Genomic DNA, 57,671 nt, shown 5'->3' with positions numbered 1-57,671 from the left:
CCATTTTGGCAACATCTTGACTATAAAAATCAGGAGAGCCATCAATGGCTGATGAATACCACGTTGTTAACACTTCCTGTCAAGGAGGGATTAATGAATGAAAGTATTCGTCCGAAGGTGCTGCGCACGGGTGAAGGCACTTTGATTACGTTGAGATCGGTGAACCGCAATGATAATGCGCGGCCTGATCATTTAGTCTCGTTCCGCATCTATGTTAATGACAGGATTATTATCTCCAGCCGTCATCGGAGAATTCATTCCATTGATCAAATTTTGGATGATTTACACAACGGCGTTGGTGCAAAAAGTACGGGTCACTGGTTGGTTGAAATCGCCGGGGCAATGACGGATGAAGTGAATGATTTTATCGAAGAGCTGCATGATAACCTGATTGAACTTGAGGATAATATCTTAGAGCAAAAAATACCTGGTCGTGGGGAGTTGGTATTGCTGCGCAAACAATTAATCGTCCTGCGCCGGTATATGGCGCCTCAACGTGATGTTTTCATTCGCTTAGCCAGTGAGCGGTTACCATGGATGAGTGACGAAGAACGTCACTTAATGCAGGAAATTGCCGATCGCTTGGGGCGGGGCTTGGATGATCTTGATAGTTGTATTGCCCGGACTGCGGTTCTTGCGGATGAAATTGCATCTATGATGGCGGATGCCATGAATCGCCGCTCTTACATCATGTCTCTGTTGGCAATGATATTCTTGCCAACAACTTTTTTGACAGGGTTATTTGGTGTCAATTTGGGTGGGATACCCGGCAATGCCTATCGGTTTGGGTTCGGCTTATTCAGCTTTTTCTTATCGGTATTGATAGTTATTTTCGCCTGGTGGTTAAGGCGCAGTAAGTGGTTATAGAGAGTGTGGTTATAGAGAATGTGGTTATGGATAATAGTGGCAGGAAAAAATAGTGACATCGACTTTGAGATATATCAATAACTCAATCTCACAAATAGGGCACTATGACTCCCGCAGGTGAATGCAACGTTGAGCGATAAACGTTGTGCTCCATAATTGTAGTTTTTCTCACTGAGCTTTATACAGAATAATTGACCATTATTATGCCGATGTTAGTGTTAGCATCGGCTATTTTTTCTATCCTCAGCCTGTACCCTCAACTGACCAAATCCTGTAGCGTTTGCCAGAATGGGCTTTGTCGCGCGAGTTGTCGCTGTTCCTCAAGCATATCTTCAAGTATTTCCGAAGTCGTCAATGGATTTGCCAGGACGACACGCAAAACTGTTGTTGGTTGTCGATCCCATTGCGCCGGGTTGATAGAGGTGCGGGAGACAAAGGATTTTCCCGCAGTCCACTGCATAGCCTGAATATTTTGGTTAAGTGCATTAAGCATGTCATGCAGTTTTTGTTTCACCGATGCCGGGCCTTCGCGTAACGCTTGTAACACCATTGGTGGTAGGTATCGGTAGGTCAAAAGACAAAGTTGGGGTTCACTGATTAATTCGAAATCTTCCTGCTGGCGGATGAGATCCGCAAATTGCCGTGCTTTCTCGATGCTTGTATCTATCAGGTGAGCCAATCCCCGTCTGCCGAGTAGATGGAAATTACTGTGCAGCATAAGCGACATCGCACTGCGTGAGCCTTCTAAAGTATGGCGTCCGAGATCTTTCGAGCCTTTGCGGACAATGTAATTAGCATGCTGGGCAATGGCATCGGTCAGGGTAGGCTGGCGGAACAGCACCATACCGGCTCCCATTGGCACATACATTTGTTTATGCGCATCAATTGTCACAGTATCGGCACGTTCGATACCGTCGAATAAATGTCGATAGCGTTCGGACAACAAACTCGCTCCACCCCAAGCGGCATCAACATGAAAATGACACTGTTCCTGTTCAGCAATGTCCGCCAGAACACTCAGCGGATCGATAGAACCCGTTTCTGTGGAACCGGCTACCCCGACAATAGCCATGGGCTTGATATTGCGTTGACGCAAATTCTGCAATTGCATGAGCAGGGCATCAATGCAGATCCGGCCATTTCTGTCGGTATCGACTTTTACCAGCGCATCTTGTCCCAAGCCGAGCACATCCACGGTTTTTTTCAGTGAATAGTGTCCCAATTCCGAAACCAGAATTGCGAGTCCATTATAACCATAATGAATGAGTCCTCTGGCTAAGCCTTCACGGGCAAGGCCGGCAAAATCTCCATCGGCTGGCATAAGCTGATTCCGGCATGCCCACATGGCAGTCAAATTAGCCAGCGTTCCGCCAGAACAAAAGGTTGCCAGCGCATGATTGCCGCTATGGAGCCACTGTTGATAGAAATTTTCGTCGCGGTTGTATACCAATTTGTGCATCATACCCAACACTTGACGCTCCAGCGCGGTTAAAACATGCGATGTTTCCAGTTTGACCAGATTCTGGTTGAGCGCTGTCAATATTTTGCCAAGCGCAGGTAAATGCTTAGGCAGAGCCGATGTCATGTGACCAACAAATGTCGGTGATGATACGGGCACGACATGATTAAGAATGTCTTCGCTTAAATGCCGGGCGTATGTCCCGGTATCAACCGGAAGTTCAGGAATAATCACTGAAGTAAACTGTTTTTCAAGCTCCGTCAATTCGTGTACCGGCTTGTTTAACTCGTGCTGACAATAAGTGACAGGGTCACCCGCAATATTGGTTTCCAGTTCGAGCAGTCCTTCCTCACCCGCACGGGGGATAAACGGGTCGAGCAGCGCTTGCCATTCTTGCCCATCCAGACAGGAAGTGTGAAGAGCACGCTTATCCGCCTCGTCGTGATTCAAGCCGTCAAGAAAATACAGCATAGTTTGCCTCTTTAGCGTCACGAATAATATCGTTCATTTTTTGCTCATACATACAATTTTGCAACTTTACAGTGATCAATGAATAAGTACCAAATCTGAGTAAATCGTCATTTAACCGCCCTGACTCAGGGCGGTTTGAATAAATCAGTGAGGTTTTCTCTTTCCGAATAAAAACGCAGAATTTGGGTTATTTGTGTAATCCAATGTCTGCCATAGCTGAGTCAGCCAGTGCTCAACCTGTGGTGTGGACAACATGGTCATATGATTGCCGGGAGCAAGCATCGTATTCAGTTTAGCAACGTGAGTGCTCCACTGCGTTTCGCGGGTTTTTCTTTCATCAATATCCCCGTTCTCTGCACTGATCAGGTGAACAAGTCCCTCATAACGTGTACGGGGGATATAGCGGGTGTTCAGGTTAGCCTGCATAACGCGGATGACTCCCTGTAGCAGTGATATTGGCGTTTTGGCCGGAAAGAGCCCCGCTTTTACCAAGGCACTGTGTAGAAATTGGATCTGTTCATCCGGCGCCAGATGATCAAAATCTTGTCTGGTGAGCGGAAGGGGCTGGTTTAATATCATATCGTAGATATCAATCAACTCCATTATCGTTTCAATATAATTGGTTGACTTACGGGCGCTGCCTTGCTGGTCAGGCTCATCAGTATCGATAAGAATGAGATCGGAGACTTGTTCCCCCTCAGCCTGTAATTGTAAAGCCATCTCAAAGGCGATCCAGCCACCAAAAGAATGCCCCAGCAGGTGATAAGGGCCGTGGGGTTGGGTTTCACGGATAACCTGAATATAGGCACGGGCAGCGCCTTCAACGCTGGTATAAGGATAATTATGCTCGACGGTAAAGCCGCGTGCCTGTAAAGCGTATATCGGGAGTGGCTGTGGGAATGACAGCGCCAGCTCGAGCAAACTAGAAGGGCTGGCACCCGCGCCGGGCATACAGAATAGCGGCGATACCGATTTAGATCCCAGTTGAATGATAACGCGTGGATCGAAAGCAGGAACCGCTCGCACGTGTTCGGTGATTGAATCCGCTATCTGATTGAGCAAGGGAGGGTGCATAATTGAAAAATGCGTCCCACCGATCGTGTGGAGTTCTGAATTTTGGCCGGCAATATCGTGCCAACCCCGCCAGATATCCCCGTTGTTTAACTCATCTGTTGTATAGAGATGGATAGGTAAGGATGATTTTGGCGCACTATAATCTTGACCAAGCTGCGTAATCAGCTCAGCAGTATATAAACGAATGAGGACATCCTCACGTGTGATATTAGCCGGCAACCATTGGTGTGCAATGCAGTGATCAATCACCTGCTCCAAGTTGTTGAGTTTGTGCAGCTCTTCCAATACCTGTTCGTCTTTCACTCTTTCGTAAGTATGTATTTCGTGAGTACGCAGTGAGTCAATGATGAACTCAATTTGTCTGGCTTCCTTATCTACAGGCTGGTCAGTCATCATTGACCGTTCATTCCTCTCTTCAGAGGAACCGTTATTGACATGATGATAAGAATCAATCATACCGAGGAACTCTACCATCTCTCCGTTACTCGTGAGTTGCTGAGCTATTTCATAGGCAATCAAACCACCAATTGACCATCCGGCCAGACGATAAGGCCCTTGTGGTTGGAGTCGACGGATTGCCTGAATGTGGCTGGCCGCCAGTTCCTCAATCGATACAGGTGGGTGCTCAAGTGTGTGAATACCAAGCGCTTGCAACGCATAAACGGGGAGTTCGGGTGGCAGTAAGGCCGCCAGTGGGGAATAAACCAAAGGATCACCGGAAGTTTCATGCACCAGAAATAGAGGTAGCAAAGAACCTGCCGGGCTTAATGGTACGGGATTCGCATCAAATGGAGATACAGGTAGAGCAGCAAGGTGTTCACTGGCAGCCAGAGCCAGTGAGCACAACGTTGGGTGTGCGAACAAGGCGGTCAGCGGAACTTCCATGTCTTGTTCGCGCATACGATTCAATAGTTGTACAGCGAGCAATGAGTGACCGCCGAGCTCAAAGAAATGATCATAACGGCCGATTCGTTCCAGTCCCAATAAATCCTGCCAAATCTGAGCCAGAATTGTCTCAGTTTTACCAATCGGAGCGGCATAACCACGTACTACAATAGCGGACGAATCAGGGGCAGGGAGCGCCTGACGATCAAGTTTACCGTTGGGTGTCAATGGGAAAGCCTCTAACGTGACAAAGGCGCTGGGTATCATGTACTCAGCGAGATGTTGGGTGAGTTGCTGGCGCAGTTCGGCCGGCACTAATTCAATACCTGTTTGAGGCAGCAAATAAGCGACCAATCGTTTTTGCCCCCCTGTTTTTTCATAATCTATTTTCTCATAACTTGTTTTCTTATAACTTGTTTTCTTATAAAAAGCATCTTCGCGGGCAATAACCACGGCTTCACGCACACCGTGACATTGTGCGAGCCGGGTTTCTATTTCACCGAGTTCAATTCGGAAGCCACGCAGTTTGACCTGAAAATCATTGCGGCCGAGATATTCGATATTACCATCGGATAGCCAACGGCCGAGATCGCCGGTCTTATACATGCGTGCATCCGAATCTGAAGAAAATGGATCGGTCAGGAAACGTTCGAGAGTAAGTTCAGGGTAGTTCAGGTAACCACGGGCAACCCCTGCACCCGCAATATGGATTTCACCTGTGACACCAAGGGGAACCGGTTGACCATACGGATCAAGAATATAAATCTGGGTATTGGCAATTGGACGTCCGATCGGAATAGAGCGGGTAACATTAACGGGTGATGCAATGGTATAAGTTGCAGCAAACGTTGTGGTTTCTGTTGGGCCGTATCCGTTAATGAGATGTGCGGGTTGTGACTCAGCCAATTGTACACGTTGGATTTTCTTCGGATCGAGAACATCGCCGCCGATAAGCAGGTAGCGTAACTGCCCAAATAAAGGGGTGAGCATATCGAGATACTCGTTGAATAAGCCCGCGGTTAACCATAGGGCGGTCACTTTCCCCTTGATGAGTGAATCACAAAAACGCACCGGATCAAGCAGTACGGATTGTGAAACCACATGCAAACGCCCACCGTTTAACAGGGCTGACCAAATTTCCCAGGTCGATGCGTCAAAAGCGATATTGGCGCAATGGGCAACGCAGTCATTCACACCGATATCCGCAAAAGCGTTATTGATAACCAGCCGATTGACACTGCGGTGCTCAACCATGACCCCTTTGGGTTGCCCTGTCGAGCCGGATGTGTAGATCACATACGCCAGATGGCGTGAGGTCAGCCACAATTTTCGGGCTTCCGGATTGTGATCCGGTTGTGCTTCCAGAGAAATATCTTGTATATCAAATAATAATGTAGGCACAGCGTCATGCAGTCTGTCGCTCTGTGCTGTCTGAGTCAGTAATACTACGGGGGCAGCATCTTCGAGCATATATACCAGCCGTTCAGTGGGATAGGCCGGATCAAGCGGGACATAAGCACCGCCCGCTTTGAGGATGCCGAGTAAACCCACAATCATTTCTGGGCTGCGTTCGAGACAAATGGCGACCCGATCATCCGGGCACACACCCGACGCAATCAGATGATGGGCCAGACGATTGGCACGCCGGTTAAGTTCGCCATAGCTAATGATTTGATCGTCAAATATCACTGCAATAGCGTCAGGGCGTTGTGCTGCCTGAGCCTCAAACAGCTGGTGGATCAGGGCATCTTGCGGAAAATACGTCTGAGTGGCGTTGAAGTCCACCAACAATTGTTGCTGTTCTGATTTCGGTAGTATTGGTAGCGTAGCAATGGATTGCGTTTCATCCGCCGCCATCGCTGCCAGTATATTTGTCAGATAATCAACCATACGCTCAACGGTAGTGGAGTCGAACAAATCAGCCGCATAAGCCAGCGCACCAGCCAAACCAGCCTCAGTTTCGGCTAATGATAATGTCAAATCAAAGTGGGTGCTATGGTGCATCTGTTCAAATGGTGTGAATTGTAGTTCCGGTAAAGCCAGTTCTTGAGCCGGCGTGTTATTTAAGGCCAGCATCACCTGAAAGATTGGGCTGTAACTGAGGCTACGCTCAGGCTGTAGTGCTTCCACCACCTGCTCGAAAGGCAGATCCTGATGGGCATAGGCTGCGAGCGCCTGCTCCCGGACCTGTGCAAGCAGATCAGCCACGCTGAGGCCATCATGGAATTTGATGCGCAAGGCCAGTGTGTTGACAAAGAAACCCATTATTCCTTCAAGTTCATGGTGTGGGCGATTAGCAACCGGCGTACCAATCACAATATCATCCTGACCACTGAGTCGGGCAAGCACGATGCTCCATGCGCTCAGCACAGTCATAAACAAGGTGGCATTATGGCGCTGTCCCAGTCCCTTAAGTGATGCCAATAAGGTGGCATCAAGATGGAAGGAAACCTGATCGCCAACATAAGTTTGTACCGATGGACGTGGGCGATCAGTCGGCAGTGCCAGTAAAGCGGGTGCGCCCTCCAGTTGAGCACACCAGAAATCACGCTGTTCAGTGAGGGCGGTTCCCTGCAATTGCTCATGCTGCCAGACGGCATAGTCAGCATATTGAATGGACAATGGTGGTAAAGGATCATCGTGGTTATACAGGGCAGCACGGTAGAAGATACCCAGTTCGCGCACTAATACACCAATAGACCAGCCGTCAGTGATAATGTGATGCAGGGTAAGCAGTAATACGTGTTCTTTATCTGCCAGTTGCAGCAGTTGACCGCGAATAAGCGGGCCCTGCGTAAAATCGAAGGGAGTTCGTGCCTCAAGGTCGGCGAGTTCGGTCACACGGCGGGTATGCAGGGCCGGATCGAGCTGACGCAGGTCATGGCAGGACAGGGCAAAACCGGTATCAGCGGGATCGATATGCTGGCAGGGTTGACCTTCCACCAGAACAAAACGAGTCCGTAAGCTCTCATGGCGGGCAACCAGACGATCAAATGCCATGGTCAACGCCTGACGATTGAGCAAACCGGTAAGGCGCAGTGCCGAAGGAAGATGGTAAGCCAGACTCGCCGCCGGATCGAGTTGTCCCAGAAACCACAAACGCTGTTGGGCAAAAGATAAAGGCAATGGTTGGTTCCGGTCAGCAACAGGGATAATGGCCTGAGTGGTTGCAGCCGCGTCAGTAATGGTCTGGGCCAAATCCATCAGGACAGGTTGGGCAAAGAGTTGTTGCAACGGCAACTCCCGGGCCAGCGCCTGACGTATACGTGCAACGAGCTGAACGGCCAGCAGGGAATGACCACCGAGTTCAAAGAAGTGGTCATGGCGTCCAACCCGTTCCAGCCCCAGCAACGCTTGCCAGATCTGCGCAAGAACGGTTTCTGTTTCACCGACGGGTGCTGCATAACCGCGCGTCACCACGGCAGATGAATCCGGGGCAGGAAGCGCTTTACGGTCAAGTTTTCCATTGGGCGTCAATGGGAAAGCGTCAAGCATCATAAAAGCACTGGGCAGCATATATTCAGCGAGGTGCAGGGCAAGTTGCTGACGCAGTTCAGCGGGAACCAGTTCAACACCCTCCTGTGGGCGCAGATAAGCGACCAGACGTTTCTGATTTGGCTCATCTTCGCGGGCAAGAACAACCGCATTACGCACCCCGTGACACCGCATCAGTTGGGCCTCAATTTCACCCAATTCAATACGGAAACCGCGTATCTTGATCTGAAAGTCATTGCGGCCGAGGTATTCAATATTGCCATCAGCCAGCCAGCGGCCGAGGTCACCGGTTTTGTACATGCGGGCACCGGGATTCGCGGAGAACGGATCGGAAAGGAAACGATCGGCAGTGAGTTCAGGGCGGTTCAGATAACCACGGGCAACCCCCGCGCCCGCGATATGGATTTCCCCTGTGACGCCAAGGGGCACAGGCTGACCATATTGGTCAAGAATATAGATTTGTGCGTTGGCTATCGGGCGACCGATGGGGGGCAACGTTGGCCAGTGATCACTCTCCCTGTCTAATACATAGGAGGTCGCAACATGGCTTTCCGTTGGGCCATAGTGATTGTGTAACTGGCAGTTGCCAGCCCGTTGCAGGAAACGCTGAATAGCGGGTGTAATGCGTAATTGCTCACCGGCGGTAATAATATGCGTCAGATTATCAAAATCTCCCTCACTGTGATTGGCCGCTTCCGCAAGATGCTGGAGGGCGATGTAGGGGAGGAAAATACGATCAATTCGTTTTTGCTGAATCAACCGGAGGAGCTGTTGAGGTTCCCGCCGCATGGCTTCATTAATCAGGATCAGGCAACCGCCTTCACACAGGGTCGTAAAGATTTCCTGAAAAGCGACATCAAATCCCAGTGCGGCGAATTGCAGGGTTTTGCCGGTTCCCGCGGGATGTGAAGGGGCTTGACGGTGCCATTGCAGCAAGTTTGACAAGGCCGCCAGCGGCATTTTTACCCCTTTGGGTAATCCGGTTGAGCCGGATGTGTAGATCACATAGGCCAAGTGGTGTGATGCCAGCCCCAATGCCTGTGTGTCCGGGTTATGGGTTGGCTGTTCGGACAGACAGACTTGGGGAATATCAAGTAGCACGGTAGTGTATCCGGCGGCAGGCACGGCATGGTTCAATGTCTCAGCAAGCGTTGTCTGGGTAAGTAAAGCTACCGGTGCTGAATCCCTGAGCATATACGCCAGCCGTTCGGTCGGGTAGGCGGGGTCGAGCGGGACATAAGCACCACCGGCCTTAAGGATGGCGAGTAACCCCACCACCATTTCCAGACTGCGTTCAACGCAAATCGCCACCCGCTCATCCGGGCGAACACCCAGCGCAATCAGGTAATGCGCCAAACGGTTAGCGCGGCGGTTGAGTTCGCCATAGCTTATAGTTTGATCATCAAACATCACGGCTGTCGCATCAGGCTGCTGGGCGGCCTGAGTTTCAAACAGTGAGTGAACTAAGGTGTTTTGCGGTCTGTCGGTCTGCGTGGCATTGAAATTCACCAACAATTGTTGTTTTTCCGATTCCGGCAGCATCGGCAGAGCCGCAATCGCCTTCGTCTCATCGGAAGCCATTGCAGCCAGTATATTTGTCAGATAGCCAGTCATACGTTCGGCGGTTGTGAAATCGAACAGGTCAGCAGCATAAGCCAGAACACCAACCAAACCAGACTCAGTTTCGGTCAGTGATAACGTTAAATCAAAATAGGCGCCATGATGTGCCTGCTCAATGGATGCAAGCTGTAAACCGGGTAATACCAGCTTCTGGGCTGGCGTGTTATTTAAAGTCAGCATCACTTGGAAGATTGGGCTGTAACTGAGGCTGCGCTCAGGTTGTAATGTTTCCACTACCTGCTCGAAAGGCAGATCCTGATGGGCGTAGGCCGCGAGTGCCTGTTCCCGAACCAGTGCAAGCAAGTCAGTAACGCTGAGTTCATTATTGAACCTGACACGCAAGGCCAGCGTATTGACAAAGAACCCAATCAATCCTTCAAGTTCATTATGTGGACGGTTGGCAACGGGTGTGCCAATCACAATGTCATCCTGACCACTGAGTCGGGCAAGTACGATGCTCCATGCGCTCAACACAGTCATAAACAAGGTGGCGTTATGACGCTGTCCCAGTTTTTTAAGTGATGCCAATAAGGTGGCATCGAGATGAAAGGGAACCTGGCCGCCAACATAAGTTTGTACCGATGGACGTGGACGATCAGTTGGTAGTGCCAGTAAAGCTGGCGCACCCTCAAGCTGAGTACACCAGAAATTGCGTTGTGCTGTCAGTGTGGCTTCTTGCCGCCAGCCACGTTGCCAGACGGCATAATCGGCGTATTGAATGGGCAGCGGTGGTAAGGGGTCATCATGACCGTCAAGGGCCGCGCGGTAGAAAGCCCCCAGTTCGCGCACCAATACACCAATAGACCAGCCGTCAGTGATAATGTGATGCAGGGTGAGCAATAATACATGCTCCTCATCTGTCAGTTGCAGCAGTTGACCGCGAATCAGCGGACCCTGAGCAAAATCGAAGGGGGTTCTGGCTTCAATATCGACAAGTTCAGCGACACGGCTGGCGTGCAAATCGGGATCAATCTGGCGCAGGTCATGGCAGGACAGGGCAAAGCCGATATCGGCAGGATCGATGTGTTGGCAGGGTTGCCCTTCAACCGACACAAAACGAGTACGTAAGTCTTCATGACGGGCAATCAGACGATCAAGGGCAGTAGTCAAAGCATGACGATCAAGCGAACCGGTAAGGCGCAGTGCCGCAGGGATGTGATAGGCCAGACTGGCTGCCGGATCGAGTTGTCCCAGAAACCACAAACGCTGTTGGGCAAATGACAGAGGCAGCGGCTGGCTGCGATCAGCTACGGGAATCATGGCTTGAGTGGTTGTGGCAGCCTCAGTAATTGCGTGAGCCAACGCCAGCAAAATCGGTTGGGCAAAGATCTTCTGTAATGGCAACTCTCGTGCCAACGTCTGACGAATGCGCGCAACGAGCTGGACGGCCAGCAGGGAATGGCCTCCGAGTTCGAAGAAATGGTCATGGCGGCCAATGTGCTCCAGTCCCAATAAGTCTTGCCAGATTTGCGCTAAAGTGGTTTCGGTTTCACCGACCGGCGCTGCATAACTGCGTGTTACCACGGCAGATGAATCCGGTTCAGGGAGTGCCTTACGATCAAGTTTACCATTGGGCGTTAATGGGAAAGCGTCAAGTATCATAAAAGCACTGGGCAGCATATATTCAGCGAGGTGCAGGGCAAGTTGCTGACGCAGTTCTGCGGGGATCAGTTCAACGCCATCCTGTGGACGCAGATAGGCAACCAGCCGCTGCGAATTCGGTTCACCTTCGCGGACAATCATTTCTTCGTGGACAACCATTTCTTCGCGGACAACAACGACGGCTTCACGTACTCCGTGACACCGCATCAGTTGGGCCTCGATTTCACCCAATTCAATTCGGAAGCCGCGCAGCTTGACCTGAAAATCATTGCGGCCAAGATACTCGATATTGCCATCAGGCAGCCAACGGCCGAGATCGCCGGTTTTGTACATGCGGGCATCCGGGTTTGCAGAGAAAGGATCGTTAAAGAAACGTTCAGCGGTCAGTTCAGGGCGATTCAGGTAGCCACGGGCAACCCCTGCACCAGCAATATAGATTTCACCGGTCACGCCAAAAGGAACAAGCTGACCGTGAGTATCGAGAATATAGCTTTGGGTATTGGCGATGGGGCGGCCAATCACCGAAGCTTCGGGTATGCCGGGCGTAGCGCTGTATTCATACCACGTAGCATCACCATTAATTTCAGACGAACCATAAAAATTCAGCAACCGAAGCCAAGGGTATTCTGCCACTACCTGCCGCGCCAGTTCAGGGGAAAGCCGTTCTCCGCTGCAAATCAATGTCCTGATTGATTTCAGGTAATGACCATTATCATTACGATTCTGTATCAAGAGTTTCAATAGTGAAGGTACGACCACCAAAAGGTTAACATTAAAGCGTTGCAAACCTTCACAGAAACGAACAGGATCTTTCACTTCATGGTTGTTGAAAACCACCAGCTTACCGCCAGCCAGCAATGTCCCCAGTGTTTCTGTGATCGAATCGACAAAACTGATGCTGGTTTTCAGCGCTGCGATCAATGAGGCGGTTGCGATATCGCGTACGAACCACAACAATCGGTTACCCAAAGCCCGGTGGCTACTCATCACACCTTTGGGGATGCCTGTTGAACCCGAAGTGTAAACAACATAGGCCAGATGGTGAGCTGTCAGATCCGGCACTTCCGGGTTATGTTCCGGCTGTATTTCCATAAACGGTTCTTGGGTATCGAGCATGACGATGGGTATAGAACCTGTAGACTCAGAGCCAATAAATGTGTTCAAACACACCGTTTGTTGAATTGCTTGTTGGGTCAGCACCACCACTGGTGCGGAATCCTCAAGCATATAAGCCAGCCGTTCAGTTGGATAAGCCGGATCAAGCGGCACATAGGCACCGCCAGCCTTGAGAATACCAAGCAGTCCCACCACCATCTCCAGACTGCGTTCAACACATATCGCTACCCGATCGTCCGGCCTTACACCCAGCGCAATTAAATGATGTGCTAAACGGTTGGCACGGCGATTCAGCGCTTCATAGCTGAGTAATTGTTCTCCGCATACCATTGCAATCTCAGTGGGATGACGTGCTGCTTCAATTTCAAATAATTGATGAATTAAAACCTCTTGTGGGAAGTTTGTCTGGGTAGCGTTGAAATCCACCAACAGTTGTTGTTGCTCCGAAGCCGGCAAAATCGGTACTTGCAGAATGGGTTGTTGCGGATCATGGGCTAAGGCATCAATCAGTCCACTGATGGCAGTGATGAGATATTGCGTCACGCGGGCAGGATCGATTCCGGGCACAGTCTGAGCCATCAGATGGAAACCCAATCCCAGATCATCCACTGACAGGGTGATGGGATAGTTGGTTCGTTCCTCAGCAGCCAGAATACGCATCCCAGTCCACATCGTGTCAGCGGTTGCAGTCTCACCGGCCTGACTGTGACGATAGTTCAGCAAGGCACTGAACAGCGGCATGGGTTGCGCCACGCCACTGCATCGTTGTGCCAGCGCCAACGGTGCCTGCTCATGTTCCAGTAATGTTGTCAGATTGCGGTAGGTGGCCCGTATGACTTCCCGCACACTGCGTCCTGTCAGGGAAATCCGCATCGGCAGGGTATTGATGAACATACCCAGTGTTCGTTTAACCCCTGAAATTCCCTGTAGGCGGCCCAATAATACCGAACCAAAGACCACATCGTCGTGACCGCTGGTATGTGCCAACACCTGTGCCCAGGCGACATGGAACAGTACGCTGGGGCTGACACCCAAACGACGGGCCTGCGCGCGAATATTCTTCGCCAAAGCGGGATCGAGTGGGAGGCGGGATTCGTTGATGCTGCTGCTATCACTGTGTACTTTGAGTATCCCGAATGGAGCGGTCGGCTCAACAACATCGGCAAGTTGGGTGCGGAAATAGTCTTCATGCAGCGTGGTTGGCACACTTAAAGTTTGGGCGATAAAGTTGCGGTAAGGCAGTGCCGCGGGCAGCATTTCGGTATGCCCCTGCAACACCTGCGCAATTTCAGCGAAGATCAACTCCAATGTCACATGGTCGCTGACCAGATGGTGAAAACGTAAGGACAACAGCCATTCACCCTGTACCGGCTCGTAGGCAATGTCCACAGCAAACAGTGGGGCACGGCTCAGATCAAGACGATTCCTGCGAGGATCGGTATGAGCAGATAATTGCGACGGAACGTCGTCCGCTGTAATCGGAGTAAAGACATTGATACACAACGGAGCATGGCGCCAGACCACCTGAACAGGTTGGGCCAGCTCTTGCCAATAAGCAGAAGTGCGCAGAATATCATGGCGGTCAATGATTTGTTGCAACGCGCCTAAAAAGGCATCGAGACGCTCACGGGTATCAAAGGCCAGCAGGCTTTGCAGCAGATAATCATCACCTTGTGTCTGTAATAAGTGATGGAACAAAATTCCTTCCTGCAACGGGGCCAGCGGATAGATGTCCTGTATATTACTTACCCCGCCGGGGATAGTTTCAATAATGGCATTGATTTCAGCTTGAGACAGCGAAACCAGCGGCAACATATCAGGCGTAATAGTGGTGCTGTCTTCGCGGATAAGGTTGGCTGGCACCACAAAAGCGCAAGTATTGTTCTGATATGCCAGAATGGTCTGCGCCAGTTCACTCAGGACAGGTGTGGCGAATACACTGCGCACGTCAAGCCGCCAGCCGAGGTTGTGCAGTTGTTCAATCAGGCTGACGATCAACAGCGAGTGACCACCGAGTTCGAAGAAATGGTCATGACGACCGACTTGCGCCAGTTCCAGCAAATTTTGCCAGATCTGGGCCAACGCAATTTCTAGTTCTCCGGTCGGCGCTTCATAGCCACGTGCCACCACGGCAGATAAATCAGGTGCAGGAAGTGCCTGACGATCGAGTTTGCCGTTAGGGGTTAATGGGAAAACCTCGAGAACCATAAAAGCACTGGGCAGCATATACTCAGCAAGATGCTGAGTAAGTTGCCGGCGTAATTCCGCAGGAACCAATTCAACACCATCCTGAGCCAGCAGGTAAGCAACCAATCGCTTCTGACCGACTGTTTTTTCAGCAGAGATATCTTCGCGGGCAACAACGACGGCTTCGCGTACACCATGGCACTGCATTAGCTGTGCTTCGATTTCACCCAATTCAATTCGGAAACCCCGTAATTTAACCTGAAAATCATTACGCCCCAGATATTCAATATTGCCATCAGCCAGCCAGCGTCCGAGATCGCCGGTTTTGTACATGCGTGCGTCCGGGTCAGAGGAGAACGGATCAATGAGGAAGCGTTCAGCGGTCAGTTCAGGACGATTTAAGTAACCCCGGGCGACACCTGCACCCGCGATATGAATTTCACCGGTCACGCCAAGAGGAACGGGCTGACCATAAGTGTCGAGGATATAGATTCGGGTATTAGCGATTGGACGCCCGATATGAGAGACAAAACCGATTGCCCGATTCATACGTGTCCATGTTGAATAAGTTGTTGTCTCTGAGGGGCCATACAGATTGCACACGTTCTGTACAGAAGAACGGGCAAACAAATGCTCAACAATATGCGGTTTCAGGGCTTCTCCCGCCAAATTGATGGTTTTGGTTACAGCAGGGATCGCATTGGCATCGATCAAATGTGCAATAGCTGACGGCACTGTGTTGATTAGGCTGATTGATGGTTTTGTAATGGATGGCTCTGTAATGGATGATTTTGTAATGGATGGTTTTGTAATGAATAGCTTTGTTGCCGTCAGCTCTGTGGTGATTAATGACAGTGCATCGGAAACAATATGAACCGTGCCACCAGAAATGAGGGGCGCAAGGCATTCATATACCGCCAGATCAAAATTAAGTGACGTAGCAAAAAGGGTATCAGCCAACTCTTCAGGACTGAACGTTTGTTGTGCCCAGGTCAGGAAATTCACTGTATTGCGGTGAGCAATGGCGACCCCTTTTGGTTGTCCGGTGGAGCCAGAGGTGTAGATCACATAGGCCAAGTGATGCGATGTCAGTCCCAATGTTTGAGGATTTGGATTGTCTGCCGATTGCCCCTGAATGAACGGTTCTTGGTTATCGATAAATACCGTGGATACGGGGCTGGTTAGTTTGTCCGAGAGTGTTGTTTGCGTCAGTATCACCACCGGAGCCGCATCTTCAAGCATATACGCCAGTCGTTCAGCCGGATAAGCGGGATCAAGGGGGACATAGGCACCACCAGACTTGAGAATAGCCAGTAAGCCCACCACCATTTCCAGATTACGTTCGGCACAAATCGCTACCCGATCATCCGGGCGCACACCTTGAGCAATCAAATGATGAGCCAGATGATTGGCACGCTGATTCAGTTCGGCATAACTGAGTGACTGCTCTTTGCATACTACAGCGGTGGCATTGGGCGTAAGCGCAGCTTGTGCCTCAACGAGTTGATGAATCAGGGCATCCTGTGGGAAATCTGCCTGAGTGTTGTTGAACTCTGCCAGCAGTTGTTGTCGTTCCGAAGCCGGCAGCAGCGGCAGGTGAGCAATGGTTTGTGTTGCATCCGTTGTCATTGCGATCAGCACTTGTTTCAAATAGCCGACCATGCGTTCAACAGTGGCAGAATCGAATAAATCAACGGCGTATTCCAGCTCACCGAGCAAGCCAACCTCAGTTTCGGTCAGCGATAACGTCAAATCAAAGTGGGTACTGTAACGTATCTGTTCTGCGGGCGCGAGTTGCAGGCCGGATAGCGTTAATGCTTTGGCGGGCGTGTTGTTTAAGGCCAGCATAACCTGAAAAACCGGGCTGTGGCTGAGGCTACGTTCGGGTTGCAATGCTTCCACCACTTGCTCGAAGGGCAAATCCTGATGGGCATAAGCGGCAAGTGCCCGCTCGCGGACTTGCGTAAGTAAGTCGGCAACACTGGCGGTATCATTCAATGTGATACGCAGGGCCAGCGTATTGACAAAGAAACCAATCAATCCTTCAAGTTCGTGATTCGGGCGGTTAGCGACCGGTGTACCAATAACAAGATCGTCCTGACCGCTGAGCCGGGCAAGTACGATGCTCCAGGCCGCCAGTATGGTCATAAACAAGGTCGTGTGATGGCGCTGCCCGAATGATTTAAGTGATTCCAGCAAGGGGGTATCAAACTGAACAGGGACTTGGCCCGCGGTATAAGTCTGTATGGCCGGACGTGGCCGGTCAGCCGGCAGATCCAACAAAGCGGGGGCACCTTTGAGTTGCGCACACCAGAAATCACGTTGTTGAGCAAGGACATCGCCTTGTAGCCAGTCACGTTGCCAGACGGCATAGTCGGCATACTGAATGGGCAGGGGGGGAAACGGGTCATCCTGATTGTCGAGAGCCGCACGATAGAGACCCCCCAATTCGTGCACCAGCACACCAATAGACCAGCCATCAGAAATAATATGATGCTGCGTGATCAGTAATACATGTTCTTCATCCGCCAGTTGCAGCAAATGCCCGCGGATCAGCGGGCCCTGAGTCAGGTCGAAAGATCTCTGTGCTTCAAAAGCAGTCAGTTCGGCAAGGCGATGAGTCTGTGTTTCTGAATCCAATGAGCGCAGGTCTTGATAAGATAGCGCAAAGCCGACACCGGCAGGATCAATGTGTTGGCAGGGCTGCCCCCCGATAAGCATAAAACGGGTACGGAGAATTTCGTGGCGGGCAATCAAACGGTTGAGCGCGTCAGACAGGGCATAATGATGAAGTTGCCCCGTCAGACGTAACGCAACAGGGATATGATAGGCCAGACCCGTGGCCGGATCGAGTTGGTTAAGGAACCACAGACGCTGTTGGGCGAAGGACAATGGCAAAGGAAGATCACGGGCAGCTTGCCTGATTGGTGGCCGTTTCTGATACTTCTGAGTTTGTAATTGTTCTTTAATTTTCTTTTTTAAAACGGCACGTTTCAGATTATCGAGATTCATGTTAGTCCTTATCATTGGTTACTGTCTCCACCTAACACCGCCATCAGTTCTTCTGTTGACATTAAATCCAGCGTGTTCTGGAGTGATTCAATATCGTTTTTCCCTATAGCATCCATTTGAGCTGTAAAGATAACTTCAGCCTGTTCCGCCAATTTGGGGGAAAGAAATAACGAAGAAATGGGGATATCAACCAGAAATGCGTCTTGTATGCGTGTTGCCAGTTGCACGATCATCAGTGAGTGACCACCGAGTTCAAAAAAGTTATCGTGGCGTCCCACGCGTTCCAATCCCAGCAAGTCTTGCCAAATCTGAGCCAGAATAGTCTCTTCCTCCTCGTTCGGCGCTTCATACGCGTGGGTTGCGATGGCAGATAAATCGGGGAGAGGAAACGCCTGACGGTCAAATTTGCCATTGGGTGTCAGCGGAAAAGCGTCGAGTGTTACAAAAGCACTGGGGAGCATATAGTCTGCGAGGTGCGAGGCGAGTTGTTGACGCAGTTCAGCCGGAACCAGTTCAACGCCATCCTGAGGCTTCACATAAGCAATTAAGCGTTTCTGGTTCGCTTCATCTTCACGCATCAAAATCATTTCACGCATCAAAGTCACTTCACGCATCAAAACCACCGCGTCGAGCACGCCGGGACATTGTCTGAGCTGAGTTTCAATTTCACCCGGTTCAATCCGGAAACCACGCAGTTTGACCTGAAAATCATTGCGGCCGATATATTCGATGTTACCGTCAGGAAGCCAGCGTCCGAGGTCACCCGTTTTATACATGCGGGCATCTGGCTCTGAAGAGAACGGATCGATCAGGAAACGCTCCGCAGTCAGTTCAGGGCGGTTCAGATAACCACGGGCAACCCCCATGCCGGCGATATGAATTTCACCCGTCACACCAAGGGGAACGGGCTGACCATGTTTGTCGAGAATATAAATCTGGGTATTGGAAATAGGCCGGCCGATGGGTATCGAGCGGGTAACATCAATGAGTGACGGAATCGCATAGACTGTGGCAAACGTAGTGGTTTCTGTTGGGCCATACGCATTAATCAAACAGGCGGGCTGTGATTCAGCCAATTGCACATGTTGTTGCACATGTTGTATCTTTTTGGGAGCGAGTACATCACCGCCGACAAGCAGGTAACGCAATTGTCCGAACAGGGGCTTGAGCACATCAAGGTACTCATCAAACAAGCCCGTCGTCAACCAGAGCGCAGTAACTTGTTCTTTGATCAGGGAATCACAGAAACGTACCGGATCGAGCAGCACGGACTGGGGGATAATATGCAGACGTGCGCCATTGAGCAGGGCAGACCAGATTTCCCAGGTTGATGCGTCAAAAGCAATATTGGCACTATGGGAAACACAGTCGTCAGGGCCAATATCAGCAAAACCATTGTTGATGATGAGGCGAAGCACATTGCGGTGTTCGACCATCACGCCTTTAGGCAATCCGGTGGAGCCTGATGTGTAAATCACGTAGGCCAAATGGCGTGATGTCAGCCCTTGTGCCTGAATATCCGGGTTGTGAATTGGCTGAGTTTCGGGGTTATCAAATTCATCACTGAGTACATTATCCAGCAGGATCGTCGGTAAAGGACGGGTCAGTTTGTCAACCCATGCGGTTTGGGTCAGTAAGGCGATGGGAGCCACATCCTCAAAGATATAGGCCAGCCGTTCGGCCGGAAAAGTCGGATCGAGCGGTATATAAGCCCCACCTGCCTTAAGGATGGCGAGCAAACCCACAATAAGTTGCGGGCTACGTTCGGCACAGATCGCAACGCGATCGTCTGGACGTACACCCAATGCAATCAAATGATGTGCCAGACGATTGGCGCGTTGGTTCAGTTCGTCATAGCTGAGTGTCCGGCCTTCGCAGACCACCGCCGTGGCATGGGGGCGCTGTAATACCTGAGCCTCAAAAAGCGAGTGGATAAGTGCATCTTGCGGGAAGTCTCTCTGAGTGGCGTTGAAGTCTGCCAGCAATTGTTGCCGTTCTGTCTCTGGCAGGATCGGGACATTCAGAATCGATTGTTGCGGGTCATGAATCAAAGCATCAACCAGACCCCTTATCGCGGTCAGCAGATAATGGGTGACACGGGTCGGATCGATACTGGCTACCGTTTGGGTGCTTAAATGAAAACCAACACCCAAATCATCCACCGACAGGGTAATCGGGTAGTTGGTTCGTTCCTTGGTTGCAATGACGCGCATACCTGACCAAGTCGTGTTAACCGCATTTTCTTCGTTGATTTGAGAATGACGGTAATTGAGCAGGGTACTGAACAACGGCATGGGTTGCTCTACGCCACTACAACTTTGTGCCAGTGTCAATGGTGCCTGTTCATGTTCCAGTAGTGCCATCAAATCATGATAGGTATTTTGTACGACGGTCTGTACATTGCGGCCAGCAAGGGAAACGCGTATTGGCAAGGTATTGATAAACATGCCCAGTATTTGGTTGGCCCCTGCGCCACCTTGTAAACGCCCAAGCAACACGGAGCCAAAAACGACATCATCACGCCCGCTGGTTTGTGCCAGCACCTGTGCCCAGGCAACATGGAACAGGATACTCGGGCTGACTTTCAGGCGCCGGGCCTGAGCGCGAATGGATTCCGCCAATCTCGGATCGAGAGGAAGATGCGCTTCGGTAATAGATTCGTCGTCCGTTATCTCGTTGCTCAGTGCCTGATTGTTCGGTATTGAGATCACACCAAATGGTGCCGTTGGCGCGTCAATATCGGCAAGCTGTGCGCGGAAATAAGCTTCATGTTCTGTCGCTGATTCATTCAGGATCTGGGCAATAAAATTGCGATAGGGTAACGCTGTGGGCAACGTATCTGTATGCCCCTGCAATATGAGCGCAATTTCAGCAAAAATTAACTCCAGTGTCATGTGGTCGCTGACCAGATGATGAAAACGCAAGGCCAACAACCATTCATCCGGCACTGAGTCATAAGCAATATCAGCCGCAAACAGGGGTGCCCGGTTCAGATTAATACGATGCCGGCGTGGATCGGTGTGAGCCCGTAACTGTGCAGGAACATCGTGCTCTGTGGCAGGCATAAAGACCTCAATGTCCAGCGGCGCCTGACGCCAGACCGCCTGAACGGGCTGTGCCAGTCCTTGCCAGTAAACAGCGGTGCGCAGAATGTCGTGGCGGTTGATAACCTGCTGCAAGGCGGCTAAAAAGGCATCAAGGCGTTCACGACTATCGAAAGCCAGTAAGCTTTGTAACAAATAAGTATCGCCTTGTGCCTGCATCAAATAGTGAAACAGAATACCTTCCTGCAACGGTGCCAACGGATAAATATCCTGCACATTACCAGCTCCGCCGGGAATGGTTTCGATGATGGCATCAATCTGGGATTGAGACAGCGCAACCAGTGGCAACATGTCAGGAACAATTGCAGTACAACCCTCTGGAATGCGGTTAGGTGGTACGATAAAAGTGTCAGCGTCACGCTGGATAGTCAGTGCCATATCAGCGAGGACAGGCGTGGCAAACACATTACGGACGTCGAGCTGCCAGCCAAGGTGACGTAATTCCTCGATCAGACCGACGATCATTAATGAATGACCGCCGAGTTCAAAGAAATGATCATAGCGGCCAACCTGTTCAAGCCCCAATAAATGTTGCCAGATCTGCGCCAGAGCGGTTTCTGTTTCACCCATCGGAGATTCATAATTGCGTACTATGAAAGCGGACGCATCGGGAGCGGGAAGAGCATCACGATCGGTTTTACCGTTAGGGGTCAGAGGGAAAGCGTCAAGTGTTATAAAAGCACTGGGCAGCATGTACTCAGCGAGATGTTGGGCAAGCTGCTGGCGCAGTTCAGCGGGAACCAGTTCAACCCCTGTCTGGGGCTGTACATAGGCAACCAAGCGTTTTTGTCCTCCCGTTTGTTTATCACCTGCTTGTTCATTACCTGTTTGTTCATAAAAAGTATCTTCACGAGCGAGAACCACCGCTTTTTGCACGCCACGGCACTGAGCAAGCTGAGTTTCAATTTCGCCGAGTTCAATGCGGAAGCCACGCAGTTTGATCTGAAAATCATTGCGACCGATATATTCGAGATTGCCGTCAGGCAGCCAGCGTCCGAGATCGCCTGTTTTATACATGCGCGCATCCGGATCGGAAGAGAACGGATTGGTTAAGAAGCGTTCGGCAGTGAGTTCAGGGCGGTTCAGATAACCTCGGGCAACACCCGCACCAGCGACATAAATTTCACCCGTTACGCCAAGGGGAACAGGCTGACCATGGGGATCCAGGACATAAATCTGAGTATTAGCGATCGGCTGGCCGATGGGAATTTTTCTTTCATCTTCTGCGATGAGGGGAATTTCATAGGCAGTGGCAAACGTGGTTGTCTCCGTTGGGCCATACATATGCAGTAGGTGTTTTGGTGGATGTTCAGCCCTGAGGCGGATGGCTGGACGGGTATCCGTCTGTTCACCACCGAAAAAGACATAACGCAAACCCGACAAAGCAGGAGCAATCAAATTTGCATATTGGTTAAACAGTGCCGTGGTAAGGAATAGCACACTGACACCTTCCGATGACAAATACTGACCAAAGCGGGCTGGCTGTAGCAAGGTTTTTTCTGGAATCAAAAGAATACGGGCGCCATGGACTAAACCAGACCACACTTCCCAGACCGCCGCATCAAATGAAATATTGGCACAATGGGCAATACCGTCATCCGGCCCGATATCGGCAAAACCATTATTGATAATCAGGCGAAGGACATTGCGATGCTCAACTATGACTCCTTTGGGCAATCCCGTTGAACCGGAGGTGTAAATGATATACGCCCTATGGCATGACGTCAGACCCAATGCCTGAGCGTCCGGGTTGTGAACAGCGTCTGTTGCCAGAGACGCTTCCCGGGCATCCGGTACGGTATCGAAAAGAACGGTATCTAAAAAAACGGTGGGCACAGAGTTGCCTAGCTTACTGGCCCATTCAGTCTGGGTCAGTAAAGCCACGGGGGCGGCATCCTCAAGCATATAGGCCAGCCGCTCAACGGGATAGTTGGGATCGAGTGGCACATAGGCTCCGCCGGCTTTAAGAATGGCAAGCAGGCCCACCACCAACGCCAGACTGCGCTCAGCACAGATTGCCACCGGATCATCAGGACGCACCCCCAACGCAATCAGATGATGAGCCAGTCGATTGGCGTGGCGGTTCAGTTCGTCATAGCTCAGCGTCTGACCTTCACAGGCTACCGCCGTGGCATGGGGACGCTTTAATACCTGATCCTCAACGAGCTGGTGGATCAGCATATTTTGCGGAAAGTCTGTCTGAGTGGCATTGAAATCAACCAGCAGTTGTTGCCGTTCCGATGCTGGCAACATCGGCAGAGTGGTAACGTTTTGTGTCTCATCAACGGCCATTGCCGTTAACACGTTCGTCAAATAGCCCGCCATGCGCTCAACGGTGGTAAAGTCGAACAAATCAGCAGCATATTCCAGATCACCGACTAAGCCGGTCTCGGTTTCGTTCAGTGATAACGTTAAATCAAAATGTGCCCCACGACGTTCCTGTTCAATCGGCGTGAGTTGCAAACCCGGTAATGTCAACACTTGGCTTGGCGTATTGTTTAACGCCAGCATCACCTGAAAGATAGGGCTATAACTGAGGCTGCGTTCAGGCTGTAGTGCTTCTACTACCTGCTCAAAAGGCAGATCCTGATGGGCATAGGCGGCAAGCGCCCGCTCCCGAACCTGTGCAAGCAGCTCCGCCACACTGATGTCGTTATTTAAGGTGACACGTAAAGCCAGCGTATTGACAAAGAAACCAATCAATCCCTCAAGTTCATGATGAGGACGGTTAGCGACTGGCGTACCAATAACAATATCATCCTGACCACTCAGCCGGGCAAGTACGATACCCCAGCCGGTCAGCACGGTCATGAACAAGGTCGAGTTATGGCGCTGCCCAAGCCCCTTAAGTGATGCCAATAAAGTGCTATCAAGATGAAAGGAGACTTTGCCGCCGATATAGGTCTGTACTGCCGGGCGTGGTCGGTCAGTGGGAAGCGTTAATAAAGCCGGAGCACCCCTGAGTTGATCACACCAGAAATCACGCTGTTCTGTGAGGGGAGCGCCTTGCAACGGACTTCCCTGTGACTGTTTTTCTTGTAACTGCTTTTTCTGTAACTGTTTTTCTTGTAACTGTTTTTCTTGTAATTGCTTTTCTTGTAATTGATCGTGCTGCCAGAAAGCATAGTCAGCATACTGAATAGGCAACGAGGGTAAGGAAGCTTCGTGGCCTTCAAGAGCGGCACGGTAGAAGGCGCCCAGCTCCTGCACCAGAATACCGATGGACCAGCCATCCGTGATAATGTGATGCAGGGTGAGCAACAATACATGCTCTTCGTCTGTCAATTGCAGCAGTTGACCGCGGATCAGCGGGCCCTGAGTAAAATCAAAGGGGGTCTGAGCTTCAATATCAATGAGTTCAGTAACATGGTCAGTATGCAGGGCCGGGTCTGACTGACGCAGGTCATGGAAAGACAGGGCAAAACCGGTATCGGCCGGTTCGATGTGCTGGCAGGGTTGGCCTTCGACCAGTACAAAACGAGTACGCAGGCTCTCATGGCGGGCAATCAGGTGGTCGAGTGATGTCGCTAGTGCATGGCGGTCGAGTTGACCGCTGAGGCGCAATATCACTGGCAGATGATAGGCCAGACTGGCCGCCGGATCGAGTTGGCTGAGGAACCATAACCGTTGTTGTGCAAAGGATAACGGTAATGGTTGATTACGATCCGCTTGTTCTATCAATGACTGTTGCTGCTGATTTCCACGGGCTTTCAATTGTTCTTCGAGTCTTTTCTCCAGAACAGCACGTTTCAAGTCATCGAGATTCATATTAGTCCTTATCATTATTCATTGTCTCCGCCTAAAATTGCCATGAGTTCTTCTGCTGACATTGAATCAAGATCGCTTTGCATTGATTCAATCTCGTTTTCTCCTACTTCGTTCATTTGAGCCGAAAAGATGATGTTGGCCTGTTCCATCAATGTGGGCGAAATGAACAACAAGGTCAGGGGAATGTTGACCATAAATTGGTTTTTTATACGTGTTATCAGCCGTACCACCATCAATGAGTGACCACCAAGTTCAAAGAAGTTGTCGTGACGACTAATACGCACCAGTCCTAATAAGTCCTGCCAGATCTGTGCCAAGGCCGTTTCTATTCTTCCCTGTGGCGCTGCATAATCATGTGTTACCACGGCAGACGCATCTGGGACAGGAAGCGCCTGCCGGTCAAGCTTGCCATTAGGTGTCAACGGGAAGGCGTCAAGCGTCACAAAGGCACTGGGCAGCATATAGTCGGCGAGCTGCTGTACGAGCTGTTGGCGCAGATCGGCAGGAACCAGCTCAGCACCCTCCTGAGGCTGTAAATAAGCGACCAGACGTTTCTGACCCGGCTCATCTTCGCGGGCAAGAACAACCGCATCACGCACACCGTGGTACTGCATTAACTGCGCCTCGATTTCGCCGGGTTCGATGCGGAAACCACGCAGTTTGATCTGAAAATCGTTGCGACCGAGGTATTCGATATTGCCATCGGGCAGCCAGCGTCCGAGGTCGCCTGTTTTATACATGCGCGCATCCGGATCGGGGGAGAACGGGCAGCTAAGGAAACGTTCCGTGGTCAGTTCAGGACGATTCAGGTAACCGCGGGCAACCCCCATGCCGGCGATGTGAATTTCTCCGGTCACGCCAAAGGGAACGGGTTGTCCATATTCGTCAAGAATATAGATTTGGGTGTTGGCAATTGGCCGGCCGATAGGAATAGAGCGAGCAACATCAACCGATGAGGCAATCGCGTAAGTTGCGGCAAAGGTTGTTGTTTCCGTCGGGCCATATCCATTGATCAGGGTGGCGGGTTGTGACTCAGCTAACTGAACAGCCCGTATCTTTCTTGGGTCAAGCACATCCCCACCCGCCAGCAGGTAACGCAGTTGACCAAATACCGGCTCAAGATAGTGGTGATATTCGTTGAACAAACCTGCGGTCAACCAGAGCGCAGTAACCTGCCCCTGGGTCAGTGAATCGCAGAAACGCACCGGATCAAGTAAGACGGATTGGGAAACAATATGCAGACGTGCACCATTAAGCAGGGCAGACCAGATTTCCCATGTCGATGCGTCGAAGGCAATATTGGCGCAATGAGCAACGCAATCATCGGGCCTGATATCCGTAAAGCCATTATCAATAATCAGGCGAAGGACATTGCGATGCTCAATCATGACGCCTTTGGGAAGACCGGTAGAGCCTGAGGTATAAATCACGTATGCCAGATGGTGTGGCATCAGCCCCAATGCCCGTGCGTCAGGGTTACAGGTCGGTTGTTCCGCCAATAACACGGCTTGCGTATCGAGTACTACAATAGGTACAGAAAAAGGTACAGAAAAAGGTACAGAGATTACCGGCTCAGAACGGGGTAACTTGTCGGCTTGTGTCGTTTGGGTCAACAAGATGACAGGAGCCGAATCTTCAAGCATATAAACCAACCGTTCGGCCGGATAGCTTGGATCAAGCGGGACGTAGGCCCCGCCAGCCTTGAGGATAGCCAGCAGACCTACAATCAGCTCCGGGCTACGCTCGATACATATCGCGACCCGATCGTCGGGTTGCACACCCAGTGTCATCAGATAGTGGGCCAACTGATTAGCACGGCGGTTTAGCTCACCGTAACTGAGTGTCTGCTCTCCAAATACGATGGCGGTGGTATCGGGATGATGCGCCGCGTGAGCTTCGAACAATTGATGTATCAGGGCATGGTGTATCGGCGCATGGTGTATCAGAGTATTGTGTGGCAGATCGGCCTGAGTGGCATTGAAATCGATCAGTAATTGCTGCCGTTCTGTGGCAGGCAGGATTGATATATCCCGAATCAATTGTTGCGGGTCACGAGCCAGCGCATCAATCAAACCGCTAATCGCCATAGCCAGATAATTGATGACCCGGGCGGGTTCAATACCCGCCACCGCTTGGGCCGTCAGTTGGAAACTGACACCCAAATCATCTACTGACAGCGTGATTGGATAGTTGGTTCTCTCTTCCGCGGCCAGAACGCGTATGCCTGCCCAAGTTGTATCAATTCCCTCATCCCCACGGGTCTGGCTGTGGCGGTAATTCAGCAACGTACTGAACAGCGGCATGGACTGTGACACGCCGCTGCAACGTTGTGCCAATACCAATGGGGCCTGTTCGTGCTCCAACAGCATCATCAAATTGTGGTAGGTGTCTTGCACCACTTGCTGAACTGTGCGGTTAGTCAAAGAGACCCGCATTGGCAGGGTATTGATGAACATTCCCAGTACGCGCTCAGCACCCGCTCCGCCCTGAAGCCGGCCCAATAATACAGAACCGAATACAACATCACTGCGGCCGCTGGTTTGTGCCAGTACCTGAGCCCATGCCACATGGAACAGCACACTAGGACTGACTCCCAAACGGCGCGCTTGGGTGCGAATGGTTTCTGCCTGTTCAGACGTCATGGAGAGACGTGCTTCAGTAACGCGCGTGTCGTCAGTAGGAACTTTGAGCACACCAAATGGCGCAGTGGGTTCGCTGATATCAGCCAGTTGATCGCGGAAGTAAGCCTCATGATCGGAGGCAGGTACGCTCAGTGTCTGGGCGATAAAATTGCGATAGGGCAGTGCAGCAGGCAGCATACCCACATTTCTCCGCAATATGAGCGCAATTTCCGCAAAAATCAGCTCCAGTGTCATATGGTCACTGACCAGATGGTGGAAGCGTAGCGCCAGCAACCACTCATCCTGTGCTGTGTCGTGAGCGATATCTGCAATAAACAGCGGTGCGCGGTTCAGATCGATGCGGTGCTGGCGTGGATCGGTGTGGATCCTGAGTTGGTCAGCGACACCCTCTGTTGTGGTTGGGTTGAAAACGTTAACCACCAACGGTGCCTGACGCCAGACCACCTGAACGGGCTGTGTCAGCTCTTGCCAGTAGGCAGAGGTACGCAGGATATCATGGCGGTCGATCACTTGTTGTAAGGCCGTCAGGAAAGTATCCAGGCGTTCACGGCTGGCAAAAGCGAGCAAACTTTGCAGCAGATAATTATCACCTTGTGTCTGTAACAGGTGGTGGAACAGAATACCTTCCTGCAACGGTGACAGTGGATAGATATCCTGCACATTGACCGCGCCGCCGGGAACTGTCGCGACGATGGTCTCGATCTCTGTCTGAGACAGTGAAACCAAAGGCAACATATCCGGTGTGATCGCCGTGCAATCCTGAGGGATACGATTAGGTGGCACAACAAAGGTATCAACGTTTCTCTGGACAGCTCGTGCCATATCGGCAAGAACGGGAGCGACAAACACGCTGCGAACGTCGAGTTGCCAACCGATGTTTCTCAGTTCTTCAATCAGGCTGACAATCATCAGAGAATGCCCGCCCAGTTCGAAGAAGTGATCATGCCGGCCAACCCGCTCCAGTCCTAAGAGATTTTGCCAAATCCGGGCGAGAGCGGTTTCCATTTCACCAATCGGGGTTTCATAGCTACGTACCACAATTGCGGATGAATCAGGCGCAGGCAGTGCACGGCGGTCAAGTTTCCCATTCGGAGTCAGAGGGAAAGCATCGAGTGTGACAAAAGCACTGGGTAACATGTATTCAGCAAGGTGCTGTGTGAGTTGTTGACGTAATTCAGCGGGAACCAGTGAAACACCCGCCTGAGGCAGAAGATAAGCAACCAGACGTTTCTGATTGGGTTCGTCTTCGCGCGCCAGAACCACGGCTTCACGCACACCGGAACATTGCTCAAGCCTTGCCTCAATTTCGCCAAGTTCAATCCGGAATCCCCGTATCTTGACCTGAAAATCATTGCGGCCGAGATATTCGATATTGCCATCGGAGAGCCAACGGCCTAAGTCTCCCGTTTTATACATACGGGTATCTGAATCCGGTAAGAACGGGTCGGCAAGGAAGCGTTCTGCGGTCAGTTCAGGTCGGTTCAGATAGCCACGGGCAACCCCTGCACCGACGATATAGATCTCTCCGGCCACCCCCAGAGGAACCGGTTGACCATAAGCGTCGAGAATATATATCCGCAGATCGGACAGTGGCTGACCAATCAGGCTACCGCGCCCTGAGTTAATATCGGATTCTGTCAGTTCACGGTAGGTGGCATGCACGGTAATTTCGGTGATGCCATACATATTTACCAGACGAGTTTGCCGGGTAGGATTGCGGGCAACCCACGGGGCAAGCGTATGCAGTTCTAATGCTTCCCCGCCAAATATGATGCAGCGCAGAGAGTGCGGGGTAACATCCTGAGCAGCAATCAACTGACGGAAAGCACTGGGTGTTTGATTCAGGATAGTGACCTGTTCACGACACAGCAGTGAATAGAACATTTGCGGTGAGCGGGCGCAATCGGCGGAAATAATGACCAACCGACCACCGTAAGACAAGGCTCCCCACAATTCCCATACCGAGAAATCGAAAGCAAAGGAGTGGAATAGTGTCCATACATCGTTATCATCAAACCGGAAGCGATCCTGTGTGGCGGCTAACAGGCGAATGACATTGGCGTGCTCGACCATGACCCCTTTGGGTTTTCCGGTCGACCCCGACGTATAAATGACATAGGCCAGATGGCGTGATGTCAGCCCTTGCGTTTGAGGGTCTGGGTTATCGGTTCGCTGTGTTGTCAGGAACGATGCTTGATCATCAAGTAAGACCGTCGGCAAGGCACGGGGGAGTTTGTCGGTTAACGTCGCCTGAGTCAGTATTACCACGGGTGCTGAATCTTCAAGCATATAGGCCAGTCGATCGGCAGGATAGGCCGGATCAAGCGGGACATAAGCCCCGCCCGTTTTGAGGATGGCAAGTAAGCCAATCACCATTTCCAAACTGCGCTCGGCACAGATCGCTACCCGATCATCAGGACGTACACCCAGCGCAATCAGATGATGAGCCAGACGGTTGGCCCGGCAGTTTAGCTCGCCATAACTGAGAGTCTGCTCCTCAAATACGACGGCAACGGCATCAGGATGGCGTGCTGCCTGAGCTTCAAACAGTTGGTGAATCAGCGCGTCTTGCGGGAAATCAACCTGATGAGCATTGAACTCTTCCAGTAATTGTTGTTGCTCTGATAGGGGCAGCATCGGCAAAGTAGCAATGATTTGCGTCTCATCAGCCGCCATGGCTGCCAGTACATTTGCTAAATAACCCACCATGCGCTCAATGGTTGCAGAGTCAAACAGGTCAATAGCGTATGCCAGTTCACCTTCCAGACCCGTGTCGGTTTCAGTTAATGACAACGTTAAATCGAAGTGAGCGCTATGGTGTACTTGTTCAATCGGTGTGAGTTGTAAGCCGGGGAGTGCCAAATCTTGGGCCGGAGTGTTGTTTAAGGCCAACATCACCTGAAAGATCGGGCTGTAACTCAGACTACGTTCAGGTTGCAGGGCTTCCACGACTTGCTCAAAGGGCAGATCCTGATGAGCATAGGCGGCAAATGCCTGTTCCCGGACCTGTGTGAGCAAATCGGCAACACGGGAGGAATCACTCAGCGTGACGCGCAGGGCCAGGGTATTGACGAAGAAACCGATCATTCCTTCAAGCTCTTGGCGCTGGCGGTTAGCAACGGGTGTACCAATAACGATATCATCCTGACCACTGAGCCGGGCGAGTACGATATTCCACGCTGTCAGCACAACCATAAATAACGTGCTGTTATGACGTTGTCCAAGCCCTTTAAGCGAAGCCAATAAATCAGCATTAAAATGAACAGGAACCCGGCCTCCGATGAAGGATTGCTCCGCCGGACGTGGGCGATCGGTCGGAAGTGCCAGCAGGGCCGGAGCACCTTTGAGTTGGGTGCACCAGAAATCACGTTGTGCAGCAAGGGTAGCTTCTTGCAGACTGTCACGTTGCCAGATGGCATAGTCCGCGTACTGAATGGGCAGTGGAGGTAATGGCGCATCTTGTCCATCAAGGGCCGCGCGGTAGAGAACCCCCGTTTCATGTATCAGCACACCAATGGACCAGCCGTCAGAAATAATATGATGCTGGGTAATCAGTAATACATGTTCCTCATCCGCCAGTTGCAGCAAATGACCCCGGATCAGCGGGCCTTGGGTAAAGTCAAAAGGCGTCCGGGTTTCGAGGGTTGCAAGTTCAGTAATATGATTAATGTGTGTATCTGATGCGAGTGCGCGCAGGTCTTGGTAAGACAGGGCAAAACCAATATCCGCAGGATCAATTTGCTGACAAGGTTGGCCTGCAACCAGTATAAAGCGGGTGCGCAGAATTTCCTGTCGGGCAACCAAATTGTCAAGTGCACGGGTCAACGCATGGCGATTAAGTTGACCCGTAAGGCGCAATGCCACGGGGATATGATAAGCCAGACTGGCGGCCGGATCGAGCTGACCGAGGAACCACAAGCGTTGCTGGGCGAAAGACAGCGGCAGTGGCTGGTTACGGTCAGCCACCGGGATGGCGACCTGATTTGTTATCGAAGCAGCGGTAAGCACTTGGGCCAAATCAGTCAGAATTGGTTGATCAAACAGTTGTTGGAGCGGTAATTCTCGTGCCAGCACCTGACGTGCACGCGCCGCGAGCTGGACAGCCAACAGCGAATGCCCGCCCAGTTCAAAGAAATGGTCGTAACGACCGACGCGTTCCAGTCCCAGTAAATCTTGCCAAATCCGGGCCAGTGCAATTTCTGTCTCACCGACAGGGGCTTCATAGTCACGCGTCACGACAGCGGATGAATCAGGCGCAGGGAGTGCCTGACGATCAAGTTTGCCATTAGGGGTCAGCGGGAAAGCGTCAAGCATGATAAAGGCACTGGGCAACATATATTCGGCAAGATGCCGGGCGAGTTGCTGGCGCAGTTCAGCCGGAACCAATTCAATACCCTCCTGTGGCCGCAGATAGGCGACCAGACGTTTCTGGTTCCCTGTTTTTTCATAACCAATGTTTTCATAACTAATGTTTTCATAACTAATGTTTTCATAAAAAGCGTCTTCGCGGATCAATACCACCGCTTCACGCACACCGTGGCATTGTCCGAGTCTTGCCTCGATTTCACCCAGCTCGATCCGGAAACCACGCAGTTTGACCTGAAAATCATTGCGGCCGAGGTATTCGACATTGCCATCGGAGAGCCAACGACCGAGGTCACCGGTTTTATACATGCGGGCATCAGGATCGGAGGAGAACGGATCAGCAAGGAAACGTTCTGCGGTCAGTTCAGGCCGGTTCAGATAACCACGGGCAACGCCGGCACCCGCAATATAAATTTCACCGGCAACGCCAAGAGGCGCAGGTTGGCCTTGTCTGTCCAGAATGTAGACCCGGGTATTAGAGATTGGGCGGCCGATAGGGATTTTTATTTCACCTTTACCCCATTTATCTTCCATGAAAGGTATCTCATAGGCGGTGGCAAACGTGGTTGTTTCCGTTGGCCCGTATACATGCAGTAAATGTTGTGGCGGATGTTCGGCCCTGAGACGAATGGCTGAACGGGTATCAGTTTGTTCACCACCGAAAAGTACATAACGTAAGCCAGACAATGATGGCGCAATCAGATTTGCATATTGGTTAAACAGTGCCGTGGTGAGGAATAGCGCACTGACATTTTCCGATGCCAGACACTGACCAAACCGGGCGGGTTGTAGCAGGGTCTTTTCCGGAACCAACAGAACACGCGCCCCATGAGCCAGAGCTGACCACACTTCCCAAGTCGCTGCGTCAAATGAAATATTGGCACAATGGGCAATGCAGTCATCAGGCCCGATATCAGCAAAGCGATTATTGATAATCAGGCGAAGGACACTGCGATGCTCGACCATCACGCCTTTTGGCTGACCGGTTGAACCCGAAGTATAAATCACATAGGCCAGATGGCGTGATGTCAGGCCGCGTGTCTGAACATCTGGATTGTCAGTTGGTTGTGTCATTATGAACGACGCCTGAGCACTGAGTTCATCACCCATGACATCATCGTGCAGTAAATGATCGAGTAAGACCGTAGGCAACGCGCTGGCAAGTTTATCAGCCCACTTCGTTTGGGTCAGTAAAGCCACAGGGGTTGCATCCCCAAGCATATAAGCCAGTCGCTCAACCGGATAGGTCGGATCGAGAGGGAGATAAGCCCCGCCTGCCTTGAGGATAGCCAGTAAGCCAATCACCATTTCCAGACTGCGTTCGATACAGATGGCTACGCGATCATCCGGGTGCACGCCCAATGTAATCAAATGATGCGCCAGACGATTAGCGCGTTGGTTCAGCTCGTCGTAGCTCAGGGTCTGGCCTTCGTAAATCACAGCGGTAGCATTGGGGCGTTGTAATACCTGCGCCTCAATCAGCGGGTGGATCAGCGCTTCTTGTGGAAACTCTGCCTGAGTTGTGTTGAAGTCCACCAGCAGTTGTTGCCGTTCGGCTTCCGGTAAAACCGGCACATCCAGAACCCATTGTTGCGGATTGTGAACCAAAGCCTCGATCAAACCTTTGATGGCAGTCGCCAGATAGGTGGTGACTTGATCCGGAGAGATTTCAGTGACGGTCAGCGCGGTGAGTTGGAAACCGTGGCCTAAATCATCCACTGACAGCGTAATGGGGTAATTAGTCCGCTCTTTGGCAGTGAGTACGCGCATATCTGCCCATATTGTGTCAGTTTCATCTCCCTGACCGGTTTGACTATGGCGGTAATTCAGCAACGCACTGAACAGCGGCATAGGTTGCGCCACGCCACTGCACCGTTGTGCTAATGCCAATGGTGCTTGTTCATGCTCCAGTAATTTTGTCAGGTTGCGATAGGCATCCTGCACAATGTCCTGCACATTGCGTCCGCCCAGAGAAATTCGCACAGGCAGGGTATTGATAAACATCCCCAGTGTTTGATTAGCACCCGCGACACCTTGCAGGCGGCCCAACAGTACGGAGCCGAAAACGACGTCATCACGACCGCTGGTTTTTGCCAGTACCTGAGCCCAGGCGACATGGAATAATACGCTGGGGCTGACGCCCAGACGGCGTGCCTGAATACGTATGGCTTTTGCCAGATCGGGACTGAGTGAAAGAGTGGCTTTTGCAACGGGTTCACTGTCTTCGGGTAACTCCCTATGCTTTGAAATCGCTTTTGGCATAGTGAGAACACCGAACGGAGCCGTTGGTTCGTCGATATCGGCGAGTTGTTCGCGGAAGTAAGCTTCATGTACTGAAACCGGCACACTCAGCGTCTGGGCGATAAAGTTGCGATAGGGCACGGCAACAGGCAATACCTCACTGTTTCCCTGTAGAATCTGGTCAATCTCCGCGAAGATAAGTTCCAGAGTCATATGGTCGCTGACGACATGATGAAAACGCAGCGCCAGCAGCCACTCATTTTGGGCCGGATCGTGAGCAATATCAGCCGCGAACAGGGGGGCCTGAGTCAGATCGATACGATGCCGGCGCGGATCAGTGTGAGCCCGTAATTGGGTGGAAACATCGTCCCCCATCGTTGGGGTAAACACATTGATGGGCAAAGGTGCCTGACGCCAGACCACCTGAACGGGTTTTGCCAGATCCTGCCAGTAGACAGCGGTACGCAGGATATCATAGCGGTCGATAACTTGTTGCAAGGCACCCAGAAAAGCATCAAGGCGCTCACGGGTATTAAAGGCAAGCAAGACTTGTAACAGATAGTCATCACCTTGTGTCTGTAACAGGTGATGGAACAAAATACCTTCCTGCAACGGAGCCAGCGGATAGATATCCTGAACATTACCCGCCCCATCAGGAATATGACTGATAATGGCATCAATCTCAGTCTGGGACAGAGAAACCAGTGGCAACATATCAGGCGTGATAGCGGTACAGCCATCAGGGATTGGGTTAGGCGGTACGACAAAAGTGCCGGCATCACGCTGAGCCGCTTTTGCCATATCAGCAAGAACCGGTGCAGCGAACACACTGCGAACATCGAGTTGCCAGCCGCTGCCGCGCAATTCCTCAATGAGACTGACGATCATCAGCGAATGCCCGCCCAGTTCAAAGAAATGGTCGTGGCGGCTGACGTGTTTCAGCCCTAATAGATTTTGCCAGATCTGAGCCAGAGCGATTTCTGCTTCACCGATGGGCGATTCATAGTGACTTGCGACAAAAGCGGACGCATCAGGCGCAGGAAGCGCCTGACGATCAAGCTTGCCATTGGGTGTCAGCGGAAAAGCCTCAAGCGTGATAAAAGCACTGGGCAGCATATACTCCGCAAGATGCAGAGAAAGTTGCTGGCGCAGTTCAGCCGGAACCAATTCAATGCCATCCTGTGGCCGCAAATAAGCGACCAGCCGTTTTTGGTTCGGCTCATCTTCGCGAATCAGGACGATAGCTTCACGCACGCCTTGGCATTGCACCAGTTTGGCTTCAATTTCGCCAAGTTCAATCCGGAAGCCACGCAGTTTAACCTGAAAATCATTGCGTCCGAGGTATTCGACATTGCCATCAGCACGCCAGCGGCCAAGGTCACCGGTTTTGTACATACGGGCATCAGGCTCTGAAGAGAACGGATTGGTGAGGAAGCGTTCCGCCGTCAGTTCGGGGCGGTTCAGATAGCCGCGGGCAACGCCGGCGCCAGCGATATAGATTTCGCCGGCGACTCCAACAGGAACAGGCTGGCCTTCAGGATCAAGAATATAGATTTGGGTGTTGGCAATTGGGCGGCCAATAGGTGGCGCGCTTTGTTCCTGACTGTCACACAGATACATCGCCGCACAAACTGTAATTTCAGTAGGGCCGTAAGCATTCAGCATACGCCTTCCTTCTGACCAGCGTTTAACCTGTGAAACCTGACAGGCTTCACCGCCTGCGAGCAGCGTTTCCAGTGTTTCAGGTATGGCATCCATGGCTGCCAATGCTGTTGGTGACAGAAGAATGTGTGTAATGGCCTGTGTTTCCAAAATCGCCTGCAATGCCGGGCCGGGTAGAAGATGAGTACGACGGGCAAGATGGAGACGAGCGCCACCCAAAAGTGCCATGCAGCATTCCCAGATACAGGCATCGAAACTGTTTGACGCAAATTGCAGGATACGACTGTCTGGTTTGATCGCTAAGGTAGCTTGCTGTGTCGTAATCAGGTTACTTAAGCTGCGATGTTCAACCATGACCCCTTTAGGCAACCCTGTGGAGCCGGAAGTATAGATGACATAAGCCAGATGGCGGGATGTCAGCCCTGATGCCTGAGAGTCCGGATTGTGGGCTGGCTGTGAAGCCAGTAGTGAGTCTTGGGTATCGAGCAGTAACACAGGGACTGAATCGGGCAGTTTGCCGACCAGCGTTTCTTGTGTCAGCAACACTCTCGGTGCCGCGTCCTCAAGCATATAAGTCAACCGCTCAGTGGGATAGGCAGGATCAAGCGGCACATAAGCTCCTCCGGCTTTGAGGATAGCCATTAAGCCGACCACCATTTCCATACTGCGCTCGACACACATCGCCACGCGGTCATCCGGGCGAACACCCAGTGTAAGCAAATAATGAGCCAGACGATTGGCGCGGCAGTTTAATTCGTCATAGCTGAGTGTTTGCCCCTCGAATACGACGGCAATCGCATCGGGAGTATTGGCCGCCTGAGCTTCAAACAGTTGGTGGATCAACGCCTCTTGTGGGAAATCAGCCTGAGTTGTATTGAAGTCCACCAGCAGGTGTTGCCGCTCCGATGCGGGTAACATCGGCAAAGTGGCAATGGATTGTGTTTCATCAGCCACCATTGCCACTAACACAGTGTTCAGGTAACCGACCATACGCTCAATGGCTGCGGCATCGAACAAATCCGCGGCATAAACCAGATCACCCACTAAACCGGTTTCAGTTTCAGTCAGTGACAAGGTTAAATCAAAATGAGCACTGTAATGCGTCTGTTCAATCGGTGTGAACTGGAGATCCGGTAACGTCAACACTTGAGATGGCGTGTTGTTCAGGGCCAGCATAACCTGAAAGATCGGGCTATAACTCAGGTTACGCTCAGGCTGTAGGGCTTCCACCACTTGTTCAAAGGGCAGATCCTGATGAGCATAGGCCGCGAGTGCCCGTTCACGAACCTGGGTAAGCAGGTCAGAGACACTGATGGAATTATTCAGCGTGACACGCAAGGCCAATGTATTGACGAAGAAACCGATTAACCCTTCAAGTTCATGATGAGGCCGGTTGGCGACCGGTGTGCCGATGACGATATCATCCTGACCGCTGAGGCGGGCAAGAACGATACTCCAGCCAGTTAACACAGTCATAAACAGGGTGCTGTTATGGCGTTGTCCAAATCCTTTCAGTGATGCCAATAGATCCCTGTCAAAATGGACAGGAACCCGGCCTCCGACGAAGGATTGTACTGTCGGGCGCGGGCGGTCAGTCGGCAGTACCAGTAAGGCCGGAGCCTCTTCAAGTCGGGCACGCCAGAAATCGCGTTGTGTTGTCAGGGTCGTTTCTTGCAGCCAGTGACGTTGCCAGACAGCATAGTCAGCGTATTGAATGGGCAGAGGCGGCAAGGGATCGCTTTCACCCTCAAGGGCCGCACGATAGAGGACACTCAACTCGCGCATCAGCACACTGATAGACCAACCATCAGAGATAATATGATGATGGGTGAGCAATAAAACATGCTCCTTGTCTGTCAGTTGCAGCAAATACCCCCGGATCAGCGGGCCTTGAATAAAGTCAAAAGGCGTCTGGGTTTCAAGCGAGACAAGTTCAGTCATCCGGTGGTGATGCTCTTCTGGTGCTAATGGACGCAGGTCTTGGTAAGACAAGGCAAAGCCAATATCAACAGGATCGATTTGCTGGCAGGGTTGACCTGCCACCAGCACAAAACGGGTACGTAATATTTCCTGTCTGGCAACCAGATTATCGAGTGCGTGGCTCAGTGCCTGATGATTGAGCTGACCGGTAAGGCGCAATGCCACGGGAATATGATAGGCCAGACTGGCTGCCTGATCGAGTTGACTCAGGAACCATAACCGTTGTTGAGCGAAGGATAACGGTAGTGGCTGATTGCGATCAGCTACAGGGATCGTTAGCGGAGCGGTTGTCGAAGCGTCAGTAAGCGTTTGGGCCAAATCCATCAGAAGCGGCTGGTCAAAGAGTTGTTGTAGTGACAACTCTCGCGCCAGATCCTGACGTACATGCGCGACAAGTTGGACAGCCAGCAGCGAATGACCGCCCAGCTCAAAGAAATGGTCATGACGGCCAACCTGTTCCAGTCCCAGCAATTTTTGCCAAATCCGGGCCAGTGCAATTTCTGTCTCACCAACAGGAGCTTCATAACCGCGCGCGACCACAGCCGATAAATCAGGGGCAGGGAGTGCCTGACGATCAAGTTTGCCATTCGGTGTCAGCGGAAAAGTCTTAAGCGTAACAAAAGCACTCGGTAGCATATATTCCGCAAGATGTTTGGCGAGTTGCCGGCGCAATTCGGCCGGTACTAACCCGATGCCATCCATCGGTTGCACATAGGCGACCAGACGTTTATCGTCACGGACGATCACAACCGCTTCGCGCACGCCATCACATTGCTCAAGTTTTGCCTCTATTTCACCCGGTTCAATCCGGAAACCCCGCAGTTTGACCTGAAAATCATTGCGGCCGAGGTATTCGATATTGCCATCGGACAGCCAGCGTCCGAGGTCACCGGTTTTGTACATACGGGCATCCGGCTCTGAAGAGAACGGGTCGACGAGGAAACGTTCTGCGGTCAGTTCGGGCTGGTTCAGATAACCGCGGGCAACACCAGCTCCGGCAATGTAAATTTCGCCGGCCGCCCCGAGAGGAGCCGGTTGCCCGTATGGATCGAGGATATAGATCCGGGTATTCGCAATCGGACTGCCAATGGGAATAGAGCGCGTAACATCAACGGGTGAGGTAATCGCATAGGTTGCAGCAAACGTGGTGGTTTCCGTTGGGCCATATCCGTTAACCAAACAAGCAGGCTGCGATTCAGCCAATTGAACATGCTGTATCTTTTTAGGGTCGAGTACATCACCACCGACAAGCAGGTAGCGCAATTGCCCGAACAGGGGCTTGAGCGCATCAAGGTACTCATTGAATAAGCCAGCCGTTAACCAGAGCGCAGTGACTTGTCCCTTGATCAGGGAATCGCAGAAATGCACCGGATCAAGCAGCACGGATTGTGCAACGACATGCAGACGTCCGCCATTGAGCAGGGCAGACCAGATTTCCCAGGTTGATGCGTCAAAAGCAATATTGGCACAGTGGGCAACACAGTCGTCAGGGCCAATATCAGCAAAACCACTGTTGATGATAAGGCGAAGCACATTGCGGTGTTCGACCATTACACCTTTAGGCAATCCGGTGGAACCTGATGTGTAAATCACGTAGGCTAAATGGCGTGATGTCAGATTCAGTGCCTGAATGTCCGGATTATGCGTCGCTTGTGTTGTTAGAAACGGTGTTGTTAGAAACGGTGTTGTTAGAAACGATTCTTGTGCGTCAAGCAACACAGCAGGGATGTGGCTGTCCAGTTTGTCCACATAGGCTGTTTGAGTCAGCAAGGCCACAGGCTCTGCATCCTCAAGCATATACATCAATCGTTCGGACGGATAAGTCGGATCAAGCGGCAGATAAGCACCGCCCGCCTTAAGAATGGCGAGCAGACCCACAATAAGTTGCGGACTACGCTCGACACAGATCGCAACGCGATCGTCAGGATGTACCCCCAGCGCAATCAAATGATGGGCCAGACGATTAGCACGGCGGTTCAGTTCGTCATAGCTTAATGATTCACCCTCAAACACGACGGCAATCGCATCGGGATGACGTTGCACTTGGGCTTCGAACAGTTGGTGGATCAAGGCATTTTGTGGGAAATCCACCTGAGTGGCATTAAAATCCACCAACAATTGCTGCCGCTCTGTCGCTGGCAGGATTGATAGCGCTTGAATCAACTGTTGCGGCTGGTGAGCCAACGCATCCACCAGACCACGAACGGCGGTCATCAGATACGTGGTAATGCGTGTTGGATCAATACGGGCTACTGTTTGCGCTGTGAGGCGGAAACCGATATTCGTATCATCTACTGTTAATGTGACGGGATAGTTAGTCCGTTCTTCAATAGCGATGATACGCATACCTATCTGGGGCATCTCAATAACGTCAGCCTCATTAAGTTGAGTGTGACGGTAATTGAGTAACGCACTGAACAATGGCATTGGCTGCGCCACGGCGCTGCAACGTTGTGCCAGCGCCAATGGTGCCTGCTCGTGTTCCAGTAGGGCCGTTAAATTGTGATAGGAGGCCTGTACCACATCCCGCACATGACGGCCGGCGAGAGAAATTCGTACCGGCAGCGTATTGATAAACATCCCCAGTGTTCGGGAAGCGCCCGCCCCGCCCTGTAGACGGCCTGACAGCACAGAACCGAAAACAACCTCGTTGCAACCGCTGGTTTGTGCCAGCACTTGCGCCCAGGCGACATGGAACAATACCCCCGGACTGACGCCCAGACGGCGAGCCTGAGCGCGGATTGCTTCCGCAAGAGCAGGATCGAGCGAGAGATGAGCTTCAACGATAGGCTCACTATCATCCTGCATTGAGAGGACACCAAAGGGCGCTGTCGGGGCACCGATATCAGCAAGTTGAGTACGGAAATACGCTTCATGCACATCTGTCGGTACATTTAACGTCTGGGCAATAAAGTTACGGTAAGGGAGCGCCGCAGGCAGTGCCTTGGTTTGCCCTTGTTGTATTTGGGCAATCTCAGCAAAAATCAGCTCCAGAGTCATATGGTCGCTGACGAGATGATGGAAGCGCAGGGCCAGCAGCCACCTGTCCTGCGCGGGATCATGGGCGATATCTGCAGCAAACAGCGGTGCCCGGCTGAGGTCGAGACGGCTTCCACGTGGGTTAACGTGGGCCTGTAATTGAGATGGCACGTCATCCGCCGTAGCTGGCGTGAACACATTGACATGCAGCGATGCCTGACGCCAGACCACCTGAACCGGTTTTACCAATCCTTGCCAGCAGGCTGCGGTGCGCAGGATATCGTGGCGGTCGATGACTTGTTGCAGACCGGACAGGAAAGCATCAAGGGCGCTGCGGGTATCAAAGGCGAGCATACAGTGTAACAGATAGGTATCGCCCTGCGTTTGTAACAGGTGATGGAACAGAATACCTTCCTGTAGTGGTGCCAGAGGGTAGATATCCTGTATATTGCCGGCCCCGCCGGGGGTTGCTGCGACGATCGCATCAATCTCAGCCTGGGAAAGTGATACCAAAGGCAGCATATCAGGTGTAATGGCGGTGCAACCGTCAGGAATACGGTTAGGCGGCACAACGAAGGTATCAATATCCCCTTGAATTGCCTGTGCCATTGCAGACAGTACGGGAGCAGAGAACACACTGCGGACGTCAAGTTGCCAACCGAGGCTGTACAGTCGTTCAATCAGGCTGACAATCATCAGGGAATGGCTGCCCAGTTCAAAGAAATGGTCATGACGGCCCACTCGCTCTAATCCCAACAGATCTTGCCAGATTTGCGCCAAAGCGATTTCTATTTCACCGACCGGTGCTGAATAACCGCGTGTCACCACGGCAGATGAATCCGGGACAGGCAGGGCTTTGCGATCAAGTTTACCGTTAGGTGTTAACGGGAAAGCCGCTAATGTCACAAAGGCACTAGGCAACATATACTCAGCAAGGTGTTGGGCAAGTTGTTGGCGCAGTTCGTTAGGAAGTAACTCAACACCCTCCTGTGGACGTAAATAGGCGACTAATCGCTTCTGTCCGGACTCTTCTTCATGGGAAATAACTGCTGTTTCAATAACTGTCGTTTCAATAAATGCCGCTTCAATTACTACCGCTTCGCGCACACCGTGACACTGCATCAGTTGCGCCTCAATTTCACCCAGCTCAATACGGAAGCCGCGCAGTTTGACCTGAAAGTCATTGCGGCCAAGGTATTCGATATTACCGTCAGACAACCAGCGACCGAGGTCACCCGTTTTGTACATACGTGCATCGGGATCGGAAGAGAACGGATCGGAAAGGAAGCGTTCGGTGGTCAACTCAGGGCGATTCAGATAACCGCGGGCAACACCCGCGCCGGCGATATGGATTTCACCGACAACGCCAAGTGGCACCGGTTGACCATGCGAATCAAGGATATAAATCCGGGTATTGGCAATCGGACGGCCGATATGGCTGTCAAATCCCGTTGCACGGTTCATTCGTGTCCACGTTGAATACGTTGTCGTTTCAGAAGGGCCGTACAAATTGCATACATTCTGGACATTGGTGTGGGTAAATAAGTGTTCAACAACGTGTGATTTCAGGGCTTCACCGGCTAAATTGACGGTTCGGACGCTCATGGGCACCGCATTGACTTCAATCAGCCTTGCGATAGCCGATGGCACGGTGTTAATCAGGCTGATGGCCTGTTTTGTGATGGCTGATTCTGTGTTAACCAGCGACAACACATCAGGGACAAGGTGCACCGTACCGCCAGAGAGCAAAGGAGCAAAACATTCGTACACAGCCAGGTCAAAATTCAGTGAAGTGGCAAACAACGTGTGTGCCAATTCCGCCGGGCTAAACATTTGTTGTGTCCACGTCAGGAAATTCACGGTATTGCGGTGTTCGATGGCCACGCCTTTGGGCAGACCGGTAGAGCCTGATGTGTAAATAACATACGCCAAATGGCGTGAAGTCAGCCCCAGAACCTGCGCATCGGGATTGTGGTCTGGCTGCTCTGTCAGGAATGGTGTTTGGGTGTCGAGTATATTATCGAGCAGAACCTTGGGTACAGCGCGAGTCAGCTTGTTGACAAGTGCCGTTTGGGTCAGTATCGCCATCGGTGCTGAATCTTCCAGCATATACGCCAGCCGTTCGGTGGGATAGGCCGGATCTAACGGCACATAAGCCCCGCCGGCTTTGAGAATGGCGAGCAGACCAATCACCATTTCGGGACGGCGTTCAACACAAATGGTTACCCGATCATCCGGGCGTACTCCCAATGCAATCAAATGATGTGCCAAGCGATTGGCGTGACGGTTTAATTCGTCATAACTGAGCGTTTGGTTGCCACATACAACTGCTGTTGCAGTAGGGCATTGAGCCGCCTGAGCTTCAAATAGCTGGTGGATCAGGGCATTTTGCGGGAAATCGGCATGGGTGGCGTTGAAATCCACCAACAATTGTTGCCGCTCCGATTCGGACAGCATCGGCAGACGCGCAATGGCTTGGGTCGTATCGGTTGCCATTGCTGCCAACACTCGTTGTAAATAGCCAACTATGCGCTCAACGGTGGAGGAATCAAACAGATCAGACGCATACTCCAATCCGCCAATCAAGCCCGTGTCGGTTTCAGTCAACAACAACATCAAATCAAAGTGTGCGCTATGACTTATCTGTTCAATACGTGAGATCTGTAAGCCGGGCGAAGTTCGCTCTTGAACTGGCGTATTGTCCAAGGCCAGCATCACCTGAAAAATGGGGCTGTAGCTGAGACTGCGTTCAGGCTGTAACGTCTCTACTACTTGTTCGAAGGGCAGATCCTGATGGGCATAGGCGGCGAGTGCTTGCTCCCGGACTTGGGTAAGTAGGTCAGTAACGCTGAGGTCATCATTGAGCCGGACACGCAAAGCCAGCGTATTGACAAAAAAGCCCATTAATCCCTCAAGTTCACGGTGTGGGCGATTGGCGACCGGCGTACCCATCACAATATCATCCTGACCACTGAGTCGGGCAAGGACAATACTCCAGGCTGCCAGTACCGTCATAAATAAGGTGGTGTTATGACGTTGTCCAAGTGACTTAAGCGATGTCAGTACGCTGGCATCAAGATGGAAGGGCACCTGACTGCCAACATAAGTTTGTACCGCCGGGCGTGGCCGATCAGTGGGAAGTGACAATAGGGCAGGTGCATTTTCAAGTTGTGCATACCAGAAATTTCGTTGTTCTGTAAGGTTGTTTCCCTGCAACCATTCACGCTGCCAGACAGCATAATCGACATATTGAATCGGCAAAGGCGGCAAGGGAGTGTCATAGTCGTTGAGGACAGCATGATAGAGAACATCAAGTTCGCGCACTAATACACCAATAGACCAGCCATCAGTAATAATGTGATGCAGGGTGAGCAATAACACATGTTCTTCATCTGTCAATTGCAACAATTGACCACGAATAAGCGGGCCCTGAGTAAAATCGAAAGGGGTTTGAGCCTCAAGATCAGTAAGTTTGGCAATATGGCGGATGTGCAGAGCCGGATCAAGCTGACGCAAATCATGGCTGGACAGGGCAAAACCCATATCAGCGGGATCGATATGTTGGTAGGGTTGACCTTCCACCAGAACAAAACGAGTCCGTAAGCTCTCGTGGCGGGAAACCAGATGTTCCAGTGCGGTCGTCATGGCGTGGATGTTAAGTTCGCCAGTCAGACGCAATGCCACGGGAATATGGTAAGCCAGACTTGCCGCCGGATTGAGCTGACTCAGGAACCACAAACGCTGTTGGGCAAAAGATAAAGGCAATGGCTGGCTGCGGTCAGCCACGGGAATCATGGTTTGAGTAGTTGTTGCAGTCTCGGTAATGGTATGCGCCAATGCCATCAGAACAGGCTGGGCAAAGAGCTGTTGTAGTGGCAATTCTCGTGTCAGCGTCTGGCGTATGCGTGCTACGAGCTGAACGGCCAGCAGGGAATGACCGCCCAGTTCAAAGAAGTGGTCATGACGGCCCACTCGCTCTAATCCCAGCAAGTCTTGCCAGATTTGCGCCAAAGCGATTTCTATTTCACCGACCGGTGCCGCATAACCGCGCGTTACTATGGCGGAGGAATCCGGGGCAGGCAGTGCCTTGCGGTCAAGTTTGCCGTTAGGCGTTAACGGGAAAGCCGCTAACGTGACAAAGGCACTGGGTAGCATATACTCCGCCAGATGTTCAGCGAGTTGTTGACGCAATTCAGCGGGAACCAGTTCAACACCCTCCTGTGGACGCAGATAAGCAACCAGACGCTTCTGACTTAGCTCATCTTCGCGGGCAAGGACAACTGCTTCACGCACCCCGTGACACCGCATCAGTTGGGCCTCAATTTCCCCCAATTCAATACGGAAGCCACGTAATTTGACCTGAAAATCATTGCGGCCGAGGTATTCGATATTGCCGTCAGACAACCAGCGGCCGAGGTCGCCGGTTTTATACATGCGGGCATTCGGATCGGCGGAGAACGGACAGCTAAGGAAACGTTCGGCAGTGAGTTCAGGACGGTTCAAATAACCACGGGCAACCCCCGCGCCCGCGATATGGATCTCTCCCGTTATGCCAAGGGGCACCGGCTGACCATACTCGTCAAGAATATAAATCTGGGTATTCGCTATCGGGCGCCCGATGGGAGGAAGCGTTGGCCACTGTTCAATTTCCTTACCTAATGTATATGACGTTACGACATGGCTTTCTGTCGGGCCATAGTGATTGTGTAACTGGCAATTACCAGCCCGTTGCAGGAACCGCTGAATGGCGGGTGTAATGCGTAATTGCTCACCGGCAGTAATAATATGCACCAGATAAGAAAAATCGTCTTCACTGTCGCTGGCGGCTTCCGCAAGATGCTGGAGGGCAATGTAGGGAAGAAAAATACGATTAACCTGTTTTTGCCGGATCAGCCGAAGGAACTGTTGAGGCTCCCGACGCATGGCTTCATTAATCAGGACCAGACAGCCACCTTCACACAGGGTGGTAAAGATTTCCTGAAACGCAACATCAAATCCTAGCGCCGCAAATTGCAGGGTTTTACCGGTACTGGCGGGAGTTGAAGGAGAGTGACGGTGCCAATGCAGCAAGTTTGATAATGCTGCAAGCGGCATTTCTACCCCCTTGGGTAATCCGGTCGAACCTGACGTGTAGATCACATAGGCCAAATGGTGTGATGCCAGCCCCAGAGCCTGAGTATTCGGGTTATGAGTGGGTTGTTCAGCCAGATAAGGTTGCTGGGTATCAAGTAACACGGTCGTGTATCCGGCAGCAGGTACGGCACCGTTCAGGGTTTCAGCGAAAGCCATTTGGGTGAGTAATGCCACTGGAGCCGAATCCCTGAGCATATACACCAGCCGTTCGGTCGGGTAGGCGGGGTCGAGCGGAACATAAGCACCACCGGCCTTGAGAATAGCGAGTAACCCTACCACCATCTCCAGACTGCGTTCAGCGCAAATCGCCACCCGTTCATCCGGGCGAACACCCAACGCAATCAAATGATGCGCCAAACGGTTGGCGCGGCGATTGAGTTCACCATAGCTGAGTGTTTGTTCTTCAAACATCACGGCTGTGGCATCAGGTTGCTGTGCAGCCTGTGCTTCAAACAGTGAATGAACCAAGGCATCTTGCAGGTAATCCGCCTGCGTAGTATTGAAATCCACCAACAATTGTTGCTGTTCTGCCGGTGGCAATATCGGCAAGTTGCGGACTTGAGCCTCCGGAGACGTGAGAGCACCTTCTATCAGTGTCATCAGGCGGGATTGGAGCGCTATGGCTTCGGCACGACTCAGATAATCGGGTGAATAATCAAACTCAAGTGTGTAAGGCTTATGGGCATCTTTACTGTTGGCGAAGGCGTATTGGTGGATCGCAATAACGAGAGGGAATGGAGCACCACGTTGTATTTTTGAGTATTCGAGCGTGGCGTTTGGCATACCGGCATTCACTTCGATCTGCTCAAATGACAGCATGATATCGAATAGTTGAGTTTGCCCGATCTTTTGTTGGGCTTGTATGTGGCGGTTCAGCTCTGCAATCGGCAAACGCTGACGTTTATAGCAACGACGCAATTCTGCTGCGGTTTTGTTCATCACATCGAGGAAAGTATCATGCGGTGTAACGGTAATACCGACGGGAATAACGGATGAAAACATCCCTACTATGCGCCTTTGTTTGACGTTTTTACGGTTGTGCACGGGGATGCCAAGAACAATTTCCTCAACATGGCTGGTGCGTGAGAAGTAACAAGCCAGAACGGCATACATAAAATGCAGGACAGATAACCCTTGTGCGGCCACAATATCTTCGATTCGCTGATAAATTGCTTTGTCCAGTTGCCAAATTAAAGGTTCAGGGTGTTCGTGTTCTGTTATTTTGTTTGAATTTGATGGCTGAATTAATGCGGGTGGTAAATTTTTATAGCGTTCCAGCCAAAATTGCCGATCTTGTCTATAGCGTTGTGAGTTCAGGTAAGCGATGTCCTCATCAATAAAGTCGAGATAAGAGGGAGCCGCTTCGGTGAGCTCCTCACCTTTGGCTAAGCGACTATAAGTGTTGGCTATCTCTTCGGGGATAAGTCCTAACGTGATCCCGTCAGCAATCAGATGATGGCAACTGAACTGCCAGTACCAGCGGTTATCACTCACCCGCAGCAGCTCAAAGCGCCATAGTTCACCATTCAAATCGAACGGACGTATTAGGGCAGCACGAATATGTTGCTCAGCAAGTTCTTCTGAATTGGCATGACCAGAGAAATCATGAATTGTCACGGACACAGGCAAAGCGTCTGCCAGTTCTTGCAGTGGTAATTCCTGGGTATTCACGAGTCGTAAGCGCAATACATCATGACGATCAACAACGGTCTCAAAGGCGCGCACTAACAGCGCTTCATCCAATTCTCCCTCAATGAGAATAACTGACCCAAGATTGTAACAGGTGCTGTCAGGGCGAAGAATCTGGTCAAGCCAGACGACCTGCTGGGGAGAGCTGAGGGGGAATGGGTGAGAGGGGGAGGAAGAACAATTCCCAAACGAAAGTTGATCTTCGTTGTTAATACGATTGCATGACATAGGCATTACTTAACTCCTGCTCGCGAGTCTAATAAATTAGGCTAATGAATCAAATGTGATTTATGTGACATTGCGACATGATGAGATGTTGAAGGGCTCACTATTTCATAATCATAAATGGTTACTTTATTTTTTTAATTTCTATTATGAAAGGGCTATGCACCATCTATTTTTGATAGTTGTTTATAAAAATTCTAATGTGGTCGTTGTGGAAAATAGCATCCCGAATAAATTTCTCTGTATATTCAACGTTAATTCGTGTTCAGAACACCTCAGACGATTTAATCATGGGGCTGGTAACGGGCCCGCTGTTTATTGTCCTGCCGATGGTCTGGCTAGGCGCATTGGCGTGGGCAGGTGTGCGAATTGGTGACGTTGCAGGCATGGTGAGCCAAGACGTGGGGCAGGTTAGGCAGTCCGCCGGGATGTTCGGGCAGATAGTGATGCAGAAAATTATATCCGGGAGAAGATAAAGTATCGGTCACTTTAAAGCTTTCTGCAGACAGGGTGGGATTCTACTTTGCGTAAAAATTATCCATTTCATTATGGACCAGGAATTGCTGTTTGAGCTGAAAGGTCTTCAACAACGTCTGAACGAACTGGATAAGCGTCTTGACCATCTGAATATCCAGCATGAAGATATCCGCAGACTGTTAACATTACCGGGCGTTGGGCCATTGGGGCTTCAGCCCTGATGATAACACTGGGTGATGGTAAAGATTTTAAAAATAGCCGCTATTTTGCCAGCTACTTAGGGCTGGTTCCCAAAGAACATAGCCGTGCGGAAAAGTCAGACAACTCGGTATCAGTAAACGGGGAGATGCCTATTTAAGGGGAATACTGATACATGGTGCCCGTTCTGTCGTGTATAGATCCAATAAGCGGCCTGACGAACATTGTAATGAATTACAACGTTGGCTAAAAGGTTTGATAGAGCGTATTGAAGCCGAATATATGTTTGCGACTACTTTTGTCAGAAAAATATTTTCATCGACTTGAATTAGGTCGGTGTCCATATAGTTATTTGGAGATTTTTATGAGGAATTATAATGACAGAAATTAACGAAACACGCGTAGGTAACGTATTATCTGGTTGGAATCATTTATCTGTTATCGGACCAATACAAATTCGTAATGCTTCTGGTCCTAGGATACAGCTATTATCAGGCGAATGGTACGACGATTATATTATGGGGTGGGGGTCATGTTTTCTTGGCCATGATAGCTCTGTTATACGAAAGTCTATTACTCATGCATTATCACGTGGTTTTCTTCAACAATATGAAACTGAAGAACATCAGTTGTTGAGTGAACGTTTCTGTGCTGTGGTTCCGTGTGCAGAAAAATTACGCCTTGTAAATTCGGGACTAGAAGCCACTATGTATGCAACACGAATAGCTCGAGCTGCAACAGGTAAACGCATTATCTTTAAGTTTGAAGGTCACTTTCATGGATTAAATGATACTCTTGCATGGAATATAGACTCTTCTCCACGAAGTGGTGTAGTTTTCGCAAATGGTGAGCTAGAACGTCTTGAAGGTACTACTGGTATTCCTGCCGAATTGGGCCAATTAACTGTATCATTGCCATGGAACGATCTAAATGCAGTGCAGAAAGCATTTGAGACATACTCTGACGATGTTGCAGGGGTCATTCTCGAACCTGTGGCTCTAAATATCGGTTGTATCAAACCGGATGAGGGATTTCTCCAAAATTTGCGTGTACTCGCGACAAAGCATAAGGTATTACTGATCTTTGATGAAATTCTAACAGGATTTCGGGAAAATATTGGCGGGGCTCAGAAAGAGTATGGTGTCATTCCTGATATAGCGACCTATGGTAAGGCATTTGGTGCTGGAATGCCGATAGCAGGAATCGCTGGAAAAGCTGAATACATGGATATGATCTCTCCACGTGGGCCTGTGCAGATAAGTGGCACAAATACGGGGAGATACCTGTCAGTTTCTGCCGCCTTGGCAGTTATCGAGCACTTAGAAGATGGCACTATCTATCAACATGTTGCAAATTTGGAAAGCCAACTCATAAAAAATATGAGGGAAATATTTAATCGGCACAATATTCCCTGTCATATTGATGGTTATGGTGGAAGAATTGGGGTTCATATCGGGTCTTCAATGCGCCCAAGAACAATGAAAGATATAGAACATACCTACCCTGTGAAATTCGCTCATGAGTTATTCCGTATGCTATCAACAGAATATAAGTTATACGGATTTCTATTGCCTCTAACATATTGCCCTGAACCCGTGACTTTATCTGCTTTGCATACTGTCGAGATGATCGATAGCGCATGTGATCGGCTGGACTCTGCTTTGACTAGGCTGAAATATCATGGCAATTAAAGACACACAAACAATTTTTATTCGGCGTTTTAACATTTCTGATATGGATGCTGTCCTTAAGCTTATATCACAAATTGATTCTGAGGATGATCTAACCCAAGCTGCGAGTATTCAATTCATGCGTGAATTGGAAAATCCGCATCAAGAGGAGATTCGGTTTGTTGCAACTGAAAGGGAGGTAATTATCGGGACAATGGGGTGCGGTCCGGGATCAATATCATCAAAGAATGTTCTCTGGGCTGACTGGTTGGTTGTTGATCAAAGTTATCGTCGATACGGTATCGCTTCTTTGCTCTATAGCGAAATTGAGGCATTCGCGTTAAGTCTCAAGAAAAAATACCTGTGTCTGGATATCGGTAACATTGATAAAGAACGTGCTGCATACCTCTTTCATCTTCGTAATGGATTCCAAATAGTCGGGCAAATTCCAGATTATTGGGGAACATCTGAGCATCTGAACATAATGGCAAAATATCTTATTTCATAGGAGGCGCAGGTATGACCATATTGAACAGCATTACAGAGCTAGAAGAGCTTGCTGAAGGTTATCGAGAAGATGGTCTGATAATTGGATTATGTCACGGATGCTTTGATATCGTCCATATTGGTCATATACATCATTTACGACAGGCAAATTCACTGGTTGATCGTCTTTTCGTGTCAATTACAGCTGATAAGTATGTCAACAAAGGTTCTGATCGCCCCATTTTTTCCGATTATCATCGCGCTAAATTCATGGAGTCGATTCGCTATTGTCATCATGTGATAGTGAGTGATTCACCGACTGCCGAGTTTATTCTCTCTGTTCTTCGTCCTCATGTGTTTTTTAAAGGTGCAGATTATGGCGCCAGTACAGATTTAAGATTGAATGCAGAACGAGTATTTGTTGAAAGCAATGGGGGGAGTATAGCTTTCACTGACGATAAGGTAATGGATTCAACTTCTAGGATCGCAAAAATAATTATGGGCAAAAGTATGTCAAACACTTAAGAAATAGTGGAGCCATAATGCAAGCACTTCTATTGATTGATCTCGACGGAACACTTCTTGATACTCCGCACTACGAAGCTTGGCGTAACGCTGCCCATCAGTTCGGGCTAAAAGAACTTACTCATGAAGAATATCTTGCTAATATCGCAGGACGACCGCGATTAGAAGGTGCTTCCCGCCTTTTGGAATTAAAAAAGGCAGGATTGCTTTCGGAGCAGGATAATCTAAATAGTAGCAGCATAAGTATACTTGCGGAAATCAAACAGGCCGAATTTCTTCGGCTTTCTGTATACGCCCGACTTTTCGACGATGCACTGCGACTCTTAAAGCGAGTAGAATTGTCACAACAGATGGTTAAATTTTACACGGCTTCACAAAATGCATCTTCCCTATTTGATGACATGCTGCGTAAGGAAGGCATATCACTCAATCAACAAAACGTAGTACGGCAAGAGCAAAATCAGACTCGAGAGAAGTTGTTCTTATCTCTCATTGAAGAGCATTCTTCAATGAATGTCACGCTTATTGATGATTCTCCACATTCTGTTGACGTAGCCTGTAATCTAGGAATCAGAGCTTATCAGATCCACCGCAATGAACTCCTGCCTATAGCTACCGACCAACGCGCTTTTATTATCCCATCTCTCAATGACATCACTATTCCTATTGTCGACACAATATAAGGAAATGATATGCAAACCAAATATGAAACGATTCTTGTAACCGGTGGAGCAGGATATATAGGGTCGCGACTGGTGCCTAAGTTATTGGCGGCAGGCTATAAAGTTAGGGTATTGGATGCCCAATTTTTTCCTAACGGACTTAGCCTCTTTCTTGAGCATCCCCATCTGGAGTTCATTAAGGGTGATATTCGTGATAAAACGATTGTTGAAGATTCATTACAGGGAGTAACAACAGTAGTACACCTTGCTGCGGTAGCAAATGACCCTAGTTTTAACTCAGATCCGGAAGTCAGTAGATCTATAAATATCGCTTGCCTTCCTCATCTCATGACAAGTGCCAAGAATCTTGGGTGTCGGCGTTTTATCTACGCATCATCAGCGAGTGTTTACGGTATAAATGATCAACCTATCGTTGACGAAAGCCAGCCTTGTGTTCCCATAACCGATTATAACCGATATAAGGCAGAAGGAGAGGCGGTTCTTTTCAGTCTGGCAAGCCCAGATTTTGAGACCGTTGCAATTAGAGCAGCAACAGTTTGCGGTTGGTCACCCAGACAACGTTTAGATTTGACTGTAAATATTTTGACTGCCAGTGCACTTTCACAAGGAAAAATTACCGTTTTTGGCGGGAATCAATATCGACCTAATGTCCATATTGGCGATTTGACTCGTCTATATACAACACTTATTCAACGCGATTCTCTTGGTTCAATCAATGGACGTGCTATTAACGTTGGTTATGAGAACCACACTGTGAGCGACATAGCATTGCAGGTCAAAGATGTTGTTGACCACTATTTCAATACTAATATATCTATTGCTACAACAGCTTCCAATGACACAAGATCTTACCGACTAGACTCTCGTTTAGTACAGAATGAATTAGGGTTTCAATTTGTTTATGCAATTCGAGATGCCGTTTTGGAAATATGCGATAAGTGGCAGTCGGGTTGGTTTATTAACAGCACTAATGTTCTTAGAGACCCTTGCTACCATAATATGCTGAATATGAAATACACGGATTGGTCTTTCAATGTGTCAAGGAGTCTTTCATGTTGACAATCACTTATGGAAGAAAAGAAGAAAATATATCCGAAGTCAGCTCTGATTCGTCAGCATTTGTTTCATGTATTACAACATTAGCTAATAGTTTCATGGGACTGCGACCGCGTGTGCCTGAAGCATCTGAAAGAGCTCAGCGTGTTCAGCTACTTATGGACAGAGTATATACAGCTGGTGTTGGTGTTTCACGTGAAATAGTATCACTGCCAGCACCAAGAATTCTCCGCCTCTATGATATTGAAACAGGTGAACCAGCAATTCACCAAAGTGGGCGAGCTGCGAAAATTCTCTTATCTCTCGATACGGCATCTGTTACCAGCACCGAGTATTTGTACGTAAGAGGAGGAGAATTTGAGTTGATCGTAAGGCAATTTATCGATGTTCCCAATAAGCCTGAAGTTTCAACTGTTATTGAATTACGTCAAATAAACACCGAAATTGGACCACGGCGATTACGGTTGGACTACGGAATTGATATTTCTGCAGTCAACGAATATCTCGGCACGGCTTCGTGGTTAGCCGCTCGTCATTATGACATTAATCAATGTTATTCCAATAAAGATGGTTTTAGCGCTATTGTCGCGATCGGAGATCAAAAACTGTACTATGATGTTCAATTATTCTCTGTCAGATGTGCAAGCATATGGTCATGCTTAGGGCAGAGCTGTGCTACATCTGTAACCTTCGACTTTTCTCAGAATGAACATCATCCTTTATTCATACATTGGCAGGTTCGTTCAGAAAATGACAGTGTAGGATTTGGGATATCTCCGCTGCCATTTAACTTCATCTCCTCCCAGCATGAGCATCAGGCTAGGTGGAGAAAACTATGGAAAAAGTATGATGTGACAATCGATGCGTCCGATAAGCCCATTGAACTTGGTATTAAATATGCACTTTTCCAACTTCTACAACATGGTATTGGTGCATATAACCATGAGTCAGGTTTTATTTCGCCAGCTCGTGGTTTGACCAGCCCTTATCATTCAGGAGCGACTTTTTTCGATACTGAACTCCACAAATGTATATTTTGGACTTGGAATAACCCTCGTGTAGCAAAAGCACTTATTGACTACCGATACCACAGTATGGAAAAAGCGATTGAATTTGCAAAATCTACGGGATTTTTGGGAGCTCGTTTCCCAGAGGCTTCTAATGATCATGGTGCTGAAAATGGGCCTCATTATGTCCTTTCTTATCCTGATGCTGATATCGTGCGGGAGTGGAGTGTCGATGAAGTATTACACATTTCTGCAGATGTCTGCTATGCCCTATACAGATACTGGTCTGTAACCTACGATGATGTTTATATGAATACTCGTGGTTATAAGATAGTCGCTGAATGTGCAAGATTTGCAGCATCAGTATTTAAGTGGTCCGATAAAAAGCAGGCATATGTAATCAATTCGGTAATGGGGCCAGATGAATATCATTACCATGTCGATAATAGCTTTTTTACGAACTACCTTCTCAGATGGTGCATCAAATTCGCACTTTCGCTGATTAATTGCAGATTCTTCCCCGAGATTTCTGTCACTGAGGTCAAAAATTGGAAAACAATTAGTGAAAACGTCTATCTTCCCTGGATGGTTATTGATGGTGTCTCTATTCCGGAGGAATTTGATGGGTACGCAATCCTTCAGGATACTGAACTAAGAAATGAAAAGAAACGTGGACCGCAATTCATAGATGAATGTGAACAATATTCTGCTGAAAAGCTGCGAAACTTCACTTCCAAGGTCATAAAACAGGCCGATATTGTTCTTCTCATGTCTCTGTTTCCCGATGATTTCTCTGATGAAGTGAAGCGAGTGACATTCAACTTCTATGAGCCTCGTACTGTTCATGAATCGTCACTTAGCTACGGCCCTCATGCAGTGCTTGCCGCAGGCATAGGTAAGATAGATGATTGTGCCGATTTTATATCACGTGCAAGTCGTTATAATCTGGATTTCACGCCCATATTAAATTACAACAATGGATTGCATTTGTCGGCTTATGCGGGTGCATGGCAAGGGCTTGTTGAAGGTTTAGCTGGACTTCGTGTTGATGATGAAAGACTTTATCTTTGCCCCCGATTACCATCTGATTGGAATTCCTATCGGTTCGTAATTTATTTCCGTGGACAACGACTTATGATCACTGTACTTGCAGATGGTATCGTGGACATCTATCGTGGGGAGAAGAAACTCACTACCACATCTTGCTCCGATGGGCGCATCTATATTTGCGGAGAAACAGAATGACTTCATTCGCTGAACACGCATCACCTTATTCCGAGGTGTTACGCTCTCCATCATTCCGAAAATTACTTATTGGTCAAGGTTTGTCAATGATTGGTGATGCAGTCTGTTTGGCAGCTCTTCCAGTTGCTCTGATCCATGCCAAACTTAGTGGAGAAGTTTTCGGAGTTGTCATGGCTGCGGTAGGGTTGGGGGCGGTCATTGGCGCTGTCGCTGGTGGGTTGTTGGCAGACAGAAAGTCACCAAAGCATATTCTTATCGCGACAGATACCGTCAGAGGATTGGCACAAGTTGTTGTAACTATGTTGCTGGTGTTAAGCGCACCATGGTGGGGATTAGTACTTGCCTATTTAATATTTGGTATTGGAATTGGTATTTTTCGACCATGTGCTCAAGTTCTGCTCGTGAATTTACTACCCAAGCAAGCCTTAGTCGCAGGGAACGGAGCCATGAATTTTGTTGATAACTTTGTGGCTGTGGTCTTCCCTGCCACAGTAGGCGTTGTGATCATATTATGGGATCCTGTATGGGGAATATTGATTGATGGTATTACGTTTTTCGCCGCGGCTCTTTTTACTGCCCTGATACCTGATATCGGGACTCGCAACTCCGACGATAAATTCTCCATACGAGAGGTATTGAACGGCATCACAGTTATTACTGGTAACTCTGTTTTGTTACTCGGGTTTATCGCTACTTTGATCCTGAATGTATTGTGTTTTCCAATTTTCTTAGTCGTCGCCCCATATGCAATCAGCGATCAATTTAGCGATACAATGTGGGGATTTTGCCTAGCAGCTTCGGGGGCTGGTGCATGTATTGGATCCGTTGTTACGGTACTTACTGCCGGTCATCAGCGCCTGATACTTCTTGCTGTGATCTGTGGTTTATTTCTCTGTAGTGCAATGCTTTTATTGGGTATGGGTGGCTTAGCTTGGATGGTAATTCTGGGAGCAATGTTTGTTGGAATTGTTGAAGCATCTTGGCTTACTGGTTGGGCAACGTCTATGCAAATCCTCTCTCCGGAAAAAGACCTTGGAAAAGTTGTAGCTGTCGATACCTTTGTTACCAGTGGCGCACATCCATTCATTTATCTTGGAGCAGGAATCATCGGTGCAACGGTCGGATATTCTGAAACGTTGATACTGACTGCAATCGTCAGTGCTATTGGAATCTCTGCCATCGCACTTGTTGCTGTCACACGAAAAATCTAAAAGGCCGTGATATGATTAAATGCAACAATATTCAAGAGCAGGCGCTCGACCTATCCGAACAAATCTTCAAACAGTGGCAAGACATTTTGGCAACCGGCGATTTTGTTTTGGGTGAAGAGGTTTCAAGATTAGAAAAATGGATGTCACAATGTTGCGGAGGAACACATGCCATAGCGCTTAACTCCGGTACAGATGCTCTGCTACTTGCATTGCAAGCTTTAGGAGTGGGGCCGGGTGATGAAGTCATCACTTGTGCTAACACGTTTATAGCAACAGTCGGGGCAATAGTTGCGGTTGGTGCTAAACCTGTTCTTGCTGATGTTGGAGATGATGAACTTATTAACGTTGACACCATTGCTCCTCTACTTACCGACCGCACAAAAGCTGTTATACCCGTTTATTTGCGTGGGCGACCTGTAGATATTGTCCCTATTGTCACGTTGTGTCGCATGAGGGGGGTATCTGTTATTGAAGATTGTGCCCAAGCTATTGGAACCACTATAAATGGCCTACAGGTTGGTACATTAGGTGATGCTGCAGCTTTTTCACTACACCCATTGAAAACACTGGGAAGTTTTGGTGATGGTGGAGTTCTCATCACTACTAACCCGAAGATCGCTGAATATGCAAAACTTGCTCGTAATCACGGATTGCAGACACGCAATGAATCTGTCTTATTTGGTATGAATTCGCGTCTTGATACTCTACAAGCGGTGGTATTAAATACTAAAACTCAGTACCTAGATCGGTGGCTACAACGTCGCAAAGAAATTTCAGCTTTCTATGATAAGGAATTATTCAATACAACAACTGGAATGGATCTAGGGACGGGAAAACCGGGGAACGCTTATTATCATTATGTTGTGAAATCAAAAAACCGAGACAAACTACAGCAGCACCTAGCTAAACATGGTATTGAAGCGGCTATACACTATCCAATACCGATTCATCGACAGCAAGCATGGCTGCGTAGCCAACCCCATATAATTCTTCCCACTACTGAACGTTTAGCGAGAGAGATTCTCACTATTCCTTGTCACCACCATCTTTCGAACAACGATGTTGAAAGGATAGTAATGGTGATAAAACAATTTGATTTACTTGGGGTTTGATAGGATAACATGAAATTTATACAAATATAGGGTCATGACTCTAAAGCGTTATAATGATGTTTTTCAATATAGGTACCAATAAGTTTTTTATGAATTTCTATCGGGCGTGAATGACAAATAGTTCTTCTTGCTAATCGTTTAATATGAATGCGTAGAGTAAGATTATGTCGCTCTATAACGCTGGGTAAAAATTTTGCCCACCAAATGTTTTTCTGGTTCAATTTCCCGAGCATAACTTCCCCAGTTATCGGTCGTCATAAAACGAATATTGAAATGTGCCAATAAATCAAGGCGTTTTCGGCAGATTTCATCATTTCGGGGACCAAATATAGCTAAATCATATTAATATGACATAATACCTAAACCCTAGACGACAAGGCATAACACGAGATGGGCTACAGTTTAGATTTTCGAAAGAGAGTACT

The 57,671-nt window shown here is 49.8% G+C and carries 17 protein-coding genes and 1 pseudogene (1 of these 18 running past the window's edge); 13 read left to right on the top strand and 5 right to left on the bottom strand.

The annotated features are described in order from the left end of the window. On the top strand, positions 1 to 867 hold the 3' portion of the coding sequence (gene zntB, locus Xmir_RS15905) for a zinc transporter ZntB (RefSeq protein ID WP_099115165.1). 117 nt of this gene lie to the left of the window's left edge; the window shows 867 of its 984 coding nt (coding positions 118-984); its start codon lies beyond the left edge, outside the window; it ends in the stop codon at positions 865 to 867. Positions 868 to 1,123: 256 nt separating this feature from the next. On the opposite strand, the gene panP is transcribed toward zntB, so the two are convergent. The 4 genes from panP to Xmir_RS15885 form a co-directional block, all read right to left on the bottom strand. Beyond that, the gene (panP, locus tag Xmir_RS15900) at positions 1,124 to 2,797 is read right to left on the bottom strand and encodes a pyridoxal-dependent aspartate 1-decarboxylase PanP (protein WP_099115164.1); all 1,674 of its coding nucleotides are present in this window, start codon (positions 2,795 to 2,797) and stop codon (positions 1,124 to 1,126) included. Between the two features lie 144 nt (positions 2,798 to 2,941). After that, the gene (locus Xmir_RS15895; RefSeq protein ID WP_099115163.1) at positions 2,942 to 17,803 is read right to left on the bottom strand and encodes a non-ribosomal peptide synthetase; all 14,862 of its coding nucleotides are present in this window, start codon (positions 17,801 to 17,803) and stop codon (positions 2,942 to 2,944) included. Further along, positions 17,800 to 24,675: a non-ribosomal peptide synthetase gene (locus tag Xmir_RS15890; RefSeq protein WP_099115162.1), complete on the bottom strand. Its 6,876-nt coding sequence runs from the start codon at positions 24,673 to 24,675 to the stop codon at positions 17,800 to 17,802. The genes Xmir_RS15895 and Xmir_RS15890 overlap by 4 nt, the downstream gene beginning before the upstream one ends. Continuing rightward, complete coding sequence (locus Xmir_RS15885; RefSeq protein ID WP_099115161.1) at positions 24,675 to 47,585, bottom strand: non-ribosomal peptide synthetase; 22,911 nt, start codon at positions 47,583 to 47,585, stop codon at positions 24,675 to 24,677. Before Xmir_RS15885 ends, Xmir_RS15890 begins: the two co-directional genes overlap by 1 nt. A 281-nt stretch (positions 47,586 to 47,866) precedes the next feature. Here Xmir_RS15885 and Xmir_RS15880 point away from each other — a divergent pair, with 281 nt between their 5' ends. From Xmir_RS15880 to Xmir_RS15835, 12 genes are all read left to right on the top strand, one after another. Then, positions 47,867 to 48,052 (top strand): hypothetical protein, encoded by a 186-nt coding sequence (locus Xmir_RS15880; RefSeq protein ID WP_244170954.1) that lies wholly within the window; start codon positions 47,867 to 47,869, stop codon positions 48,050 to 48,052. 72 nt (positions 48,053 to 48,124) lie between these two features. Continuing rightward, positions 48,125 to 48,274 (top strand): hypothetical protein, encoded by a 150-nt coding sequence (locus Xmir_RS29370; RefSeq protein WP_244170953.1) that lies wholly within the window; start codon positions 48,125 to 48,127, stop codon positions 48,272 to 48,274. Further along, positions 48,274 to 48,411 carry a transposase gene (locus tag Xmir_RS29365; RefSeq protein ID WP_244170952.1) on the top strand — a complete coding sequence of 46 codons (138 nt, stop codon included), beginning with the start codon at positions 48,274 to 48,276 and terminating at the stop codon, positions 48,409 to 48,411. The genes Xmir_RS29370 and Xmir_RS29365 overlap by 1 nt, the downstream gene beginning before the upstream one ends. Then, positions 48,384 to 48,578, top strand: coding sequence for a hypothetical protein (locus tag Xmir_RS29360; protein WP_244170964.1), 195 nt, complete (start codon positions 48,384 to 48,386; stop codon positions 48,576 to 48,578). The genes Xmir_RS29365 and Xmir_RS29360 overlap by 28 nt, the downstream gene beginning before the upstream one ends. A 50-nt stretch (positions 48,579 to 48,628) precedes the next feature. After that, positions 48,629 to 49,942 (top strand): aspartate aminotransferase family protein, encoded by a 1,314-nt coding sequence (locus Xmir_RS15870; RefSeq protein WP_099115160.1) that lies wholly within the window; start codon positions 48,629 to 48,631, stop codon positions 49,940 to 49,942. Next, entirely contained in the window at positions 49,932 to 50,429 is a 498-nt protein-coding gene (locus tag Xmir_RS15865) for a GNAT family N-acetyltransferase (RefSeq protein ID WP_099115159.1), read from the top strand. Before Xmir_RS15870 ends, Xmir_RS15865 begins: the two co-directional genes overlap by 11 nt. 11 nt (positions 50,430 to 50,440) lie before the next feature. Further along, entirely contained in the window at positions 50,441 to 50,932 is a 492-nt protein-coding gene (locus Xmir_RS15860) for an adenylyltransferase/cytidyltransferase family protein (protein ID WP_099115158.1), read from the top strand. Between the two features lie 17 nt (positions 50,933 to 50,949). Further along, entirely contained in the window at positions 50,950 to 51,615 is a 666-nt protein-coding gene (locus Xmir_RS15855; protein ID WP_099115157.1) for an HAD family hydrolase, read from the top strand. A gap of 9 nt (positions 51,616 to 51,624) precedes the next feature. Continuing rightward, complete coding sequence (locus Xmir_RS15850) at positions 51,625 to 52,674, top strand: NAD-dependent epimerase/dehydratase family protein (RefSeq protein ID WP_099115156.1); 1,050 nt, start codon at positions 51,625 to 51,627, stop codon at positions 52,672 to 52,674. Further along, positions 52,668 to 54,923, top strand: coding sequence for a glycosyl hydrolase family 65 domain-containing protein (locus Xmir_RS15845; protein WP_208620448.1), 2,256 nt, complete (start codon positions 52,668 to 52,670; stop codon positions 54,921 to 54,923). Before Xmir_RS15850 ends, Xmir_RS15845 begins: the two co-directional genes overlap by 7 nt. Next, a complete protein-coding gene (locus Xmir_RS15840) occupies positions 54,920 to 56,134 on the top strand; it encodes an MFS transporter (RefSeq protein WP_099115155.1) in 1,215 nt (404 codons plus the stop codon). Before Xmir_RS15845 ends, Xmir_RS15840 begins: the two co-directional genes overlap by 4 nt. An 11-nt stretch (positions 56,135 to 56,145) precedes the next feature. Then, the gene (locus Xmir_RS15835; RefSeq protein ID WP_099115154.1) at positions 56,146 to 57,246 is read left to right on the top strand and encodes a DegT/DnrJ/EryC1/StrS family aminotransferase; all 1,101 of its coding nucleotides are present in this window, start codon (positions 56,146 to 56,148) and stop codon (positions 57,244 to 57,246) included. A gap of 32 nt (positions 57,247 to 57,278) precedes the next feature. Here Xmir_RS15835 and Xmir_RS15830 read toward each other — a convergent pair. Further along, positions 57,279 to 57,573 (bottom strand): annotated as a pseudogene (locus Xmir_RS15830) (IS1 family transposase); the annotation flags it as partial. Positions 57,574 to 57,671: the final 98 nt, after the last annotated feature.

Source organism: Xenorhabdus miraniensis (assembly GCF_002632615.1).
Note: the sequence above shows the minus strand (reverse complement) of the source record. Positions and strands in the feature narration are given on the sequence as shown.

Bases quoted from the DNA above. Each gene is read 5' to 3' on its own strand.
- Xmir_RS15890 (WP_099115162.1), bottom strand. From the start codon at position 24,675: ATGATAAGGACTAATATGAATCTCGATGACTTGAAACGTGCTGTTCTG.
- Xmir_RS15870 (WP_099115160.1), top strand. From the start codon at position 48,629: ATGACAGAAATTAACGAAACACGCGTAGGTAACGTATTATCTGGTTGG.
- Xmir_RS15895 (WP_099115163.1), bottom strand. From the start codon at position 17,803: ATGATAAGGACTAACATGAATCTCGATAATCTGAAACGTGCCGTTTTA.
- Xmir_RS29365 (WP_244170952.1), top strand. From the start codon at position 48,274: ATGATAACACTGGGTGATGGTAAAGATTTTAAAAATAGCCGCTATTTT.
- Xmir_RS15885 (WP_099115161.1), bottom strand. From the start codon at position 47,585: ATGCCTATGTCATGCAATCGTATTAACAACGAAGATCAACTTTCGTTT.
- Xmir_RS29370 (WP_244170953.1), top strand. From the start codon at position 48,125: ATGGACCAGGAATTGCTGTTTGAGCTGAAAGGTCTTCAACAACGTCTG.
- Xmir_RS15855 (WP_099115157.1), top strand. From the start codon at position 50,950: ATGCAAGCACTTCTATTGATTGATCTCGACGGAACACTTCTTGATACT.
- Xmir_RS15880 (WP_244170954.1), top strand. From the start codon at position 47,867: ATGGGGCTGGTAACGGGCCCGCTGTTTATTGTCCTGCCGATGGTCTGG.
- Xmir_RS15845 (WP_208620448.1), top strand. From the start codon at position 52,668: ATGTTGACAATCACTTATGGAAGAAAAGAAGAAAATATATCCGAAGTC.
- Xmir_RS15860 (WP_099115158.1), top strand. From the start codon at position 50,441: ATGACCATATTGAACAGCATTACAGAGCTAGAAGAGCTTGCTGAAGGT.
- panP (WP_099115164.1), bottom strand. From the start codon at position 2,797: ATGCTGTATTTTCTTGACGGCTTGAATCACGACGAGGCGGATAAGCGT.
- Xmir_RS15840 (WP_099115155.1), top strand. From the start codon at position 54,920: ATGACTTCATTCGCTGAACACGCATCACCTTATTCCGAGGTGTTACGC.
- Xmir_RS15850 (WP_099115156.1), top strand. From the start codon at position 51,625: ATGCAAACCAAATATGAAACGATTCTTGTAACCGGTGGAGCAGGATAT.
- Xmir_RS15865 (WP_099115159.1), top strand. From the start codon at position 49,932: ATGGCAATTAAAGACACACAAACAATTTTTATTCGGCGTTTTAACATT.
- Xmir_RS15835 (WP_099115154.1), top strand. From the start codon at position 56,146: ATGATTAAATGCAACAATATTCAAGAGCAGGCGCTCGACCTATCCGAA.